Source organism: Roseovarius sp. W115 (assembly GCF_032842945.2).
GTDB lineage: Bacteria > Pseudomonadota > Alphaproteobacteria > Rhodobacterales > Rhodobacteraceae > Roseovarius > Roseovarius rhodophyticola.
Map to the genome: position 1 here is coordinate 1,976,542 of NZ_CP146606.1, position 55,773 is coordinate 2,032,314.

General features: G+C 56.1%; 57 protein-coding genes, 1 tRNA gene and 2 pseudogenes (2 of these 60 cut by a window edge). 25 read left to right on the forward strand and 35 right to left on the reverse strand.

Translation table 11 applies throughout. From position 1 onward, the window contains the following. A protein-coding gene (gene hemN, locus RZS32_RS09965) for an oxygen-independent coproporphyrinogen III oxidase (protein WP_317056831.1) crosses the window boundary here: on the reverse strand, positions 1 to 743 show its 5' portion. It extends 613 nt beyond the left edge of the window; 743 of the gene's 1,356 nt are visible here — the first part of the coding sequence; its start codon is at positions 741 to 743; its stop codon lies off the left edge, out of view. Between the two features lie 69 nt (positions 744 to 812). Between hemN and fnrL the strand changes: the two genes are divergently transcribed. Together fnrL and RZS32_RS09975 are read left to right on the forward strand one after the other, a co-directional pair. Then, complete coding sequence (gene fnrL, locus RZS32_RS09970; protein ID WP_317056832.1) at positions 813 to 1,559, forward strand: transcriptional regulator FnrL; 747 nt, start codon at positions 813 to 815, stop codon at positions 1,557 to 1,559. A 101-nt stretch (positions 1,560 to 1,660) separates the two neighbouring features. Continuing rightward, a complete protein-coding gene (locus tag RZS32_RS09975) occupies positions 1,661 to 2,152 on the forward strand; it encodes a hypothetical protein (RefSeq protein WP_339106607.1) in 492 nt (163 codons plus the stop codon). Between the two features lie 9 nt (positions 2,153 to 2,161). Here RZS32_RS09975 and RZS32_RS09980 read toward each other — a convergent pair whose 3' ends face one another. After that, complete coding sequence (locus RZS32_RS09980) at positions 2,162 to 3,004, reverse strand: universal stress protein (RefSeq protein ID WP_317056834.1); 843 nt, start codon at positions 3,002 to 3,004, stop codon at positions 2,162 to 2,164. A 217-nt stretch (positions 3,005 to 3,221) separates the two neighbouring features. Here RZS32_RS09980 and ccoN point away from each other — a divergent pair, with 217 nt between their 5' ends. The 9 genes from ccoN (at position 3,222) to ccoS (ending at position 12,341) form a co-directional block, all read left to right on the forward strand. Further along, entirely contained in the window at positions 3,222 to 4,826 is a 1,605-nt protein-coding gene (gene ccoN / locus RZS32_RS09985) for a cytochrome-c oxidase, cbb3-type subunit I (RefSeq protein ID WP_317056835.1), read from the forward strand. Between the two features lie 15 nt (positions 4,827 to 4,841). Beyond that, positions 4,842 to 5,570, forward strand: a complete 729-nt coding sequence (gene ccoO / locus RZS32_RS09990) for a cytochrome-c oxidase, cbb3-type subunit II (protein WP_317056836.1) — start codon at positions 4,842 to 4,844, stop codon at positions 5,568 to 5,570. 12 nt (positions 5,571 to 5,582) lie between these two features. Then, a complete protein-coding gene (locus RZS32_RS09995) occupies positions 5,583 to 5,777 on the forward strand; it encodes a cbb3-type cytochrome c oxidase subunit 3 (RefSeq protein ID WP_317056837.1) in 195 nt (64 codons plus the stop codon). Positions 5,778 to 5,780: 3 nt separating this feature from the next. Further along, a complete protein-coding gene (ccoP, locus tag RZS32_RS10000; protein ID WP_317056838.1) occupies positions 5,781 to 6,647 on the forward strand; it encodes a cytochrome-c oxidase, cbb3-type subunit III in 867 nt (288 codons plus the stop codon). 460 nt (positions 6,648 to 7,107) lie between these two features. After that, the gene (locus RZS32_RS10005; RefSeq protein WP_317056839.1) at positions 7,108 to 7,989 is read left to right on the forward strand and encodes a LysR family transcriptional regulator; all 882 of its coding nucleotides are present in this window, start codon (positions 7,108 to 7,110) and stop codon (positions 7,987 to 7,989) included. Positions 7,990 to 8,094: 105 nt separating this feature from the next. Next, positions 8,095 to 9,531 carry a cytochrome c oxidase accessory protein CcoG gene (gene ccoG / locus RZS32_RS10010; protein WP_317056840.1) on the forward strand — a complete coding sequence of 479 codons (1,437 nt, stop codon included), beginning with the start codon at positions 8,095 to 8,097 and terminating at the stop codon, positions 9,529 to 9,531. Then, positions 9,531 to 9,986 carry a FixH family protein gene (locus RZS32_RS10015; RefSeq protein ID WP_317056841.1) on the forward strand — a complete coding sequence of 152 codons (456 nt, stop codon included), beginning with the start codon at positions 9,531 to 9,533 and terminating at the stop codon, positions 9,984 to 9,986. The genes ccoG and RZS32_RS10015 overlap by 1 nt, the downstream gene beginning before the upstream one ends. Positions 9,987 to 9,993: 7 nt before the next feature. Then, entirely contained in the window at positions 9,994 to 12,186 is a 2,193-nt protein-coding gene (locus RZS32_RS10020) for a heavy metal translocating P-type ATPase (protein ID WP_317056842.1), read from the forward strand. Then, positions 12,183 to 12,341 carry a cbb3-type cytochrome oxidase assembly protein CcoS gene (gene ccoS / locus RZS32_RS10025; RefSeq protein WP_317056843.1) on the forward strand — a complete coding sequence of 53 codons (159 nt, stop codon included), beginning with the start codon at positions 12,183 to 12,185 and terminating at the stop codon, positions 12,339 to 12,341. Before RZS32_RS10020 ends, ccoS begins: the two co-directional genes overlap by 4 nt. A gap of 35 nt (positions 12,342 to 12,376) precedes the next feature. Here the strand turns inward: ccoS and RZS32_RS10030 are convergent, their stop codons facing one another. The 7 genes and pseudogenes from RZS32_RS10030 to RZS32_RS10060 form a co-directional block, all read right to left on the reverse strand. After that, complete coding sequence (locus RZS32_RS10030) at positions 12,377 to 13,852, reverse strand: D-alanyl-D-alanine carboxypeptidase family protein (protein ID WP_339106608.1); 1,476 nt, start codon at positions 13,850 to 13,852, stop codon at positions 12,377 to 12,379. 290 nt (positions 13,853 to 14,142) lie between these two features. Further along, complete coding sequence (locus tag RZS32_RS10035) at positions 14,143 to 15,135, reverse strand: ABC transporter substrate-binding protein (RefSeq protein WP_422395911.1); 993 nt, start codon at positions 15,133 to 15,135, stop codon at positions 14,143 to 14,145. A gap of 30 nt (positions 15,136 to 15,165) precedes the next feature. Next, the gene (locus tag RZS32_RS10040) at positions 15,166 to 16,017 is read right to left on the reverse strand and encodes an ABC transporter permease (RefSeq protein ID WP_317056844.1); all 852 of its coding nucleotides are present in this window, start codon (positions 16,015 to 16,017) and stop codon (positions 15,166 to 15,168) included. Continuing rightward, positions 16,014 to 16,946: an ABC transporter permease gene (locus tag RZS32_RS10045; RefSeq protein ID WP_317056845.1), complete on the reverse strand. Its 933-nt coding sequence runs from the start codon at positions 16,944 to 16,946 to the stop codon at positions 16,014 to 16,016. Before RZS32_RS10045 ends, RZS32_RS10040 begins: the two co-directional genes overlap by 4 nt. Before the next feature lie 201 nt (positions 16,947 to 17,147). Then, positions 17,148 to 17,932: pseudogene (locus RZS32_RS10050) on the reverse strand (ABC transporter ATP-binding protein). A gap of 94 nt (positions 17,933 to 18,026) precedes the next feature. Then, positions 18,027 to 19,490, reverse strand: a complete 1,464-nt coding sequence (gene hydA, locus RZS32_RS10055; protein ID WP_317056847.1) for a dihydropyrimidinase — start codon at positions 19,488 to 19,490, stop codon at positions 18,027 to 18,029. Between the two features lie 283 nt (positions 19,491 to 19,773). Further along, positions 19,774 to 21,024 carry a Zn-dependent hydrolase gene (locus tag RZS32_RS10060; RefSeq protein ID WP_317057892.1) on the reverse strand — a complete coding sequence of 417 codons (1,251 nt, stop codon included), beginning with the start codon at positions 21,022 to 21,024 and terminating at the stop codon, positions 19,774 to 19,776. A 224-nt stretch (positions 21,025 to 21,248) separates the two neighbouring features. Between RZS32_RS10060 and RZS32_RS10065 the strand changes: the two genes are divergently transcribed. Further along, positions 21,249 to 21,875: a TetR family transcriptional regulator C-terminal domain-containing protein gene (locus tag RZS32_RS10065; RefSeq protein WP_317056848.1), complete on the forward strand. Its 627-nt coding sequence runs from the start codon at positions 21,249 to 21,251 to the stop codon at positions 21,873 to 21,875. 207 nt (positions 21,876 to 22,082) lie between these two features. On the opposite strand, the gene preA is transcribed toward RZS32_RS10065, so the two are convergent. The 8 genes from preA to RZS32_RS10105 form a co-directional block, all read right to left on the reverse strand. Beyond that, a complete protein-coding gene (preA, locus tag RZS32_RS10070) occupies positions 22,083 to 23,387 on the reverse strand; it encodes an NAD-dependent dihydropyrimidine dehydrogenase subunit PreA (protein WP_317056849.1) in 1,305 nt (434 codons plus the stop codon). Between the two features lie 33 nt (positions 23,388 to 23,420). After that, positions 23,421 to 24,257, reverse strand: coding sequence for a class I SAM-dependent methyltransferase (locus tag RZS32_RS10075; RefSeq protein WP_317056850.1), 837 nt, complete (start codon positions 24,255 to 24,257; stop codon positions 23,421 to 23,423). A gap of 39 nt (positions 24,258 to 24,296) precedes the next feature. Continuing rightward, entirely contained in the window at positions 24,297 to 25,619 is a 1,323-nt protein-coding gene (locus RZS32_RS10080) for an NAD(P)-dependent oxidoreductase (protein WP_317056851.1), read from the reverse strand. 98 nt (positions 25,620 to 25,717) lie between these two features. Further along, entirely contained in the window at positions 25,718 to 26,485 is a 768-nt protein-coding gene (locus tag RZS32_RS10085) for a FadR/GntR family transcriptional regulator (protein WP_317056852.1), read from the reverse strand. Positions 26,486 to 26,556: 71 nt separating this feature from the next. After that, positions 26,557 to 26,925: a Lin0512 family protein gene (locus RZS32_RS10090; RefSeq protein ID WP_317056853.1), complete on the reverse strand. Its 369-nt coding sequence runs from the start codon at positions 26,923 to 26,925 to the stop codon at positions 26,557 to 26,559. Beyond that, entirely contained in the window at positions 26,922 to 27,269 is a 348-nt protein-coding gene (locus RZS32_RS10095; protein WP_317056854.1) for a Lin0512 family protein, read from the reverse strand. The genes RZS32_RS10090 and RZS32_RS10095 overlap by 4 nt, the downstream gene beginning before the upstream one ends. A gap of 63 nt (positions 27,270 to 27,332) precedes the next feature. Next, positions 27,333 to 27,986: a hypothetical protein gene (locus tag RZS32_RS10100; RefSeq protein ID WP_317056855.1), complete on the reverse strand. Its 654-nt coding sequence runs from the start codon at positions 27,984 to 27,986 to the stop codon at positions 27,333 to 27,335. A 3-nt stretch (positions 27,987 to 27,989) separates the two neighbouring features. After that, positions 27,990 to 29,390 carry a selenium-binding protein SBP56-related protein gene (locus RZS32_RS10105; RefSeq protein ID WP_317056856.1) on the reverse strand — a complete coding sequence of 467 codons (1,401 nt, stop codon included), beginning with the start codon at positions 29,388 to 29,390 and terminating at the stop codon, positions 27,990 to 27,992. Positions 29,391 to 29,537: 147 nt separating this feature from the next. On the opposite strand from RZS32_RS10105, the gene RZS32_RS10110 reads away from it, so the two are divergent. Beyond that, positions 29,538 to 29,882, forward strand: a complete 345-nt coding sequence (locus tag RZS32_RS10110; protein ID WP_317056857.1) for a VOC family protein — start codon at positions 29,538 to 29,540, stop codon at positions 29,880 to 29,882. A 33-nt stretch (positions 29,883 to 29,915) separates the two neighbouring features. Here the strand turns inward: RZS32_RS10110 and RZS32_RS10115 are convergent. Then, positions 29,916 to 29,991 (reverse strand) — tRNA-Lys (locus RZS32_RS10115). A gap of 107 nt (positions 29,992 to 30,098) precedes the next feature. Here RZS32_RS10115 and dapF point away from each other — a divergent pair. The 5 genes from dapF (at position 30,099) to RZS32_RS10140 (ending at position 34,185) form a co-directional block, all read left to right on the forward strand. Further along, positions 30,099 to 30,932 (forward strand): diaminopimelate epimerase, encoded by an 834-nt coding sequence (gene dapF / locus RZS32_RS10120; protein WP_317056858.1) that lies wholly within the window; start codon positions 30,099 to 30,101, stop codon positions 30,930 to 30,932. After that, positions 30,929 to 32,182 carry a tRNA (N(6)-L-threonylcarbamoyladenosine(37)-C(2))-methylthiotransferase MtaB gene (gene mtaB / locus RZS32_RS10125; protein WP_317056859.1) on the forward strand — a complete coding sequence of 418 codons (1,254 nt, stop codon included), beginning with the start codon at positions 30,929 to 30,931 and terminating at the stop codon, positions 32,180 to 32,182. The genes dapF and mtaB overlap by 4 nt, the downstream gene beginning before the upstream one ends. Before the next feature lie 4 nt (positions 32,183 to 32,186). Then, entirely contained in the window at positions 32,187 to 32,828 is a 642-nt protein-coding gene (locus tag RZS32_RS10130) for a glutathione S-transferase (RefSeq protein ID WP_317056860.1), read from the forward strand. An 87-nt stretch (positions 32,829 to 32,915) separates the two neighbouring features. Beyond that, complete coding sequence (locus RZS32_RS10135) at positions 32,916 to 33,533, forward strand: FMN-binding negative transcriptional regulator (protein WP_317056861.1); 618 nt, start codon at positions 32,916 to 32,918, stop codon at positions 33,531 to 33,533. 49 nt (positions 33,534 to 33,582) lie between these two features. Continuing rightward, complete coding sequence (locus tag RZS32_RS10140; RefSeq protein WP_317056862.1) at positions 33,583 to 34,185, forward strand: glutathione S-transferase family protein; 603 nt, start codon at positions 33,583 to 33,585, stop codon at positions 34,183 to 34,185. A gap of 33 nt (positions 34,186 to 34,218) precedes the next feature. Here RZS32_RS10140 and RZS32_RS10145 read toward each other — a convergent pair whose 3' ends face one another. Continuing rightward, positions 34,219 to 34,908, reverse strand: a complete 690-nt coding sequence (locus tag RZS32_RS10145) for an outer membrane beta-barrel protein (RefSeq protein ID WP_317056863.1) — start codon at positions 34,906 to 34,908, stop codon at positions 34,219 to 34,221. A gap of 231 nt (positions 34,909 to 35,139) precedes the next feature. Between RZS32_RS10145 and petA the strand changes: the two genes are divergently transcribed. The 3 genes from petA to RZS32_RS10160 are packed head-to-tail and all read left to right on the forward strand — an operon-like array spanning position 35,140 to position 37,862. After that, entirely contained in the window at positions 35,140 to 35,712 is a 573-nt protein-coding gene (gene petA, locus RZS32_RS10150) for a ubiquinol-cytochrome c reductase iron-sulfur subunit (protein ID WP_317056864.1), read from the forward strand. 12 nt (positions 35,713 to 35,724) lie between these two features. Beyond that, positions 35,725 to 37,047: a cytochrome b gene (gene petB, locus RZS32_RS10155; protein WP_317056865.1), complete on the forward strand. Its 1,323-nt coding sequence runs from the start codon at positions 35,725 to 35,727 to the stop codon at positions 37,045 to 37,047. Between the two features lie 14 nt (positions 37,048 to 37,061). Next, the gene (locus tag RZS32_RS10160; protein WP_317056866.1) at positions 37,062 to 37,862 is read left to right on the forward strand and encodes a cytochrome c1; all 801 of its coding nucleotides are present in this window, start codon (positions 37,062 to 37,064) and stop codon (positions 37,860 to 37,862) included. 72 nt (positions 37,863 to 37,934) lie between these two features. Here the strand turns inward: RZS32_RS10160 and RZS32_RS10165 are convergent, their stop codons facing one another. From RZS32_RS10165 to mutY, 6 genes and pseudogenes are all read right to left on the reverse strand, one after another. Beyond that, positions 37,935 to 38,639 carry a hypothetical protein gene (locus RZS32_RS10165; RefSeq protein WP_317056867.1) on the reverse strand — a complete coding sequence of 235 codons (705 nt, stop codon included), beginning with the start codon at positions 38,637 to 38,639 and terminating at the stop codon, positions 37,935 to 37,937. Then, positions 38,636 to 40,087: a PucC family protein gene (locus tag RZS32_RS10170; RefSeq protein WP_317056868.1), complete on the reverse strand. Its 1,452-nt coding sequence runs from the start codon at positions 40,085 to 40,087 to the stop codon at positions 38,636 to 38,638. The genes RZS32_RS10165 and RZS32_RS10170 overlap by 4 nt, the downstream gene beginning before the upstream one ends. A 110-nt stretch (positions 40,088 to 40,197) precedes the next feature. Next, entirely contained in the window at positions 40,198 to 40,524 is a 327-nt protein-coding gene (locus RZS32_RS10175; RefSeq protein ID WP_317056869.1) for a light-harvesting protein, read from the reverse strand. Between the two features lie 12 nt (positions 40,525 to 40,536). Continuing rightward, the gene (pufB, locus tag RZS32_RS10180) at positions 40,537 to 40,692 is read right to left on the reverse strand and encodes a light-harvesting antenna LH1, beta subunit (protein WP_317056870.1); all 156 of its coding nucleotides are present in this window, start codon (positions 40,690 to 40,692) and stop codon (positions 40,537 to 40,539) included. A 397-nt stretch (positions 40,693 to 41,089) separates the two neighbouring features. Next, a pseudogene (locus RZS32_RS10185) lies at positions 41,090 to 42,225 on the reverse strand (alkane 1-monooxygenase). A 38-nt stretch (positions 42,226 to 42,263) separates the two neighbouring features. Next, entirely contained in the window at positions 42,264 to 43,325 is a 1,062-nt protein-coding gene (mutY, locus tag RZS32_RS10190) for an A/G-specific adenine glycosylase (protein WP_317056872.1), read from the reverse strand. Positions 43,326 to 43,418: 93 nt separating this feature from the next. Here mutY and RZS32_RS10195 point away from each other — a divergent pair, with 93 nt between their 5' ends. From RZS32_RS10195 to RZS32_RS10205, 3 genes are read left to right on the forward strand one after another with little or no spacing between them, the layout of a single operon-like run. After that, positions 43,419 to 43,940, forward strand: coding sequence for a DUF721 domain-containing protein (locus RZS32_RS10195; protein ID WP_317056873.1), 522 nt, complete (start codon positions 43,419 to 43,421; stop codon positions 43,938 to 43,940). Between the two features lie 10 nt (positions 43,941 to 43,950). Continuing rightward, a complete protein-coding gene (locus tag RZS32_RS10200) occupies positions 43,951 to 44,631 on the forward strand; it encodes a DsbA family protein (protein ID WP_317056874.1) in 681 nt (226 codons plus the stop codon). Continuing rightward, on the forward strand, positions 44,631 to 45,752 hold the full coding sequence (locus RZS32_RS10205; RefSeq protein WP_317056875.1) for a CaiB/BaiF CoA transferase family protein: 1,122 nt from the start codon (positions 44,631 to 44,633) through the stop codon (positions 45,750 to 45,752). Before RZS32_RS10200 ends, RZS32_RS10205 begins: the two co-directional genes overlap by 1 nt. Here RZS32_RS10205 and lpxK read toward each other — a convergent pair. Together lpxK and RZS32_RS10215 are read right to left on the reverse strand one after the other, a co-directional pair. Further along, complete coding sequence (gene lpxK, locus RZS32_RS10210) at positions 45,749 to 46,741, reverse strand: tetraacyldisaccharide 4'-kinase (RefSeq protein ID WP_317056876.1); 993 nt, start codon at positions 46,739 to 46,741, stop codon at positions 45,749 to 45,751. The two genes, RZS32_RS10205 and lpxK, sit on opposite strands and share 4 nt — an antisense overlap. Next, a complete protein-coding gene (locus RZS32_RS10215) occupies positions 46,741 to 47,961 on the reverse strand; it encodes a 3-deoxy-D-manno-octulosonic acid transferase (protein WP_317056877.1) in 1,221 nt (406 codons plus the stop codon). Before RZS32_RS10215 ends, lpxK begins: the two co-directional genes overlap by 1 nt. A 229-nt stretch (positions 47,962 to 48,190) precedes the next feature. Here RZS32_RS10215 and RZS32_RS10220 point away from each other — a divergent pair, with 229 nt between their 5' ends. Further along, the gene (locus tag RZS32_RS10220) at positions 48,191 to 48,928 is read left to right on the forward strand and encodes a glutamine amidotransferase (RefSeq protein WP_317056878.1); all 738 of its coding nucleotides are present in this window, start codon (positions 48,191 to 48,193) and stop codon (positions 48,926 to 48,928) included. Between the two features lie 488 nt (positions 48,929 to 49,416). Here the strand turns inward: RZS32_RS10220 and RZS32_RS10225 are convergent, their stop codons facing one another. The 8 genes from RZS32_RS10225 to RZS32_RS10260 all read right to left on the reverse strand — a co-directional run. Beyond that, positions 49,417 to 50,394 carry an arginase family protein gene (locus RZS32_RS10225; protein ID WP_317056879.1) on the reverse strand — a complete coding sequence of 326 codons (978 nt, stop codon included), beginning with the start codon at positions 50,392 to 50,394 and terminating at the stop codon, positions 49,417 to 49,419. Positions 50,395 to 50,453: 59 nt separating this feature from the next. Continuing rightward, positions 50,454 to 50,621, reverse strand: a complete 168-nt coding sequence (locus tag RZS32_RS10230) for a hypothetical protein (RefSeq protein ID WP_339106609.1) — start codon at positions 50,619 to 50,621, stop codon at positions 50,454 to 50,456. 168 nt (positions 50,622 to 50,789) lie between these two features. Next, a complete protein-coding gene (locus RZS32_RS10235) occupies positions 50,790 to 51,392 on the reverse strand; it encodes an amino acid synthesis family protein (protein ID WP_317056881.1) in 603 nt (200 codons plus the stop codon). A gap of 19 nt (positions 51,393 to 51,411) precedes the next feature. After that, on the reverse strand, positions 51,412 to 52,203 hold the full coding sequence (locus tag RZS32_RS10240; protein WP_317056882.1) for an alpha/beta fold hydrolase: 792 nt from the start codon (positions 52,201 to 52,203) through the stop codon (positions 51,412 to 51,414). Beyond that, positions 52,196 to 53,272 carry an ABC transporter ATP-binding protein gene (locus RZS32_RS10245; protein ID WP_317056883.1) on the reverse strand — a complete coding sequence of 359 codons (1,077 nt, stop codon included), beginning with the start codon at positions 53,270 to 53,272 and terminating at the stop codon, positions 52,196 to 52,198. Before RZS32_RS10245 ends, RZS32_RS10240 begins: the two co-directional genes overlap by 8 nt. A gap of 10 nt (positions 53,273 to 53,282) precedes the next feature. Next, positions 53,283 to 54,089, reverse strand: coding sequence for an ABC transporter permease (locus RZS32_RS10250; RefSeq protein WP_317056884.1), 807 nt, complete (start codon positions 54,087 to 54,089; stop codon positions 53,283 to 53,285). Then, positions 54,089 to 54,913 (reverse strand): ABC transporter permease, encoded by an 825-nt coding sequence (locus RZS32_RS10255; RefSeq protein WP_339106610.1) that lies wholly within the window; start codon positions 54,911 to 54,913, stop codon positions 54,089 to 54,091. The genes RZS32_RS10250 and RZS32_RS10255 overlap by 1 nt, the downstream gene beginning before the upstream one ends. 29 nt (positions 54,914 to 54,942) lie before the next feature. Next, on the reverse strand, positions 54,943 to 55,773 hold the 3' portion of the coding sequence (locus RZS32_RS10260; RefSeq protein ID WP_317056886.1) for an ABC transporter substrate-binding protein. The gene runs 246 nt beyond the window's last position; the window shows 831 of its 1,077 coding nt (coding positions 247-1,077); its start codon lies beyond the right edge, outside the window; it ends in the stop codon at positions 54,943 to 54,945.

Genomic DNA, 55,773 nt, shown 5'->3' on the forward strand with positions numbered 1-55,773 from the left:
GCCATCCAGGGCACATGTGCATAGCCGTAGAGTGCGACACGATCAGGCGAGAGCGACAAGAGTTTCTGCACGCTCTCGGTGATGCGTTTGCGATTCTGATGCGGAAGACCGTAAAGAATATCGGTGTTCAGGCTTTTGATGCCACGCGCGCGTATGGCTTCGACAGTGTCGCGCGTGATCTCATAGCTTTGCAGCCTGCCAATGGTTTGTTGGATGATTGGGTCAAAATCCTGCACGCCAATGGACGCGCGATTCATACCGGCGGCGGCCAAGGCATCAAGGCGCGCCTCGTCAATCTCATTGGGGTCGATTTCGACAGAGAATTCCGTGTCTGAACCAAAAGGAATTGTCTCGCGAATTTTGCCGGCCAGTTCGGTCATCATTGGTGCGGATAACAGGGTGGGCGTTCCACCTCCCCAATGCAGGCGCGACAAAGAGATGCCTTCCGGCAGGGCCTCTTTCAGCAGATCGAGTTCGGCTTTCAGAACTTTGAGATAGGCAATGACCGGGGCATCGTTCTGCGTGCCCTGTGTGCGGCAGGCACAGAACCAGCAGAGCCGACGACAGAATGGGATGTGCAGGTAAAGCGAGATGGCGCTGCCTTTGGGCAGTGTCTCGATCCACGTGCGGAAATGGCCATCCTGCACATCTTCCGAGAAGTGCGGAGAGGTCGGATAGCTTGTGTACCGCGGCAATTTGGCGTCGAACAAGCCGAGCCGTGCCAGTTGTTTTTTCTCAATCATATGGGATAAGCTAAGTCAGGGTGTTTGTTTTAACTTTGATCTCGATCAAGCTCGAGGCTTTGGAGGCGTATGCTTAACGACCTGAAAAACCCCGCGCCGCGGGATTGTGGGGATTGTCCTATTCGCCACCGGGCCGTGTGCGCCCGCTGCGAAGCGGACGAATTGGAGAAACTTGACCAGATCAAGTATTACCGAAGCTTTGAAGCGGGTCGCACCGTTATCTGGGCCGGGGATCAGATGGACTTCGTTGGCTCGGTTGTGACGGGCATTGCCACTCTGACGCAAACCATGGAGGACGGGCGCACGCAGATGGTGGGGCTTCTTTTGCCCAGCGATTTTGTTGGTCGCCCTGGTCGAGAGACAGCCGCCTATGATGTGGTTGCAGTGTCCGACATGGTCATGTGCTGTTTTCGCAAGGGACCTTTCGAAGACATGATCGCAAAAACACCGCATATAGCGCAACGACTTCTCGAAATGACACTGGATGAGTTGGATGCGGCGCGTGAATGGATGCTTCTGCTCGGTCGCAAAACCGCGCGCGAAAAAATCGCGTCTTTCCTGTCGATTTTAGCGCGCCGCAATGCCACGCTCAATTTAGGACAAGCAGGTGGAGCAATGTCCTTTGAGCTGCCTTTGACCCGTGAAGCGATGGCGGATTACCTCGGCTTAACGCTTGAGACAGTGAGCCGTCAGATTTCGGCCCTCAAGAAGGACGGTGTCATCGAATTGCAGGGTAAGCGATTGGTAAACGTGCCTGATTTCGATCGGTTACTGGATGAAGCCGGGGATGACAGCGACGGCGGCATGTTGAGCTAGGCTGCTTTTTCACAACAATGTGAATGGGATAAGCACTCTGATTGCGCCACTGTGTGCTATTCGAACCCCATAGTCGATTTGTAAATGCCGGAATAAATATTGTGAAAAAGAAGGCCAAACGCGGTCAGCCTGCCAAATCCAAGAAGAACAAATCTAGCGCGCAGCAAATGCCTGCGGCTCCGGACAGGCGTAGATTTCTCAATAAGATGGCGTGGATTGGCGGTGGCATTGTTGTTCTGGGTGGCGCAACCTTGTTCGGGGCGCGTTCGGTTCGGGCCAAAGTGGCCGAACGCGATTTGACGCGTTTGGGCCAGGGAGTGCCTACAGTTGTGCAGGTCCATGACCCGCAATGTCCGATCTGCAACGCATTGCAAAGTCAGACGCGCCAAGCCCTCAAGGGATTTGGCCAAGACGAGTTGCAATATCTTGTGGCAGATATCAAAACCCAAGAAGGACAATCATTTGCCGGGCGCTTTGGCGTGCCGCATGTGACCCTGTTGTTGTTTGACGGCGAGGGCAATTTGGTCGAAACCTTGCAAGGTGTGCGCCAAGCCTCAGAATTGCGTCCGTCCTTCGAAAGGCTGGCCCAGTAGAAGACGCCCCTACCGTGCCATCAGGATGGGCACCGGTGCGCGTTCCAGCATGCCGCGTGTCGCACCGCCAAAGACAGCTTCGCGAAACCGGGAATGCCCATATGCGCCCATGACGATCAGGTCAGCCTGAGTGTCGAGCGCGTGACGAGACAACACGTCCGATACGCGGGGCATGTTCTTTGACAATACATCAATATCGACCTTGATGCCGTGCCGCGCAAGATATTGCGAGAGCAGCCCACCAGGATCAGACCTATCCGGACCGTGATCAGGCGGGTCGATCATGACAACAGTGACTTTTTCCGCTTCTTTGAGGATGTCCAAACTTGCGCGGATTGCTTTTAATGCTTCTGGGCTTTCGTTCCAGGCTACTAAGATATGCCTTTGGTGCGTGGCCATGGGCGCGCCGTCTGGCAAGATCAAAGTCGGTGCATGTGCGTCAAACATAACAGATTCTGTTAAAGGCTCGGCTTCGGGTCCGCGGCTGGCACCGTAGGGCGATGGCAGTATCGCCAGATCCGAAAATCGCGCCTTGGACGAAACCAGGTGTCCCATGTCGACCAATTGGGCCATGCCCTGACTACATGACCAACTTATGTCTGTCTGGGTGTTTAAGACTTCGCGCACAGCACCTTCGATCTCAACGGCCTCTTGCTGACAAGACTCCAGCCGGTCGGACAGTGCAATAGCCGTACCACCAGCAAAGAAGAAGTCAGAACTGAAGCGGTTCACGCCAAGGCAGAGAACGTCGAGATGAGCCTGATGCGCGGCGGCAAGGGCGGCAGCATGAGTGAGCGTGGGTTTCACAAATGATGTGTTGGAGAACGCGCAAAACAGATTTTTCCAGGCCATCTATAGTTCTCTCCGTTAAGCGTCGCGCTGGTGTATTTTAAGCAAGGCCCGTCACACGTCTTTGATGTCAATCAAACGCGGCACTTTCCTTCGAAGGCTTTGAGAATCTTGACTCAGATCAAGGTAGGTCCCCGGCCTTCTGTACATAAGCAGGCATGTCTGAAAGTGCCTGCACGTGTGCTCAGCTCGTGCAGAGAAGCGACAAAGGGACAAGAAAATGCTGAACTATATCAAGCTTATAGCGTTGGGGCTCATCACCTTTTTCGCGTTGATTGCGGCAAACTACGCCCGCGATCTGGCCTATCTGGTCAACGCTTTGACAATTGCACTCGTGGCGGGCGGATTATTCGTCTGGGTGCTGCGCAACACCGATGAGCCTGCCGATACGCGGGATTATTCTAATGAATACATGGATGGCGTGATCCGCGCTGGGGTCATCGCAACGGCACTTTGGGGTGTCGTTGGATTTCTGGCTGGAACATTCATTGCTTTCCAATTGGCCTTTCCGGCGCTCAACTTTGAATGGGCGCAAGGATACATGAACTTTGGACGTCTCAGACCGCTGCATACCAGTGCGGTGATCTTTGCTTTTGGGGGCAATGCCCTAATTGCGACGTCCTTCTATGTGGTTCAGCGCACTTCGGCGGCCCGTCTCTGGGGCGGCAATCTTGCCTGGTTCGTGTTCTGGGGCTTTCAGCTTGTGATCGTCCTAGCGGCTGCAGGCTACGTGCTTGGGGCGACACAGGGTAAGGAATACGCAGAACCTGAATGGTATGTCGATTGGTGGCTGACCATTGTCTGGGTGGCCTATCTGGCGGTCTTCGTCGGCACGCTGGTGAAACGCAAGGAGCCGCACATCTATGTCGCAAACTGGTTCTATCTAAGCTTCATCATCACGGTCGCCATGCTGCACCTGATCAACAACCTGTCGATCCCGGTCTCTATCTGGGGCTCGAAGTCGGTTCAGCTTTTCAGTGGTGTGCAGGATGCCATGACACAGTGGTGGTACGGCCACAACGCGGTGGGTTTCTTCCTGACCGCCGGGTTCCTGGCGATGATGTACTATTTTGTGCCAAAGCAGGCTGGTCGCCCGGTCTACAGCTACAAACTGTCGATCATCCATTTCTGGGCGCTGATCTTCCTCTATATCTGGGCGGGTCCGCACCACTTGCACTACACCGCTCTGCCGGACTGGGCCTCGACCCTTGGCATGGTGTTTTCGGTGATCTTGTGGATGCCCAGCTGGGGCGGCATGATCAACGGTCTGATGACGCTCTCGGGCGCCTGGGACAAGCTGCGCACTGATCCGGTGATCCGGATGATGGTGATCAGCCTTGGCTTCTATGGCATGTCGACTTTTGAAGGACCGATGATGTCGATCCGCGCGGTCAACAGCCTGTCGCACTACACCGACTGGACCATTGGGCACGTACATTCCGGCGCGCTGGGTTGGAACGGCATGATCACCTTTGGCTGCCTCTACTTTCTGGTGCCGAAGCTGTGGAACAAGGAACGGCTCTATAGCCTCAGTCTTGTAAGCTGGCACTTCTGGCTCGCTACGATTGGCATCATCCTCTACGCCGCATCCATGTGGGTGACCGGCATCATGGAGGGCCTGATGTGGCGTGAAGTGGATGCCAACGGCTTCCTGGTGAACTCTTTCGCGGACACCGTTTCTGCCAAACTGCCGATGTATGTCGTGCGCGGTCTTGGCGGGGTGATGTTCCTGAGCGGCGCAATCATCATGTGCTACAACCTTTTCATGACCGTTCGTCGGAGCCCGGCTGTTGAAGCCGATAACTCCGCGGTCCCGGCCGAATAAGAGGAGGGACAGATAATGGGAATTCTCGACAAACATACAGTTCTTGAAAAGAACGTAACCCTGTTGGCAATCTTTGCCTTCCTCGTGGTGACCATCGGGGGCATCGTGCAAATCGCACCGCTCTTCTGGCTGGAAAACACGATCGAAGAGGTTGAGGGCATGCGCCCCTATACACCTCTCGAGTTGGCCGGGCGTGACATCTACATCCGCGAAGGATGTTATGTCTGCCATAGCCAGATGATCCGCCCAATGCGGGACGAGGTCGAACGCTATGGGCACTACAGCCTCGCGGCAGAAAGCAAGTATGATCACCCGTTCCAATGGGGATCGAAGCGTACCGGTCCGGATTTGGCGCGCGTGGGCGGGCGGTATTCGGATGCCTGGCATCTGGACCACCTGCGTGATCCGCAATCTGTGGTGCCAGAGTCGGTCATGCCAAAATACGGCTACCTCGAAGACCGCCTGATCGATGGTGAATACGTCGGTGATTTGCTGAAGACGCATCGTTTCGTGGGTGTTCCTTACACCGACGAGATGATCGAAAACGCCCAGGCTGACTTCCTGGTTCAGGCGAACCCTGATGAGGATTTTGACGGGCTTTTGGAGCGCTATGGCGAGACGGTTCAAGTGCGTAACTTTGATGATGCTCCGGGCATCAGCGAGGCTGATGCGCTGATCGCCTATCTGCAAATGCTGGGCACGTTGGTTGATTTCTCGACCTTCACACCCGTGGCCAGCCGGTAAAGGAAAAGACGCATGGAAACCTATACATTTCTTCGCGCCTTTGCAGACAGCTGGATGCTGTTGGCGCTCTTCACCTTCTTTGTCGGCGTGGTCATCTGGGTCATGCGCCCTGGTGCCACAAACGCCTATGACAGCGTGTCGCGAATTCCATTCCGGCATGAAAATGCACCTGTGTCCGATACCGGACCTGCTTCTGAGGAGGATTGAGACATGGCTCAAAAACCAGAAGATAAACCCGATGTCGGAACCACAGGTCATGAGTGGGACGGTATCGAAGAGCTGAACAATCCTTTGCCACGCTGGTGGGTCTGGGTGTTCTACATCACCATCATCTGGGGCCTTTGGTACACGGTGGCTTATCCCGCCTGGCCGATGATCTCGGGGGCGACTGAGGGCTATATGGGGTGGTCCACGCGTGCAAATGTGGCCGCTGATATCGAAGAGGCTGAAGCGGCCAACGCCGAGATTAACACTAGGCTGGCCAGCGTCGAACTTACTGAAATCACCAGCGATGCTGAACTTCAGGGTTATGCCCGTTCTGCCGGTGAGGCGGTGTTCAACACCTGGTGCGTGCAGTGTCATGGCCGTGAAGGTGGTGGATTTGTCGGTTACCCGACTTTGTCAGATGACGACTGGCTCTGGGGTGGTACGATGGAAGACATCCATCTCACCATCAGCCATGGTATCCGCAACGAGGAAGACCCCGATGCGCGGTATTCGGAAATGCCGGCCTTTGGACGCGATGAGTTATTGGCCGAAGAAGAGATCGTGCAAGTGGTCAACTACGTGATGTCCTTGTCCGGTGAGGCGCAGGACCCTGCTCAAGTTGAGGCGGGTGCAGTGGTCTATGCTGACAATTGCGCGGCGTGCCATGGCGAAGCGGCGGAAGGCGATGTCTTTCAAGGGGCACCGAACCTGAATGACGCGATCTGGCTCTATGGCGGAGACTACGCATCTCTCATGGAAACAGTGAACAACGCACGTTTTGGCGTCATGCCCAACTGGAACAGTCGCCTTACTGAGGCTGAGATCCGCGCTGTCACAGCCTACGTCCATCAGCTTGGTGGCGGCGAATAAAGTTTAAGAACGATCCCCGGGGTCAGATTATCCCGAGGACATAGCACCGACCTTTCCCTCCTGTTCGCGCATTTTTGGAAAGGTCGGTGCATTTTTTTATCGGCGACCCCAGATCAAAGAACCAGAACGACGCCAGCGCCGCCCGCGCCAAGGCCAGGGATCACCTCTGGACACGGGCGGCTGCACCGGTGGGAGCAAGGGTCGTTTATACACGACGGCGGGCCACACGGTGTGCTTCAAGTTCGGCGCCAGCGCGGGTGTCAAACCGTTCTGAGGCTGGCCAATGCGACCGAACACGACCATTGGTCATGGAATCAGTCCGGGTCGCAGTGCGGAACGTATCTGAAAATATAGATAACATATCGTTTCCTTTTCTTACTGGATCATGTCTTTATTTATGGGGGAATATGCGCAAATATGCGACTCAGGAAAAAATCATAGATGTAAGTAAAAATTACATATGGATTGGAAAGACCTACCTCCTCTGACGTCTCTGCGTGCCTTTCATGCGCTGGCTGAAACCGGCTCGGCTGTTGCGGCTGGAACGATGCTTAATGTCAGCCATGCAGCGGTGAGCCAGCAACTCAAAGCGCTTGAGAGTCATATCGGTGTTCCACTGGTTGACCGATCAGGACGGTCCTTGACGTTGACGCCAGCAGGAGAAGAACTGGCCGAAGCGTTGAAATCCGGATTTGGAACGATGGCGCGTGCTGTGGCAGCTTTAACAGGCGCGGATGCAAACAGGCCTGTACATGTATCTACGACGTCGCTTTTTGCGACGACCTGGCTGATGCCGCGGCTTTTAGATTTTCAGTCTAAACATCCCGAGATTGATCTGATGGTGAACCCCTCTGCCGAGCTCTTCGATCCTGAACCTGGCGGTATCGATGTTGGCTTGCGCTTTGGCTCTGGCGATTGGCCGGGTTTGGAAGCCGAAATGCTGGTGCCAACGGATATTGCGGTAACGGCCGCTCCATCCTTGGTCGGTGATTGCGTGATCGAATGCCCGGCGGATTTGCTTCAATTCCCTTGGTTGGAGGAATTGGGCACAAGTGAATCCACAGATTGGTTGCGCAAGCATGGGGTGGTTGAAGGTCGCGCCAAACGGATTACTCAAATGCCTGGCAACCTGATGCTGGAAGGTGCTCGTGCCGGGCAGGGTGTGATCAGCACGGCTATGTCCTCGGTTAAAGATGATATAGCGTCAGGACGCCTGCGCCTGCTCTTTTTGGACCGCGGAGAGACAGGCTATCATATAGTGACCCGCCCCGGCGTTATGCGACCCAATGCCAAAGCGTTTGTCACTTGGCTCAAACGGCAAAAATTATCGGCATCTGAATGACATAACACTCCGTGAGAAGCCGCGTAGTTTGACTCAGGTCAAGGTGCTTGGTCGTCCGACATGGGATGAAAACCATGCGAAACAGGAGAAATAGAGGTCATTCACGTGCCCGCTGATTCAGATAATGCCCCACAAAGTCTTTATGCTGCGCAGGAACCTGTGTTCCCCAAACGCGTAAGTGGTTGGTTTCGCAACCTGAAATGGGTCATCATGATTGTGACGCTTGGGATTTACTACCTGACACCATGGATTCGCTGGGATCGCGGTCCGCAGCTTCCGGATCAGGCGGTTCTGGTTGATATGGCGCATCGGCGGTTCTTTTTCTTTTGGATCGAGATCTGGCCGCACGAGTTTTATTTCGTCGCCGGGCTGTTGGTTATGGCGGGCCTGGGCCTGTTTCTCTTCACATCTGCGATGGGCCGCGTGTGGTGTGGGTATGCTTGCCCTCAGACCGTGTGGACGGATCTGTTCATTCTGGTGGAGCGTTGGATCGAAGGGGATCGCAACGCGCGGCTGCGCTTGCATCGGCAGAAGAAGTGGGATTTTCGCAAAGTTCGCTTGCGGCTGACGAAATGGACAGTTTGGTTGATCATTGGTCTGCTGACAGGTGGTGCGTGGGTATTTTACTTCACAGATGCACCAACGCTGTTGCTCGATCTGTTTACGCTCAACGCGCATCCGATTGCTTACACAACAATTGCAATCCTGACGGCCACGACCTTTTTCTTTGGCGGCTTCGCTCGCGAACAGATTTGCATCTATGCCTGTCCCTGGCCGCGTATTCAGGCTGCCATGATGGACGAAGACACGCTGACGGTCGGTTATCGCGAATGGCGTGGCGAGCCGCGCAAGCATTCCGAAGAGGTCAAGGCCGGCGAGGCACAAGGCGACTGCATTGATTGCATGGCCTGCGTGAATGTCTGCCCCATGGGCATCGACATTCGTGATGGGCAACAAATGGAGTGTATCACCTGTGCGCTTTGTATTGATGCATGCGACGACATCATGGCCAAGATCGGCAAGCCGCGTGGTTTGATTGATTACCTGGCTCTGACCGACGAACAGTATGAGCGGCAGGGCAAGGCGCCGAAGAAAGTGATGAGCCACATCCTGCGTCCACGTACGATCATGTATACGGCTCTATGGTCGATTGTCGGGTTTAGCCTGTTGTTCGCGCTCTTTATTCGCTCGGATATCGAAATGACCGTGGCACCGGTCCGTAACCCGACCTTTATTACTCTCTCAGATGGTTCGATCCGCAACACCTATGAGGTGCGCTTGTTGAACAAACATGGCGATGATCGGCCGTTCCGTATAACGGTCACGGGCGATCCGGCAGTACGGGTTCAGCTAGAAGGCACGCCTTATGCATCGGTGAACGTGCCTGCCAACAAAACCCATCTGCAGAGGGTTTACCTTATCGCGCCAGCAGGCTCTGGTCCGGCGCAAGCTGAGCGGTCAGATGTACGGCTTTGGGTCGAAGACATCTCCAACGGTGACCGGGCTTACAAAGACACAATTTTCAACGGGAAGGGCAACTGATGACCGAGCGCAAGATTACTGGCATGCATGTCTTTTTTGGCTTTCTCGGTGCCTTTGGCGTCATTATCGCGGTGAACTTCACTTTGGCTTACTCCGCCGTAAAGACCTTCCCTGGGGTAGAGGTGAAAAATTCATACATCGCCAGCCAAACCTTTGATGATCGACGCGCGGCTCAGCAAGAGTTGGGCTGGAAGGTTGAAGCCACGCATGCCCAGGGGCAACTGCGCCTGAGCATTCGCGATGACAATGGCCGCCCTGTAAAGGCTGCCCAGATTCACGCGACTGTAGGCCGCGCCACGCATGTGCGCGAAGACAGTCAGCCGGAGTTTCGCTTTGACGGGGTGTCATATGTCGCACCGCTGGAGCTATCGGACGGGAACTGGAATGTCCGGATGCGCGCGTTGTCGGCGGATGGCACCGAGTTTCAACAACGTGTTGTCCTGATCAAGGAGTAAGGGAGCAGTGACCGCCACACTGAAGCAACCTGTCTCTGCCTGTCCGGCTTGCTCGGTTGTTCCGGCGGCGGAGGCATTGGCGGAGACAAAGCCTGTATCAGGTGATATCGCGCTCTCATTGCCTACAATCCATTGCGCCGCCTGCATTTCCAAGATTGAACGCGGCCTGTCGGCTCATCCCGGCGTGCGTGCTGCACGTGTGAACCTGACACTCAAACGCGCCACTATTGAGGCTGAGCCGGAAGTGACGGCTGCCATGTTGTGCAATGTCGTTGAAGGGCTGGGATATGAGGCGCATGAGCTTGATCCAAGTGCCTTGAACGCAACCAGCACAGATCGTGCCGGGCGCGAGCTTTTGATGCGGCTTGCTGTGGCTGGCTTTGCGATGATGAATGTCATGCTGTTGTCGGTCTCGGTCTGGTCCGGCGCAGAAGCCGCCACACGCGACATGTTCCACTGGATTTCTGCTGCGATTGCACTGCCCGCGATTGCTTTCTCGGGCCAGCCGTTCTTTCGCAATGCGTGGACTGCGCTGCGGCAGGGGCGGCTTAACATGGATGTGCCGATTTCTTTAGCCATTGGGTTGGCGGTAGTAACGTCGCTTTGGGAGACGTCTCTGTCCGGGTATCACGCCTATTTTGACGCGGCCATTGCACTGACCTTTTTTCTGCTGATCGGGCGGTACTTGGATCATCGCACGCGAGCCATTGCACGATCTGCCGCTGAAGAACTGACCGCGCTGGAAGTGCCGCGCGCGTGGCGTGTTGTGGATGGCACGGAGGAAGAGGTGCCCATTTCCGAAATTTCCGTTGGCGATCTGGTGCGGGTTCGCCCCGGTGGGCGTGTGCCGGTGGATGGCGATATTGTTGAGGGGCAATCTGAGATTGATCGTTCTCTTCTGACCGGCGAGACCCTTCCGGTTTTTGCGCAAGAAGGGCTTGCGGTCTCGGCAGGTGAAGTCAACCTGACCGGTCCTTTGACCATCCGGGCGACTGCCGTTGGTCGAGATACGTCACTTCACCGCATGGCCGATCTTGTGGCCATCGCTGAATCTGGCCGCTCACGTTACACATCCTTGGCCGATAGTGCGGCCAAGCTCTATGCTCCCGGCGTGCATATATTGTCGGCCTTGGCCTTTGTAGGCTGGTATCTCTACACATTTGACATGCGCACAGCGCTTAATATCGCGGCAGCGGTTTTGATCATCACATGCCCTTGCGCGCTTGGATTGGCTGTTCCTGCCGTCACCACTGCAGCATCAGGGCGGCTGTTCCGCAAAGGTATGCTGATTAAGCATGAAACCGCGCTGGAGCGGCTGGCCCAAGTGGACACTGTGGTTTTCGACAAGACAGGAACACTGACAGAAGGTTTGCCCCAACTGACAAATCTGGAGCAGTTGCCGCGCCCGGATGTGGAACTGGCCATGGCATTGGCGGCGCAATCGAGCCACCCATTGGCCAAGGCGATTTACCGTGCCGCTTTGGATGCGGGGTTTGCAGCCGCATCGATCAGTGAAGCACGTGAAGTTCCGGGATTTGGCGTTGAAGCTGTGTTTGAAGGCCAGCCGGTGCGTCTTGGTCGCGCCAAATGGCTCGGCGCCGAACCATTGGCCGAAACCGCGACCTATCTGCAAATCGGTGAGGAAACGCCGCTGGCGTTCCGTTTCGAGGATGCGTTAAGGGCAGGGGCGGAAGACGCGGTGCGCGCGCTTCGCGAACGTGGCAAGACGGTGTGCTTGATGTCGGGTGACACCACCCCTGCGGTCGAAGCTCTGGCGCGGCGACTTGGTATTGAAAACTGGATGTCAGAGGCATTACCGGAACACAAGGCGCGGCGCATTCAGGATATGACTCAAGATGGCGCGCATGTTTTGATGGTGGGTGATGGGCTCAACGACACCGCGGCCCTGGCAGCGGCGCATGTGTCCATCTCTCCGGCCACTGCACTTGATGCGGCGCGTGTTGCCAGTGACATCGTGCTTTTGGGCAATGATTTGTCGCCGGTGTCTGATGCCTGCACCACCGCGAAATCGGCCACCAAACGCATTCGCGAGAACTTCCGAATTGCGACGCTTTACAACATCATCGCTGTGCCGCTGGCGGTTGCCGGTCTGGCCACACCGCTGATCGCAGCCTTGGCGATGTCGGCAAGTTCGATTACCGTTTCGCTCAATTCGCTGCGCGTGAAAGGTCGTGGATGAACATTCTGACCTACCTTATCCCGATCTCGCTCATTCTGGGCGGGCTGGGGCTTGGGTTTTTCATATGGACGGTGAAGACCAACCAGTATGACGACCCGGATGGCGATGCGCAGCGGATTCTGAGCGACGAATATGATGACAGGCCCAAGCCATAAGGCGAGCCGATCATGTGTTTCTGCCAGATCTAAAGCTAAACGCCGCCGGGCTGAATCGTTTCGCAGGTGATCTGCTTGGCTTGCAAGCGACGACAGGCCATGTCCGCGGTTTCTTCGGTCAATCCCATGAAGTTGGCGTCAAACCCGGTATTGCGTTTGACCACTTTGCGCAAACTGCCATCCAGCGTTTCCATTTCATTCAAAGCCGTTTGCAAGAGCACCTTGCGCGCTTTGTATTGGCTTGGGTATTGACCAACATTGATGCCCCAGTGTCGCCCACCGGATGTCGACAGCCGTGTGACCACTTCTTGAACAGGGTCTTCTGCAGGTTCAGCCTTTGCTATCTGAAGGCTGGCCGGACGTATCTTTGGCGACAAAGTTGGCTTGGTCGGGGCTGCTGCAAGAACCGCTGCTGGCACATCGGGTTTGGACGACGTGCTGACCGCCGCCAAGAGGGCCTTTTCGATATCTGACTTGTTGGCCACAAGAACCGGAGCCTCTTCGGCAGGGACCGGTGTTGTTGCAGGTTCCGCGCCAGGGCGTGTTTGCGGACGTAAGCTTTTCTTCACAGCGGCGGCTGCAACCAAGCGTACTGTACGGCCGGTGCCGCCAGGAACCGAATGGCCATCTCCGCGGCCAGCTTTGCCCATGTAAGGCGGCTTTGCGGGACGCAGCAGGGCCGTGCGTGTTGGCGCACGTTTGAAACCCAGATCAAGAAGCTCAGCCACTTTGGCGTTACGTGTGGCGGTCGATCGCCCGCCAAAAACTGTTGCAATGATACGTTCATTTCCGCGCTCTGCGGATGCGGTCAGGTTGAAGCCAGCCGCGCGGGTGTAGCCTGTTTTAATGCCGTCGGCCCCACGATAGCTGCGCAATAGCTTGCGGTTTGTGTGATAGACCTTGGTGCCACCTGCATTCGCAGTGATCCGCGAGAAAAGATTGTAGTATTCAGGGTAATCATAAAACAAATGCCGTCCCATGATCGTCATGTCGCGGGCCGTGGAAAGGTGCCCTTTTTCAGTAAGCCCATGGGCGTTCTTGAAGGTTGTTCGCGTCATGCCAAGTGCCTTGGCGGTCCGGTTCATGCGCCGCGCAAAGGCCGCCTCAGACCCCTCGATTGCTTCGGCCAGAGCGGTGGACGCATCATTTGCTGATTTGATCGCCGCTGCACGGATGAGATACCGAAGCTGGATCTTTTGCCCTGCACGCAGCCCAAGTTTGCTTGGTGGTTCGCTTGCGGCATGCTTGGAGATGCGCACCGGCGTGTCCAGGCTGATCTCGCCATTCTCCACCGCTTCAAACACCACATAAAGCGTCATCATTTTGGTAAGCGATGCGGGATGAAGCCGTGTGTCGGCGTTTCGCGAATGCAGCACCTTACCGCTGCGTGCGTCCATCACCAGTGCTGCATAAGGGGCTGCTGCCGCGCTTAACGGGACCACCACCAACATCCAAATGGTAGCCAAAGCCACCAGACCCCAGCGAAGGGGCTGCTTGTTGCGCGTTCTCATGGAACTGCTCTTTCTCTGCCTCGTTGACCGCCGATTTTTTCGACTGGCCATGTTTTGATTGATAAAACAGTAGCATAGAGGGCGCGTTGAATAAAGTCTGAATTTTCATAGATTTCAGGGGCGATCTGCCAGAAATTTGACTACATGTTGCGGCATTTTTTAGCTGACCGGCAATATCGTCAATTGTGGCGGGACTGTGTCCGATCGGCTAGGATCAGGTTGTTGTCCATATTTGGGCAAAGCAAAAGGCCCAGGACAATGTCCCGGGCCTTGCTTCTGTTTTGTTTAATTTAGTTCAGCGCCGCATCCGTGATGGCATGTGTCCAAGCAGCTTCACCGGGGTGATCGGTTATCACTGGATCGGATCCACCTGCCAAAAGCGATTGGACTGTCCTTTCGAAATCTGCAGGGTCAAGTGCTCCGTTCGACCCTGCAGTCAGCTTAGCAATCTCGCCCATCATGCGTTTTTGGTGCTTCTCAGTCTGTGCACCGGTCTCGTCATTGTCGAGCACGATCAAAGCCGCATCATCGGGATTTTCCTCGGCCCACTTCCAGCCTTTCATCGAAGCCCGTACGAAACGGGTCATTTTGTCGACAAAAGCTGGGTCTTCGAGGTTTTCCTCCAGAACGTACATGCCGTCCTCAAGTGTCGCGACGCCTTGGTCTTCGTACTTGAAAACCACCAAGTCGTCCGGGCTCAGCCCCGCATCAATGATTTGCCAGTATTCGTTGTAAGTCATCGTCGAAACGCAAGCCGCCTGACCCTGCAAGATCGGATCGACGTTGAACCCTTGCTTGAGAACAGTCACGCCGTCCTCACCGCCATCTGTTGAAAGACCCAACTGGCTCATCCAGCTCAGGAAGGGGTATTCATTGCCAAAGAACCAGACACCTAGCGTTTTGCCAGCGAAGTCTTCGGGAGAAGCGACGCCGGCATCCTTGCGGCAGGTCAGCATCATGCCGGAGCTTTTAAATGGTTGCGCGATGTTCACAAGCGGCAGACCCTTTTCACGAGAGGCCAGAGCCGAGGGCATCCAGTCAAGCACCACATCGGCCCCGCCACCGGCGATGACCTGAGCCGGGGCAATGTCCGGGCCGCCCGGTTTGATCGTGACGTTCAGGCCTTCTTCTTCATAAAAGCCCTGATCGAGTGCGACGTAGTAACCGGCGAATTGCGCTTGCGTTACCCATTTGAGCTGTAGTGTGACGTCATCGGCGGCTTGTGCCATCCCGCCCCAAAAGGCAGCGGCAGCAAAGCCAATGGAATATGTGAGGTTCTTCATTTTCATTTCTCCCTTGGTTTAATTTTTTGTTTACGCCCGGCCCCGTTGTGATGGGTGCCAGAATGTCACGGCTCGTTCGATAAGTGCAACCGCGCCGTAAAATCCCGATCCCGCCAAGGCCGCGACAAAAATCTCGGCCCAGACAAGATCAATTGAAAGACTGCCGACTCCCGTGGAAATTCGGAAGCCCATCCCGCGCGTAGGTGAGCCAAAATACTCTGCCACAATAGCCCCGATCAGGGCCAGCGTGGCGGCGATTTTCAAACCGTTGAACACAAACGGCATCGCCGCCGGAAGTCTCAGTTTGGTAAGTGTGGTGATATAGCCTGCGGCGTATGTATGCATTAGATCGCGCTGCATCTGATCCGTTTCTCGCAAACCCTGAACCGTGTTTACCAGCATCGGAAAGAATACCATCACGACGACAACGGCGGCTTTGGACTGCCAGTCAAAACCGAACCAACTCACCAATATGGGTGCGATCCCAACGATGGGCAGGGCGGCAACGAAATTGCCAATTGGCAATAGCCCCCTGGTGAGGAAGGCTGAGCGATCAATGGCAATGGCGGCGATGAAAGCTGACAGACATCCGATGGCATAGCCCGACAATGCACCTTTCAGCACTGTCTGGGTGAAGTCCGCCCAAAGAATGTCTGTTGAAGTGACAAAGGTTTGAGCCACAACGGAGGGCGCGGGCAGGATGACGGGTGAGATGCCTAAGCCGCGAACCAACCCTTCCCACAAAACCAGAAGAGAGCCACCAAACAATAGGGGTACGATCAGACGCACTGGTTTGGTGTTGTGATAGCGCGACCGGGCCAGCGCCACGTTCACAGCCCAGGCCGCCAGCCAGAATATCAAGGCGATCCCCAGCCAGGTCATGATGGCATCCCCATGCGTCGCAGGATCAGGCGCTGGGACAGATCCAGGAAGGTGACTAGTAGCCCGGCAAGTATGGCGGCCGTGAACAGAGCGGCCCAAATCGCAAGCGGCGTGCCGAATTGATCTCCGATCAGGATGCGCGCGCCGAGACCGGAAACCGCGCCCGTGGGCAGCTCTCCGACAATGGTGCCAACAAGGGCTGCGGCGATCCCGATCTTGAGAGACGTAAAGAGGTACGGCACCGAAGCGGGCAGGCGTAGCTTGAGAAAGCTTTGCAAGCCCGAGGCGCCGTAGGTGCGCAAAAGATCAAGCTGTGCAATGGCGGGGGATTGTAGCCCTTTGACCATGCCGACAAGCACCGGAAAATAACACAAATAGGCAGATATGATCGCCTTTGGCAGGCCGCGTCCCTCGACCCCGAGCTGAGAGGAGAGAACGATGATCATCGGAGCAAGGGCCACGATTGGGATGGTCTGGCTGATGATCGCCCAGGGCATGAGACTCATGCGGGTGACCCGCGAGTAAACAATGGCGACTGCGCCCAGAATGCCAAGAACAGTCCCCAACACAAAACCAGACAAGGTCGATTTCAGTGTGATCCACCCATGGAGAATGAGCGAACGCTTCGACAGCGCCCGCCCGCGCAACACCATCTCGCCAGTCGTTTTCCAAAGCTCCTGTCCCACCTGCGTTGGTGTGGGCAACCGCGGGCGCTCAAGCGCGTATCCCACCGAGACATGTTCCGAGTTGTTGAGCATCAGCCGCCAGACAGAGGTCGCGCGCCGTTCGACGGAAGTGGCGGGCTCCACTGTTGCACCGCTGCGCTCAACCTGGTCCAGCGCCACGCGCAGATTCATTGGGGCGACCGCCAAGTACCAGATCGCGACTATCGCGCCGAGCACGGTCAGGATGGGCAAGAGGCTTCTCATGCGTACGTCCCGACTTCACAGTTCCAAAAATACTCAATTTCCATCGCAAGATTTGAGCGCAGTTTTTTGAGTATTTTAAGAACGATGAAAGGATTTGGTGGTTGCTTGCAGAGGCGGCACAGGCTGGAGAGCCGATGGCCGTGAACGGAGAAAGTCCCCTGCTCGGTCAAAAGGGTGGGGGCGTCCGGTTTTGGTGGTGTTTCAATCCTCATAACTGTGCCCCGCGCGCAGACCTTCGCGAACACGATGGGCAATGTCGAGAAATTCTTTCGTGTCGCGAATGTCCAGAGGGCGCTCTCGGGGTAGGGGCTTTCGATCACATCGGTGATGCGGCCCGGACGAGGGGACATGACGACGATTTTCGTGCTGAGGTAGACCGCCTCGGGGATGGAGTGGGTGACAAAACAGATGGTTTTGTTGGTGCGCTCCCAGAGGTAGAGAAGCTGCTCGTTCAGGTGGTCGCGGACGATTTCATCGAGCGCGCCGAAAGGTTCATCCATCAGCAGGATATCGGCATCAAAGGCCAGTGCGCGGGCAATCGAGGCGCGTTGCTGCATGCCGCCGGAGAGCTGCCAGGGGAATTTCTTTTCAAACCCGGCAAGATCCACGAGGTCGAGAACACGTTTTACGCGCGCGGCCTGATCAGCCTTGTCATACCCCATGATTTCGAGCGGCAGGCGGACATTGCCGCCGATGGTGCGCCAGGGGTAAAGGCCAGCGGCCTGGAAGACGTAACCATAGGCACGATTGCGGCGGGCCTCTTCGGGGGAAGTGCCGTTGACCGTGATCTTGCCGCCGGTGGGGTGTTCTAGGTCCGCCATGCAGCGCAAGAAAGTGGTTTTGCCGCATCCGGACGGACCGATGAAGGAGACGAAGTCGCCTTTTTCGACATCGAGCGACACGTCCTTCAGCGCATGCACCGGGCCATCACCGGTCTGGAAGGTCAGCGAGAGGTTTTGGGCGCTGATCACCGGGTTGGTCTTCACGAGTTCTTCCTTGCTTGCACTAGTGCATGGCGACGTGCTGGCGGTTCTTTGTCAAGGTGGTGTGAGGCAAACCACTCATGCCTTTGGAGCTTATTCAAATCCCCGCCGGAATATTCATCGGGTCGCGTTCGATCATTTTGGGCGCAGTGAGTTCCTTCCATTTGCTGAGCGCGGTATGCGCCGAGGGGAAGGCCGGGCGGGGCACGAAGCGGCCTCGACCGGGTTGAGGTTGTGAATTTTGGCCCCAGGCCCAGATCACCTCGCCCCGGCTGAGGGTGTAGCGGGAATTGGCGGTGACCTCGAATCCTTCGAAGACGTTGTAATCCAGGATCGAGTGGTGGTTGGAGGCAGAAATCGTCTTGGTGATTTTGGGATCCCAGACCACGATATCCGCGTCGGCCCCTTCGACGATGGCGCCTTTCTTGGGGTAGATGTTGAGGATCTTGGCCACGTTGGTCGACGTCACTGCGACGAACTCGTTGGGTGTCAGGCGGCCTGTTTCGACGCCTTCGGTCCAGAGCACCGGCATGCGTTCCTCCAGCCCGTTGGAACCGTTGGGGATGATGCGGAAATCATCGCGGCCCGCGCGTTTCTGCTCGGTGTTGAAGGCGGCGTGGTCTGTGGCGACGACTTGTAAGCTGCCTGCCTGCAGGCCTGCCCAGAGGCTGTCTTGGTGGTCTTTCGACCGGAAGGGTGGGGACATCACGCGGCGCGCGGCGTGATCCCAATCCTTATTGAAATATTCACTTTCATCCAGTGTCAGAAATTGAGCCAGAGGTTCACCATAAACGCGCATGCCTTTTTGGCGTGCCCGGCGGATGGCCTCATGGGCCTGCTCGCAGCTGACATGCACGATGTAGAGCGGCACGCCTGCCGTGTCGGCGATGGTGATGGCGCGATTGGCCGCCTCGCCCTCCAGCTCTGGGGGTCTTGAATAGGCGTGACCTTCGGGACCGGTAATGCCCTGGTTGAAATACTTCTCCTGCAGTTCGGCCACCAGATCGCCGTTCTCGGCATGGACCATCGGCAGCGCGCCCAGCTCAGCGCAGCGCTTGAAGGAGGCGAACATCTCGTCATCCTCGATCATCAGCGCGCCTTTATAGGCCATGAAATGCTTGAAGCTGTTCACGCCCATGTCGACGGCATCTTTCATCTCGGTGAAGATGCTTTCATTCCAGCCGGTGATGGCCATGTGATAGCCGATATCGGCACAGATCTGCGGCGCCGATTTGCGGTGCCATTCGTTGATGGCGTTCTTGATGGAGCCATCGGCACCCGGCAGACAGAAATCCACCAGCATCGTCGTGCCGCCACAGGCCGCGGCCCAGGTGCCGGTCTCGAAGGTTTCCGCCGCCGTGGTTCCCATGAAAGGCATTTCCAGATGGGTGTGCGGGTCAATGCCGCCGGGGATGACATAGGCACCTTCGGCGTCGATGTATTCGTCGCCCTTTAGGTCCTCGCCGATCTGTCTGATCTTCTCATCCTCGATCAGGACATCGGCCTTCCACGTACGATCTGCGGTACAGACGGTGCCGTTCTTGATGACTTTGGTGGTCATTGGGTTTCTCCTATTCGATTAGAAGCGGCAAGAGGTACGCTTCCATCCCTTTCGCGTTTCCAGCAGGCCCACGCGTAAGCCACTCCAAGCTCTTCAACCTCTTTAAATCTGGCTTTAGCGTGCTCACCACATTCTTCGACCGAGAATGAGCCCCACAACTCCCAAACTAAGTTGCCGTTTTCATAAAATCCAACTTCGGCAGCAAATCTATCTGACTTACATCCGGCCAAGAACAACACGGACAATCCACACAAAACCATATCTGTAACGAAGCCTCTGGGACTCACTCCACAATCCCCGCCGTTTCCACCACCGCGTGCATGAGCACGTCTGTGCCCGCTGTGGCCCAGTCCTTGGAAATCTCCTCAGCCTCATTGTGGCTAAGCCCATCAACACAAGGGCACATCACCATGGCCGTGGGAGCAACATCGTTGATCCAGCAGGCGTCGTGGCCTGCACCGCTGACGATATCCATGTGGCTGTATCCCAGCCGTTCCGCCGCATCGCGCACGGCGGTCACGCAGGTCTCGTCAAAGGCGGGCGGATCGAATTGACCGACGATCTCGGAAGAAAACTCGACGCCAATCTCTTCACACAGCTTTGGTGCGCGCTCGTCAAATTCGCCGACCATGGCGTTGAGCTTGTCCAGCAGATGCGTGCGCATGTCGACGGTGAAGACAACCTTGCCGGGGATCACATTGCGGGAGTTGGGATAGACCTCGATATGGCCAATCGCACCCACCGCATTGGGCTGGTTTTTCATGGCGATCTCATGCACGAGCTCCGTGATAAGCGCGAGGCCGCGCCCGGCGTTTTTGCGCATATGCATGGGTGTGGACCCGGTATGAGAATCCTTGCCCGTCACAGTGCATTCGATCCACCGCAGGCCCTGACCATGGGTGACGACACCGATATCCTTGCCTTCGGCCTCCAGGATCGGGCCCTGTTCGATATGCAGCTCAAAAAAGGCGTGCATTTTGCGATCGCCTGCAGGTTCATCGCCTTCCCAGCCGATACGCTTCAACTCATCGCCAAAGCGTTTGCCATCGGCATCCACGCGGTCCTTGGCCCATGCTTCGGTGTGCTTGCCCGCAAAGACACCCGAGGCGAGCATGGCGGGCGCATACCGCGTGCCTTCCTCGTTGGTCCAGTTGGTGACAACGATGGGGTGCTTTGTCTTGATGCCGAGGTCATTGAGCGTGCGGATGATTTCCAGACCGCCCAACACCCCCAGAACGCCATCATATTTCCCGCCAGTGGGCTGCGTGTCGAGGTGGGAGCCGACATAGACGGGGAGCGCGTCCGGGTCGGTCCCCTCTCGGCGGGCAAACATGTTGCCCATTGTATCCACTCCGGTGGTCAAGCCAGCGGCGTCACACCAGGATTTGTATAGCGCACGGCCCTCGGCGTCTTCGTCGGTCAATGTCTGGCGGTTGTTGCCGCCCGCGATACCGGGGCCGATCTTGGCCATTTCCATCAGGCTGTCCCACAACCGGTCGCCGTTGATCTTGAGGTTCTCACCCGGAGCCGCCATGTCATCCCCCTTTTGCCGATGGTCACTCATGATGTGCGATACCGCATCAGCGCCATTGACATCACTATATCATGGCGTGCGGAAACATCACTTTTGACCAAATGGTAAAACAACGATTGCGGAAGAACTTGCCCATGTCAACCAATGTGAGGATGGTAGGAAGCAACAGGCCAAACTCTGGCCAAAGATGCCTTGCCACTAAGCAATTCAGGCCAGGGAGAGCCATGCCGAGACCATCCGCAGAAGACACCGTGCCAAAGCCAAGCCGGATTCAACAACGTAACCGCGCTCTTATCCTGGATGCCGCGCTTGAGGTGTTCTCAAAACATGGATTTCGGGGGGCGACGCTGGACCAGATTGCCGAGCAGGCCGGGCTTTCGAAGCCGAACATTCTCTATTATTTTGAGGGCAAGGAAGACATCCATGTCACTTTACTCAACCGGCTAATGGATGAGTGGCTGGCCCCTATGCGCGAGATCGACCCTAAAGGGCAGCCTTTGGAAGAAATTCTACGCTACGTTCAGCGCAAACTGGAAATGAGCCGGGAGTATCCGCGCGAAAGCAGGCTTTTTGCCAATGAAATCCTGCAAGGGGCACCGCGCATCGGGTCTCATCTTGATCGCACGCTAAAGCCTCTGGTGAATAATACTGTAATAATTATTGAGGATTGGGTGGCACAGAAGCGCATTGCCAAAGTAGATGCCCATCATTTGATATTTTCGATCTGGGCCACGACACAGCATTACGCCGATTTCGATGCGCAAGTTCAGGCGCTTGTCTCGGAATCAAATGTGCATGCGGGGGCTTGGGAATTTCTTGATACGTTGTACCGCAGACTGTTGTCTGTTTGATGTGGTTTGACCGAAGTCGTCAGTTTTGGACCATTTGCACCATTGGCGCGTCGCTTGGATGCGCGGCATAAGTTCCCATCAACAGAACAGTCGATGACGTCAAAACAAGAAGCGTTGTCTTAATCACGACTCCAACCCTTTCTTAACAATTCTCAAGAAAAGGCTACTGCAGAACAATTTGTATTTGTTTGACTTAGGTCAAGATACCTATTCCGCAGCGCATGACCCCGGGTTGTTGGGATGCGTCGTCCAGTTGGCGTATTCTTTCTCGACAGTTTTCCCGGTGCGTTCATCGACCATCCCTGGCGCAAGCTCTTCCATCGTGATGCAGCCCTCTACAGGGCAGACATTCACACACAGGTTACAGGCCACACATTCGGCATCTATCACGTCAAAGACACGATCAGGCGTCATGGAGATGGCTTGATGCGAAGTGTCTTCACAGGCGGCATAGCACCGGCCGCATTTGATGCAGAGATCCTGATCAATCCGCGCCTTGGTGACGTAGTTCAGGTTCAGATGCTGCCAGTCACAACAGTTTGGCACGGCGCGACCCACAATCTCATCGACGCAGGTGAACCCTTTTTCGTCCATGTATTGCGACAGGCCCGAAATCATTTCCTGCACAATCTTGAAGCCATAGGTCATGGCGGCAGTACAGACCTGCACGTTTCCCGCGCCCAAAGACATGAACTCCGCCGCGTCGCGCCACGTGGTTATGCCGCCGATGCCGGAAATGGGCAGGCCTTGAAGCGATGAAGAGCGGGCGATCTCAGCCACCATGTTCAGAGCAATAGGTTTCACCGCCGGGCCGCAATAGCCGCCATGTGCGCCTTTGCCGTCAATGGTGGGCTCGGGGGCAAAACTGTCGAGGTTTACGGATGTGATCGAGTTGATCGTGTTGATCAGGCTGACCGCATCCGCGCCGCCATCGTGGGCGGCTTGTGCCGGTTTGCGGATATCTGTGATGTTTGGTGTGAGTTTTACAATTACCGGAAGGTTTGAGTGTTTCTTGCACCATTCGGTCACCTGTTGCACGTAGTCAGGCACCTGGCCCACGGCCGACCCCATACCGCGCTCGCTCATGCCATGTGGGCAGCCGAAATTCAGCTCAACCCCGTCGCAGCCGGTTTCCAGAACGCGATCCAGAATGGCCTTCCAGCTGTCCTCTTCCACCGGAACCATAAGGGAGGCCACAAGTGCGCGATCAGGATAATCCTTTTTCACGCGGGTCATTTCATCAAGGTTGACCTGTAGCGGACGGTCGGTGATGAGTTCGATGTTGTTTAGCCCCAGTAGACGTCGATCCGCGCCCCAGATTGCGCCATATCTGGGTCCGTTGACGTTCACGATAGGGGGGCCGTCTTCGCCAAGAGTTTTCCAGACCACGCCACCCCAACCGGCCTCGAAGGCGCGGCGAACGTTGTACTCTTTGTCCGTGGGCGGTGCAGAGGCGAGCCAGAACGGGTTGGGAGAGGAAATCCCGGCAAAGTTACTCTTGAGATTGGCCATTAACTTGGCTCCTTTCTCTGTAAGGGCGCGCGTCTATTCCGCGGCGCGAAAGATCATTTCTATGGGTGCGATATCGCCCGAATGCAGATGTTTGACGTAGTTTTGAATTTTCTGGCTGCTGGTGTCGTGCATCAGAAGGTGGATGCCAACAGGTGACGGACCACCGGCCTTTTCTATTCTGGCGAAGACGCGTTCGAAGAATTCCTTGGCGAAATCGCTGCGATCATGTTCCAAAACCTGCGTGAGTCCAGATGCAGAGGCGGCTTTTCGGTAAGCTTCTGGGGGCGTGACAAAGGAGAAATCCTTTTGCTCTGCCCAAGGGAAGGGAAAGGTCAAAGCACGGTCACTGCTACGCATGACGTCAAAAAGGGCGAATGTACCACCCGGCGCAAGCACACGCGCAGCTTCTGTGAAAAGGCGGGGCTTGTCCTCGATATTCATACCGACATGGAACATCAGAGCCAAATCGACGCTGTTATCAGCTTCGGGCATCTCAAGCGCACTTCCAACCTGAAACGTGGTGCGAGAGGACATACCTGTCGCGTCGCTTAGAGCTCTGGCTGTATTGACGAAGTCAGGCGTTAGATCAAAACCACGGACACATGCACCAGTTCGCTCGGACACATGACGCGCAGCCCCGCCGACGCCACAGCCTATGTCCAAAACCCGCGTTTCAGGTACGATCGTAAGCTGGTCGATCAACGCGTTGGTGGCTTCGACACCTCCAGTGTGAAACTCATCTACGGGCTTGAGGTCATCCAGAGTGGGCATGTCAGGGTCGGCGCCGGTTTCGGCAAGGGCCTGTCGGATGTTGTCCAGAAGACTAGGTCCTGAGTAATGGTCAGAGACGCGTGTTTCGAGATCACTCATGAGCACCTCCTTTTCTAAGGCGTGGACTCGGCCAATTCGTCACGAAATCAAGCTCCGGTGAATGTCTTCAGCCGCGTCGCGCCCTTCGGCCACAGCGGTTACCGTCAGGTCATCGCCGCCTGCCGCGCAATCACCGCCCGCCCAGACACCTGGGATCGAGGTGCGTCCAGGCCTTGTCACGGCGATTTTCCTGCCATCAAGATCAGGAAGATCGTCGTCTGCAAGTGTCTGACCGATGGCCTTGAACACCTGATCGGCGGCAAGGCGGAAGGTCTGACCCGTGGGGGTCAGATCATCATTGGTGTACTCAAATTCGATCTCACGGACTGCGCCGTTGCCGTGCAAGGCGATGGGCGAGGCATTGGTGATGATCCGCACGCCCTTTGAAGCGGCCAAGTCTTGCTCAAATCGGCTGGCATTCATGCGGTCGCGGCCACGGCGATAGACAAGGGTGACATTGAGTGCGCCCAAGAGTTTGGCCTGCACAGCGGCGTCAATTGCGGTCATGCCACCGCCAATCACAACGACATCGCGTCCTATTGGAAGGTTGGACAAGTCCTTGGCTTGTCTCAGACCCGAGATGAAATTGACAGCATCCTCAACACCTTCCTTATCCTCGTGATCAAGGCCAAGTGCATTCACGCCACCAAGACCAACTCCAAGGAATACGGCGTCGAAATCAGATTTCAGGTGTTCGAGCGAAACATCCTGACCCAGCTTTTGACCTGCTTTGACAGAGATGCCGCCGATCTGCAGAAGCCAGTCAACTTCACGTTCGGCAAAACTGTCAATTGTCTTGTAAGCAGCGATGCCAAACTCATTCAGCCCGCCCAGTTTGGAACGTGCATCGTAAAGGGTCACGTCATGTCCGTGCATGGCCAACCTATGCGCGCAAGCAAGACCGGCAGGGCCCGCGCCAACGACGGCTACCCTTTTGCCCGTCGCGTCAGCGCGCGAGAACGGGTGCACGCCTTTTTCCATAACCGTATCGGTGGCGTAACGTTGCAACTGACCGATCAAGACCGGCTTACCTTCGGCTGCTTCGCGCACACAGGCCTCTTCGCAAAGCGTTTCTGTCGGGCAAACCCGCGCGCACATGCCGCCCAGGATATTCTGGCTCAAAATCGTTTCAGCGGCCGCTTCTGGGGTGCCGGTCGCGATTTGGCGGATGAAAAGTGGAATGTCGATATCGGTGGGACATGCCGTGACGCACGGAGCATCATGGCAAAAATAACACCGATCCGCCGCAACCAAAGCTTCATGTGCGTCAATCGGAGGGTGCAAATCAGCAAAATTTTCGACGTAGTTCTCGGACGCAAGGCGCCCTGATTGAATTCCGGGTATGAGCGTGTTGTCCGTCACGATCCGTCTCCCTGGCTTTGGCTTGGGTCAGGATTAGTATCTCACAGGAAAAAATTTTATCAAATGGTAAATTTTTGGCGAACAGTGAGCAGATGGACCTATTTCGATTGCTCGTGTTCAAGGCGCTGCTGAGCAATCGCTTCATTGGCATCGGATTTCCGCTGATTGGCCAGGCATGTCTCAACGTAGTTTAGATGCGCAATCACAGCCTCTCGCGCCTTACCCGGATCGCGGGACAGAAGGGCGGCGTTTATCTCACTGTGCTGATCCAAAAGGGTTTTGCGGCGGTTGCCCTGCTGGAACATGATCTTGCGATTGTAGAACACGCCGCCCTGCAAGAGCTGAAACATGGAACGCATCATGTGCAGCATGATCACATTGTGACTGGCCTCTAGAATGGCCATGTGAAAATCGGCATCAAGTTGGGCCTCGGTCTCCGGGTCGGAGCTGGCATGCGCCTTTTCCATCTTTGTGTGGATTGCATCGATGACTTTGAGATCCGTATCAGAGGCCAGCCGCGCGGCACGCTCTGCGGCCAACCCTTCCATATCGCGGCGAAAGGCGATGTAGTCGAACACAGCTTCATCGTGAGAGGCAAAAAGCCCAATGAGCGCGTCCGAAAAGGCATTTCCCAGAACGTCAGCGACATAGATGCCAGAGCCCGCTTTGCTGGTGAGTAGGCCTTTGTTCTGAAGTTCCGACACCGCTTCTCGCAGAGAGGGGCGCGACACACCCAGACGCTCGGCAAGCTCGCGCTCTGCCGGGAGCCGCTCTCCAGGGTGCAGAATGCCGCGCAGGATCAATTTCTCGATCTGCGAGGTCACAGCAGACGAGAGTTTTTCGGGGGTCACTTTTTTGAAAGGCATCACGCGCTCGATTAAACTGGTCAAAATATATGACCAGAAAGGCGACGCGGCAAGGTGGATGTGAAAGAAACCTATGCCGCAGGTTGGGACCAGTTTCCAGATTGATCAGGCAGGAATGCCTCAACCGCCGCTGTGGCGACAACAATCGTGTCCCCGGTTTCAGGGTTGATGATGTTTTGCCCACCAAAGACTGCCTGAACAGAGGCGCGTCCACGTGGGAGGTTTTGTACCAAGGCATCGGTGTCGATCTTGCCCGGTTCCTGGACGCCAATTGTGACCTGCACGCGCATTTCAGTGTGGCTTAACCCGGTTGTGGCGTACATCGGTATGGCCGAACGCCGAATGGCGCTTTCGATCGCTCGCGCCGCGGCCTTTTGGTAATCCATGCCATATTGGTCGTTGCCCATACCCATTTCGATGATGAACCGCTGGTCACTCATGATTTTGGCTCCAGCATCAGGCTGACATTGATGACTGCGTTGGCGATGACAGTTGGAAGGCCAACGGGTCGCGGCACATCCAACCCGCCCTTGACGGCTGTGACGCTGATCTGGCCGTAGGGAAAGACGTTGGAAAGTGTATCGCAGTCCACTTGGTCGGGCTGTTGCACAGCGATTTCCACATCGATGATCATCGCCTCCTTTGGCTTGCCAAAAAGCTCCGCCAGATTGATCGAGTTGCGCCAAAGCGCGTCTTGCAGAGCCCGGCGCGCCGCAGCGGTGTAATCCTGATGGCGCAGCGATGAGCCGATGCCAAACTCTGTTAGAAGGCGGTGCTTGGGCATGAAGCGAAGGTTCCCGATTTTAGCGCTGGCATTTGAGTATTTGGGGAACAGTGAAAGTGCAAGTCAGTGCTGAAAGATCAGCGCCAGAACACCCACAAAAATCAGGCTGAGCGCCCAAACAACATCAAGGTTGAACCAGGATTTTGATAGGAATTTCAGGCCCAGCCAATGATAGACACCCACGGCCAATGCACCGCCTGAGAGGATCATAGCAGCGGTGTGAATGAGGGCGACAAGGATGGCGATGGTGAGAGTGCCGCCGATAAGGGTTTCGGCGGCGACATGCCCGGCGTCAAGTTTACCACAGATGCCCAGGTAGATTGGAACAAGCATCAACCCCGCACCATGAGCCATGGCAACAAGGAATGACCAGAGTGTGAGACGCGAAGGCGGCACGCGCGCCAGAAACCTTGGATGGCGGCGGTTGATCAATAGGTAAACGCCAAGCGAGATAACAAGTATGGCTGCACCAATTTGAATTTCCCGCTGCCATTCGACCAACCACAGTAGCATAGAGAATGGAAAAAGGATGACGGCCATGGCTATCAGATGGCCTAGGGCCAGGGCCGCCAGGGCCTTGTAAAGGCTTGCGTATTTCTGCTCCATCAGGGCGGAAGAGACGGCCAGGGGCCATCCCATACCCGGATTGATCCCGTGGTAGATGCCAGAGGCAACAACGGCCCACCAAAGGGCCGCTGTCGTGTTCAGGTCCCCCACGTGTCAGACGGAGGGGTAACAGAAACTGTCGGTTGAGCAGTCGCCGCCTTCCAGCCTGATCTGGTGGCTGCGGTAGCCTTTGGGGAACTCGACATAGAAATCCTTGTCGAGCTCCAAGCCGCCGTTTTCACCGACATTCGCCATGACCATCTGGCCACCTTCGTCGTCGGGATAGAACTGATCATCCCATGTGGAATAGAGCGAGTTCGTCCAATAGACGCGTTTTCCATCGCGGCTGATTTCAACCATTTGTGGCCCATAAACAAAGTCTTTGCCGTTGGGATGCTTGGCACCCCGCGCGATGCCGCCAATTTCCACTTTGCCAGCGAGTTTGGGGTTCATCGGGTCCGAGACGTCATATTGGTGCATCTCACCTTGACCCCAGCACGCAACGTAGAGGAACCTGTCATCCAGGCTCAGGTCTATATCTGTGACCAACGGTGGCACAGCCTCGAAACCTTGTAGCAGAGGTGGAAGATTCTCCGCCTTCTCTGGGCGCGGGTCAATTGTGATGGTCTTCTTGGCTTCAAAGGTTCCATCTTCGTTGCGCCACCAGGTGAAGATTGTGCCCTGTAGATTGGTGGTGTCGACCACCACGCCGCAAAAGCCGTACTCCTTGGCCGGGTCATGTGCGGGCCTAATTTCCAGCGCCATCTGGTGGTTTTCGCCCAGGTCAATGGACTGCACATTTTTGCGGGCGCGCAGGTCCCAGAAATGGATGGTATGGCCATATTTGTTTGACAGCAGGTCTTCGGCAACGATGCCATTTTCAAACTGTGGTGGCAGACCCCATTCTGAACTGACCATGTAGTCCCGTGGCAGGTTCCACCAGAAATCATAGTGCTTATCCTGGATACCACGATCCATTTCATAGCGACCGAGAATCTCAAATGTCTCGCAATCCATAATGAAGATACCCGGGGGGCCATCTGTGCCGTCTTCTCCTCCTCCACCAAGGGTCGAGACATAGATACCTTCGGGGCCGCAATGGATCGTGTGCGGCCGCGAGTAGCCAGTTTTTTCAAAGACCTCTTCGGGTTCAATAATCTTGTGGATTTTGGCTTTCAGGGGCTCTTTGACATCAATCACATAGATCCGTGACGACCGTATGCCGGGGATGATCAGATACCGACGTTCCAGGAATGCGTGCCCTGTGAGTGGTGACAAAGCAGAGGAGCAAGCATTCCAGCCAAAGTGATGAAATTCATCGCCCTTGTTGGGCATGATGACCTGATGGACGATCTGGCTATAGGTTTGGGACTTCGGGTCCACATCAACGACGGCCAAGCCATCGGGCTGAGACCCATCCGGGCTCAGCATCAATGTAAACGCCAAGGTTTCGGCCGGAGCGTCCATTGCCATTTTGGCGGTTGGATAGAAAGTCGGATCTGGTCTTAGATTCATGGTTTCCTCCCTTATGGACGCGGATTCTTGTTCTCGTTTCTCGTCCAAATACAGGAAAAGGGTCTCACAGAATCAAATGTCAGACAATTAAAATTTTTCACCACACATTGCTGGTCTGTTAGCCTGGTCTCGTGAGAGGGAGGTCGCATGAAATTTTCTCAACCCGTCCCGGCCTTACCGGTCCATAGCGTTGTTCAGGCGCAGCAATACTATCGTGACAAACTTGGCTGCGAGATCGCCTGGCACCACGAAGAGGGCCGCATCGGGGCTGTGTCACATGGCGAATGTGTCATCTTCTTCCGGGAAGTGGAGGGGCTGATTACCCCATGCATTCACTGGGTTTTTGTGGTCGACGTGGATGGTGCTTTTGATGAACTCTCAGAGCTTGGCGCACATATAGTGGAGCCTCCCGAAGACAAACCCTGGGGTCTGCGGCAATTCACGATCCAGGATCTGTGCGGCCACGTTTATCACTTTCACTGTGATGTCTAATCTGGAGAAAGTTTTCTAAATCACTGTTTTCAGTGGTGAGCCGTGCAGGATTCGAACCTGCGACCCACTGATTAAAAGTCAGTTGCTCTACCAACTGAGCTAACGGCCCACTAGGCGGCCTATCTAGAAAGCAGTGAACGGGCGGTCAACCCCTTATCGCGTTGATTCTGCTGCTGTGGCTGGATTCGTCGCAGCTTGACCTTTATATGCCCGATCATGAGCACAGTCTCTCACTCTGGACTGCCCTTTATGAAGATGCATGGGCTGGGCAACGACTTTGTCGTTGTCGATGCACGTGCGCGCAGTGTGGCGATCACTGCAGGACTGGCGCGGGCCTTGGGCAACCGTCACACCGGCATTGGCTTTGACCAGCTGGCTATCATTGAGCCGGGCAGGGGTGATGCGCATCTTCGGTTCTGGAATTCCGATGGGTCGATGTCGGCGGCTTGCGGGAATGCCACGCGGTGCATCGCGCGGTTTTTGATGGATGAAACCGGCAAGGATCATGTGCACCTGACCACGGAGCGCGGCGATCTGTATGCGACCGATGCCGGCGGCGGTTTGACCTCCGTGAACATGGGGGCGCCGCAACTAGAGTGGCAGGACATTCCGCTGGCCGAGGCTATGGACACGCTGGAGTTGCCAATCGAAGGAACGCCGACAGCGACTGGAATGGGCAACCCGCATTGTACGTTCTTTGTTGACGATGCCGAGGCAGTGCCGCTTGAAACATTTGGTCCGCGCTATGAGCATCATCCGCTCTATCCAGAACACACCAATGTGCAGGTCGTGAGTGTTGTTGCCCCTGATCATTTGCGTATGCGCGTTTGGGAACGGGGCGTTGGCGTGACCTTGGCGTCTGGGTCTTCTTCCTGTGCCGTGGCTGTTGCCGCAGCACGCAAGGGGTTGACTGGGCGCGAGGTGGAGATCGATCTCGATGGTGGCCGGATGCGGGTTGCCTGGCGAGATGACGGTGTTTGGATGACTGGGGCGACTGCGCATGTCTGTGACGGGGTGATTGCACAGGACTTTGTCGAGGCCGCGGGATGAACGCGCCCAAGTTTACCACATTGGGATGTCGGCTGAATGCCTATGAGACAGAGGCGATGAAGGACCTCGCCGGACAGGTGGGGCTTGAGAATGCCGTGGTGGTAAACACTTGTGCCGTGACGGCAGAGGCCGTGCGCAAGGCGCGGCAAGAAATCCGCAAGCTGCGGCGGGAAAACCCTTCGGCGCGGTTGATCGTAACCGGTTGCGCCGCGCAGACCGAGCCTACTACCTTCTCTGCCATGCAAGAGGTGGACGCCGTAATCGGCAACACCGAGAAGATGGCGTCTGCGACATGGAAAGGTCTGGCTGCGGATTTCATTGGTGAGACAGAGGCCGTGCAGGTCGACGATATTATGTCTGTCACCGAGACCGCGGGGCACCTGATCGACGGATTTGGCACCCGAAGTCGTGCTTATGTGCAGGTGCAAAACGGCTGCGATCATCGCTGTACCTTCTGCATCATCCCCTATGGGCGCGGCAATTCGCGGTCGGTGCCTGCCGGTGTGGTGGTGGATCAGATCAAGCGATTGGTGGATCGTGGATACAACGAAGTTGTTCTCACAGGGGTGGATCTCACAAGTTGGGGTGCTGATCTTCCAAAGACGCCGAAGCTGGGCGATCTGGTGATGCGTATCCTCAAGCTGGTCCCTGATCTGCCGCGCTTGCGAATTTCGAGCATCGATTCCATTGAGGTGGACGAGAACCTGATGCAGGCCATCGCGACTGAGCCGCGCCTGATGCCACATTTGCATCTTAGTTTGCAACATGGCGATGACCTGATCCTCAAGCGTATGAAGCGGCGGCATTTGCGGGAAGATGCCATTCGTTTTTCCGAAGAGGCGCGAAGTTTACGTCCGGATATGACCTTTGGAGCGGACATCATTGCCGGGTTTCCAACTGAGACCGAGGCGGCGTTTGAAAACTCCTTGAAACTTGTCGAGGATTGCCACCTGACCTGGTTGCATGTGTTTCCCTACTCACCGCGTCCTGGCACCCCTGCGGCGCGGATGCCTCAGGTGGATGGCCAGGCCATCAAATCGCGCGCGGCGCGCTTGCGGCAGGCGGGTGAGGCGCGTGTCACCCGGCACCTGGCTGAGCAGCAAGGGCTCATTCATCGGGTTTTGCTGGAAAATCCCCGCATGGGCCGAACCGAGCAATTTACCGAAGTTATGTTTAACTCCGACCAACCTGAAGGTCAGATTGTGACAGCAAAAATTACCGGTACAGACGGTCAAAAACTGGTTGCCTGATCCCATGCCTTTGCCCGTCTTTTGGTCGTTTCGCCGTTGTCCTTATGCCATGCGGGCGCGTTTGGCGCTCTGTGTCGCAGAACAACAGGTCGAGCTGCGAGAGATATTGCTCAGAGACAAGCCACAGGCTTTTCGCGCGGCGTCCCCATCCGCCACTGTGCCATGTCTGGAGACCGGCGACGAGGTGATCGACGAAAGCCTGGACATCATGCGCTGGGCTTTGGCGCAGAATGACCCGCAAGGATGGCTTGATATGCCAGAGGAGGGTGAGGCGCTGATCCAGTTATGTGATGGCCCGTTCAAAACGGCCTTGGATCGTTACAAATACGCGACCCGTTTTCCAGATCATGACCCAATAACAGAACGCGCCATGGCAAGCGCCTTCTTGCAAGACCTTGAAGCGCGACTGACCGAGTCCGAGGCCTTGTTTGGAAGGACCAGAACGCTGGCCGATATGGCCATCCTGCCATTTGTTCGCCAGTTTGCGCATGTGGACCTGGTGTGGTTTCAATCGCAGCCTTGGCCAAATGTCATTTCATGGCTTGAGGGTTTCAAAGCCTCAGAGCTTTTTGGCAAGGCCATGCACAAGTTCCCAGTGTGGGACATGCAGGCAGATCCGGTTGCGTTTCCAAGTATCGAGACTTGACGACTTAAGACTGGTCTTATCGAGTGCGTTTTTTGGCCCTAGGTTTTTCTATCGTCAGCCTCGAGCGTTGTTCGAAAGGAGCCAGCCATGCATCCCAACCTCGCCTTTCGCCAAACGCCGCAGGAGCGCAACATCGCCTTTGCCCGTGAGCAAGGGTTTGGGATTTTGGCTGTGGGCACCGAGGCGGCACCACTCATGAGCCATATTCCGTTTCTTTTATCCGAAGACGGTAAAATCGCGGAATTTCACCTTGTCCGCTCAAATCCCATCGCGCGTCGTATGTCGGATCCGATGCAAGCCAGTCTGGCGATCAGCGGCCCGCATTCTTACGTGTCGCCCGATTGGTATGAGGTCGAGGATCAAGTGCCTACATGGAATTACATCGCTGTGCACCTTGTTGGAGAGATTGAACGACGCCCTCAGGAGGAAATGCACAATCTGCTAGACCGGCAATCCGCTCATTTTGAAGATCAGCTTCTGCCCAAGCCACCTTGGCTCACGGCAAAGATGACGCCTGATGTGCTCACGAAAATGATGCGCCAGATTGTGCCGTGCCGAATGCGAGTCAGCGAAATCCATGGAACATGGAAGCTCAATCAAAACAAAGCTGACGAGGTGCGCCTGCGTGCGGCAGATCAGTTAGAACATGCTGACATGGGCGTTCAAACAAATGTGCTTGCCCGACATATGCGGGATCTTCCCTAGACATTGACCGCACCCAATCGCACCTTGCGTAAAACGGAGAACTATCGCCATGCAACTCATATCCGCTCAACCTTCGCCCTTTGGGCGCAAAGTAAAAGTCATGTTGATCGAAACGGATCAGGCGGACGCCGTGGAGCGCGTTGACGTCATGACAACGCCCGTTGCAACCGATCCGAAAGTGGCTGCTGCAAATCCGGTGGGCAAAATTCCGGCTTTGGTACGTGAGGATGGTCCGACACTTTATGACAGTCGTGTGATTTGTCGCTATCTTGATGCACGTGCGAACGCAGGGCTTTATCCAGAGGCGCGGATTTGGGACACCTTGACGCTCGAAGCGACGGCGGATGGGATCATGGATGCTGCGGTTCTTATGGTCTACGAGCATCGAGTGCGACCCGAGTCCCTCGTTTTTGAAGGCTGGATTGAAGCCCAGTGGGCTAAAGTTATTCGCAGCGTGAATGCGGTGAATGATCGTTGGATGAGCCACCTGCATGGCCCGTTTGACGCCAGCCATATCGCAATGGGATGTGCCTTGGCCTATCTTGATTTCCGCCTGGGCGATCGCGACTGGCGCACCCGAAACAAGGACCTCACGGATTGGTTTTCTGTCTTCGAAAAACGCGACAGTATGACAGAAACGGCCCCGGAATAGGGGCCGTCAAAGCATAAGAGTAGTTTAGCCGTTTCAGAAGCTGTAACTGATGCCGACGTTAACCGCGTGGGTCAGGAGTTCAGTATCCAGTTCTCCATCCGGCTGGCCTAAAACAGCGGGGTCTGCTTCAATTGTGATGTCATTATCTGACCAGGTAAATTGGTACTCGGTGAAAATGGCCCAACGGTCATTGAAATCGTATTTGATACCAGCAATTCCGCGCACAGCCGGACCTGTGACTTCGAAACCGAACGTCCGGTTGGTTGATCCGGATACGATGGCATCGACATGTGGAACTGCAATACCGATCCCGCCGCCAACATAGGGGGTGAATCGTCCATTGTTGAACGCTCCGGGCCAGCGTTTCATGATGTTTGCAGTAAAAATATTGTGGCCATCAGACAGCTCAAAGCGGTCAAGTCCAATCGCTGCGGCTTGGGCATCCGGTGCGATGGCCTTTGTGTGTGTGCCCTCAATCCCGAAACCAATCCCGTTATCCTGCCACCACATGGCACGACCACCATAATAAATGGGCGCGTCGAAAGGATTACCCTCCCAGTCAATATCTGCGTCGAATGCTGTGCCGTCCGGCAAAGCGCCACTGGCATTACTGCCGCGCACGCTTTGTGTTCCGAGATATAGGCTTAGTTCGAATTCTGCGGCCGTGGCAGGTGGTGTCAATATGACAAGGGCGATGAGTGCTGCTTTGATGGATTTCAGCATGTCTGGTGCCTTTTTTATCGGGTTATTCTCTCGGATATTTCAGGGGTCGTTTACACCTCAGCATATGACCCGGCAAGCGCGACACATGCGCACCCTGATCAATTCTGCTTCATTGTGTACTGGACGCCTCAATCGTGGGCCGTTAAACACCCTCTCGATCCCGCCAAGGAGTCGTCCTTTGGCGGGTAAATAGGTTTCGCCGGTTCCGGCTCAGAAATATGGAGGATCGTCGTGTCCCACGCAGAAGACCACGAAGGCACGCGTAGAGACTTTCTCTACTATGCCACCGCAGGAACAGGGGCCGTTGCGGCCGGTGCCGCGGTTTGGCCCCTTGTTCACCAGATGAACCCATCCGCGGATGTGCAGGCTCTGAGCTCGATCCGGGTTGATATCTCAGGCATTGAAGAAGGCACGCAATTGACCGTGAAGTGGTTAGGAAAACCAGTGTTCATTCGTCGCCGTACGCCTGAAGAAATCGAGGATGCACGCGCCGTAGATCTGGCAACATTGCCAGACAATGACGCCCGCAGCTTTCAAGCCCAAGGTGCGGATGGCGCGGACGAAAATCGTTCCATGGACGAAGCGGGCGAATGGCTTGTGATGATGGGTGTGTGCACACATCTGGGGTGTGTTCCACTCGGCAACGCTGGTGAGTTTTCACTGGACGGTGTCGGCGGCTGGTTTTGCCCTTGCCACGGATCGCACTACGATACGTCAGGACGGATCCGAAAAGGCCCTGCACCAGAGAACCTTCCGGTGCCACAGGCCGAATTCGTCGATGAAACAACCGTAAAACTGGGATAAGGAATAACGACCATGGGTGGAATTCCTCACGACCATTACGAACCGAAGGCAGGCTGGGAAAAAGGTCTGGCCAAGCGGTTGCCGATTGTCGGCCTGCTTTACGACACGCTGATGATCCCGACGCCGAAGAACCTCAACTGGATGTGGATCTGGGGCATCGTTCTGACCTTCTGTCTGGCGCTGCAAATCATCACAGGTATCGTTCTGGTGATGCACTACACGCCACACGTTGATCATGCTTTCGCGTCGATTGAGCACATCATGCGCAACGTGAACGGCGGGCATATGCTGCGCTATCTGCACATGAACGGCGCATCGCTCTTCTTCTTTGCCGTTTATATCCATATTTTCCGCGGTCTCTACTACGGGTCTTATAAAGCCCCACGTGAGATTACATGGATCATCGGTATGCTAATCTATCTGATGATGATGGGCACAGCCTTCATGGGCTATGTGCTACCATGGGGGCAAATGTCCTTCTGGGGTGCGACTGTGATCACCGGTCTGTTTGGTGCGATCCCGTTCGTTGGCGAGCCGATCCAAACATGGTTGCTGGGTGGACCTGCGGTGGATAACGCTACGCTGAACCGCTTCTTCTCGCTGCACTATCTACTGCCTTTCGTGATTGCTGCTCTGGTGGCGCTTCACATCTGGGCCTTCCACACAACGGGTAACAACAACCCAACAGGGGTTGAAGTGCGCCGTGGCTCGAAAGCAGAAGCCGAGAAAGACACAGTGCCGTTTTGGCCCTACTTCGTGATCAAGGACCTTTTCGCATTAGCCGTGATCCTTGTGGTGTTCTTTGCGATTGTCGGCTTTATGCCCAACTATCTGGGACACCCCGACAACTACATCGAAGCCAACGCTCTGGCGACGCCTGCGCATATCGTTCCTGAATGGTACTTCCTGCCGTTCTACGCCATTTTGCGGGCCTTCACCTCAGAAGTGTGGATCGTGCAACTGGCATCATTCGTGACCGGTGGCATCATCGACGCCAAGTTCTTTGGCGTGCTCGCGATGTTTGGTGCGATTGCGGTTATGGCGCTGGCACCTTGGTTGGACACGTCCATGGTCCGCTCAGGCCGGTACCGCCCCATGTTCAAGTGGTGGTTCTGGCTTCTGGTGATCGACTTCATCGTGCTGATGTGGTTGGGCGCACGTCCCGCAGAGGAGCCTTATGCAACCTACTCATTGATCGCGTCGGCCTACTGGTTCGCGTATTTCCTCGTGATCCTTCCGCTTTTGGGCGTGATCGAGAAACCATTGGCGCAACCGGACACGATTGAAGATGACTTCAACGCCCATTACGGCAAATCTGCCGAGCCGGCGGAATGAGAAAGGATCAGGCTATGATTAAGACACTCGCAATAAGCGCTGTCGCCGCTCTGGGCCTTTCTGCCGGAGCCGCCTTCGCCGCAGGCGGCGAAGGGGAGGTGAAGGACGTCGACTTTTCGTTCGAAGGTCCGTTTGGCAAATTTGACCAAGCACAGCTGCAACGTGGCCTTCAAGTCTACACAGAGATTTGTGCGGGCTGTCACGGACTGCAATACGTGCCGCTCCGGACGCTGGGTGACGAAGGCGGTCCGCATTTTTCAGAAGATGAAGTGCGTGCCTATTCTGAACAGTTCGAAGTTTGGGATCCAGAGCTGCTGGATGGCGAGGGCGATTTTCGTTCGGCTGTCCCCACAGATCATTTCCCAAAGTCGGCTATTCGGACCGCACCTGATCTGAGCCTTATGGCCAAGGCGCGCGCTGGTTTCCATGGGCCTGAAGGCACAGGCATCAACCAGCTTGTCAAAGGTATGGGTGGTCCTGAATATATCTACTCGATCCTCACCAGCTACACAGGCGAGGAAAAGGAAGAAGCAGGCACCATCTTTTACGAAAACAAGGCCTTCCCTGGAGGCTGGATCGCGATGGCCCCGCCTCTCTATGGTGAAGACGTCGAGTTTGCCGATGGTCACGAGAATGACTTGAGCCACATCTCCAAGGACGTGGCGGCCTTCCTGACCTGGACTGCGGAACCCAAGCTCATGGCCCGCAAGCAAGCGGGCCTGACAGCTGTGATCTTTCTGACGGTTTTGTCTGTTCTGCTGTATCTTACGAACAAGCGGATCTGGGCGCCGATTAAAGGTAAGAAAAACAGCTAAGCCTGGCTACAAACCAAAACAAAAACCCCCGCTGAAATTCAGCGGGGGTTTTCATTTGAACGCGTGTTGGGCTTAGGGGCGCGTCATTACCGCTGGGAAACCCAGGGCCCGTGACAGAGGCAGAGACCCGCCCGGGATCACCGAAAGACGGCGCTCCTTGGTGGATAGAAGTTTCTGCGGCCAGAACATCCGGGACATGTGCTTGCCCCCGCGGATGGCTGAACGTGCCTCGCGGTTCTTTTTCAGGAGTGGCATCGGCCAGAAGAAACGGGACATATAGCGCCCGCCGCTGATCGCGGAAGTGCGCGGGCGGTGCTTGAGCAGTAGCTTGGGGCCAACTCCGTGTGACACCGGGCCGCCTGATGGAATGCGGCGGTTGTGCACGCGTGTCGTCAGGAAATGCGGGTGCGAGTCCATAATGCTAGGCGCGCGGCTTGGCTTGTCTGGAACATGCGTTTCCTCGGTCACATCGCCCAAATCAATTGGATTGTTCCGGTCCATCACATTGCGCGTAAGTTTGGCCGCGCCCAAAGGACGGTAGGTGGCATGCACAACCACAGCTGCCTTGCCGCTGCCGATATGCTTGGCATAAGCTTTTGCCGCATTTGCCGCGACGCTGTAGCCGCTTATGCGGGTGGCGAGGTCTTTCTCACCTTCGCCTGCTTTGGCTGTCACAACGCGCACGGCACGCTGTGGTACTCCTTCAAAACGAAGCCGGTCGGCCACGCCCTGCGCGAGTTTTTCGCTTTCGAATAAACGGCTGATGACCTGTGTCATGATACCTCCACCGATTTCTGGTCTGTCCCCGCCACAGACCGCGCACCTGCGGCCCGAGAACGAGAGTCTTTTATGCCAAGCCCCAGAGGGACCGCCACCATGACGGCCAGTGTGAGCATGACGATTTCAATCATGAATACTAAATTGTAGGGCGCATGCGCCGCAATTCCAGCCGGACCTGAAGCGCTCAGCATCACATCGCGGACAATTCCGGCCAAAGCGACGGCAATTCCTGCGCATGTGGCTTGCACGGCCCCCCATGTGCCAAGGGCCATGCCGATCTGCCCTTTGGGTGCAGCGCGCATAGTTGCAGTGAGCGTTGCATGTCCAAAAAGACCTGCGCCCAAACCTGTTAGGAACGTGCCCACGAGGAACATCAATATTCCGCCGCCCAGCGACGATAGGATAATAGCTGCGAAGCCCGGAATGCCAATCAGCGCGCCTGTACGGCCCAACCTTATTGGCGATGCGCCCTGGCCCAGAACATGAGAGGCATATCCAAAGCCCAAGAGCGTGCCACCAGCCAGCAGCGCGGTGAGTTTCGTGGTCTGTGCTACGCTGAGGCCCAGCGCCTGACCGCCATAAGGCTCAAGCAGAACATCCGCCATGCCATAGCCAAATGTGCCCAGACCGATCACGAGAAGCAGACGTTTCATTGTGGGACGTTTGATAAGATTGCGCATCGCAACTTCAAACTTTTCAGGACGCGCCTCAAGCATCTGCGCCGCACGAACCCGGTCGCGCGCCTCTTGTTTCCACATGGCGAACATGTTGAGTGATACTGTTGTCACCGCACAGCCCTGAATAACCTGGATAAGGCGCCCCGGCGTATAATTCTCCAGCAGGGCTCCAAAGATGAGCGCGCTGCCCACCATGCCAAAGAGCAGCATGACATACATCAGCCCTACGACTTTTGGCTGATCTTCATCCTCTACGAGATCTGTGGCCAGTGCCAGACCTACGGTTTGCACCATGTGCAGGCCCGCTCCGACGAGCAAAAACGCCAAAGCCGCAGAGCCAATGCCAATCCAGCGTGGAGCATCCACAGCCTCGCCATACCCTGACAGCACCAAGAGCGCGAAGGGCATGATGGCAAAGCCGCCAAATTGATAGAGCGTGCCCTTCCAAATGTAGGGGGCACGGCGAAGACCCAATGCAGAGACATGTGTGTCAGATTTGTATCCGATCAGCGTGCGCAATGGAGCGAATAGAAGCGGTAAGGCCAACATGATCGCGACGATCGAGGCCGGAACCGCCAGTTCGACAATCATCACGCGGTTCAGCGTGCCCACCAAAAGGACAAGCGCCATACCGACCGTGACCTGAAAAAGCGAAAGGCGGAGCAAACGCGACAAAGGCACCTCGTCGGTCGCCACATCTGCGAAAGGCAGATACTTTGGCCCGATTGACGCCAGTTTGCGTAACGCAAAGCTCCGATAGTTGAACATCGAGTTTCGGCACCGGGGAATCCCGGCGCAGTCCTGAATGTGGGTGCGGCGGAACCCGTCAACCGCCGTTTTGCGAAAGGCCCGAGACGTCTGGCGTCCGGCCCCCTAGCTTATTGTGTTACAGATGCCAGAACGTCTGGCTTCTGAATGATCGCCGTTGCGACCGATCCGTCCGGCATGACAAGTGTCACTTCGGTCTGACCATCCGCGCGCGGTGTCACATAGCTTACCTTGGCTGTGTCAAGCTGCTCGCTCTGTTCAAGAGCTGCCGACTGATCGCCTGTGCCCATCGGAACACCCTGGAGGAAATCATCCACCCATGAGGTATTGCTCAGAACAGCGACGTGTACGGCAAAAGAGCCTACCGCAACAGCACCAAGGAAAATCGGTACGCCCACATTCGGGGATACCACGAGCCACATCTTAGCATTGTTCATGTCAGCTCCTCCTTAGCCCAGCCACGGTGTGGACACGGCCACGAGAATATGCGCCAAAAGCGCGATTACGCCGAAGACGCGCGTACCATCAATAAGATAGCTATGCACTTCCTCCGCTTCACGTAGGGTCAGGCCTGTTGGCCAGACTTTATCAGGATCATCGGACATTTCCGTCTCCTTCTTCTTGGTCCTGCACAGTGATCTCCGCCAGCCCGAATGGACAAGCCAAACATCACTGCAGGCCAGCGTTGCAGGCACGCCAACCTGAATCAAAGGTGTCACATTAATTGGACGAAAACAAATGTAAATTTTAATTTACACATTTACGAGATGAACTAGGAAACCGGCCAGCTCAGCCAAATGGCGTGTCAGAGTGTCGCAACCTGACTGTTATTGCAGGTAAAACCAGCGTCATTTGAGAAAACACAGCCTGGTGTTTGCGCGTTGCAATTCGGCAAGGGGTTGGTTTTGAGACCGGGCTTTTTGTCAGGTTTGGTCGGTGCACATTCAAATTTTGAGAGAAAGCAGGCTATGCGATTCTCTTTCAGCATTACTCGGCTGTTGTCTAACGCGGACTAGGGTTTTGTGCCGTGTTGTAGGCGGACCAGTCGGTGATCTCCGGATAGTACATGTTCCGCCAACGCCGCACGCGTGGGTTCATCACTTTGCGCCACAACGGCGGCACCATAGCCGCTATGGTCATAACCGGATACCCATAGGGCAGTTGTGGAGCCTCATCTTCCGAATAGGTCTGCAACAGTGGAAAGCGCCGGTTCGGTTTGTAGTGATGGTCAGAATGGCGTTGCAAGTTAATGAGAAGCCAGTTTGAAGCTTTTTGCGCCGAATTCCAGCTGTGCTGTGGTTTGACGTGCTCATACTTGCCATCGCCCAGATGTTTGCGTGTCAATCCGTAGTGTTCGACGTAATTCACAAGCTCAAGCTGCCAGATTGCCACGACCGCCTGCCAGATGAAAAGCATTACACCAACCCACCCCCGATCAGCGCTGCGAGCACAAGCGCATAGGCTTGCAGGGACCAGTAGAACCAGAATGGGTTGGAGAAGTCATACCAAGGCTTATCACGGCGGCCGAGCATCGCGGCCTCGGCGCGAAAGGCGGACTTGAAACAATTCACCAGTACGCGCGGAAAAAACCGATGAAATCCCTCATTGTAGCGTGCTGTGACCGGATCGCGGGGTGTGCCGACATAGCGGTGATGGACCAAAAGGTGCTCAGACCGGAAATGGGAATAGAGCACCATCGCGAGCAGTGTGTCTGCGAAGAAACGTTCTGACTTGTTCTTTTGATGCATGAGCTCATGCGAGAAATTGATGCCGACTGTCCCAGAGACGACACCCATACCAAAGAACAAAAGAATTGTTTCGAAAGGCGACAACTGCGCATCCCCCGGTCCCGTCGCATACCAGATCATCCAGAAGAGCAGGCAGAACTGAATGGGAGCCCAGATCACAGTGACGGCTGTGTAGAGGCGGACATGTCGGTCGCGGGTTTCGGGATCCAGGTTTTCAAGTTCCAGCCCAAGGACTGCATCAAGCGCTGCAAAGAAGTACCAGGTGACAACCGGCAAGAGCAAAAGCGTCCAGCCGCCATGCATTGCGCTGAAAACGGCCAGCGGGACCAATGCCAGTGACATCCAAAACGGCAGGACCCGCTGCCAACGACCAATATTCTGAGCGGACATGCTGATGCTGTCTCCGAGGTTTCTCAAAAGTGAAACGATTAGTTTAGATTTTGCAGTTTTTCTTTCGCCAAGTCAAAAACCTTCCGCATGACGGTGGGTAATTCCGTGGGTTTAAAGTCCTCTTTGGGTATGAATTCCCCAATTTCAGGCTGGGTTGAGGCCGGAACGACGGCGACTTCGACATCCAGACGCAAATGGAAATGGGTGAAGGTGTGCCGAGCTTCCGCGCTGAGTTTTTGCCATGGCGCCTCAAGGGGCGGCGCGGGCACGGGTGTTTCGGACCATTCGCTTCCGGGCCAGCCAAGCATGCCACCGAGCAGACCTTTGTCCGGTCTACGTTCCAAAAGCCAGGCACCATCTGCGCGCCGCACAACATAGGCCGTGCCACGGCGCGTTGGTTTGGGTTTCTTGGGGGTCTTGGCGGGCAACTCCGCTTGAATGCCCAGTTTGCGCGCGGCACAAGCCGTCATCCAGGGGCAAATGCCACAGGCGGGCGAGCGGGGCGTACAAACCGTTGCCCCGAGGTCCATGACGGCTTGAGCATAGTCACCTGGACGGGTCACGGGTGTTAGTTTGGCTGCGCGCTCTTTGATCTCTGGTTTCGCGGCGGGCAGTGGCGTGCGAATGGCAAACATCCGCGCTATGACCCGCTCGACATTCCCGTCAACCACAACTTCGGGCGCATCAAAGGCGATCGCGGAAATCGCCGCAGAAGTGTAAGGGCCGACACCCGGCAGTTTTTGCAGGGACTCGGCGGTTTCGGGAAATCGCCCGCCATAGTTTTCAGCCACCACGCGCGCGCATTTCAGAAGGTTCCGCGCTCGCGCGTAATATCCTAGCCCGGCCCATTCACCCATCACTTGGGCATCTTCGGCTGAGGCCAGGGCTGTCACGCTGGGCCAAAGCGACGTGAACCTCTCGTAGTAGCTTTTTACGGCGGCCACCGTGGTCTGCTGCAGCATGATCTCGCTGAGCCACACGCGATAGGCATCAGGACAAACACCCGCCGCACGATCAGACGGAGACACGCGCCAAGGCAGGTCGCGGGCATGTCTGTCATACCAATCAAGCAAGGTATTCGACATTTCCAATTCACGCATCTGTTACTCCGCGTTATCCTGCCGTAAGAGGCTTTGCATTTGTGTCACCCGTCACATGCCTTACATTAGAATGAATTGCAGGGGAGAACAGCCATGCCCACGCGTGAGGGCACAACATACGGCTTCAAAAGAAGTGGCGCGTTGCTGGGGTCGCAGATCCGTAAAGGATCGGAAAGCCGTGGGTTTGCTGTGTCCCGTGTCGTAACCCACTGGCCCGAGATCGCGGGTGAAGAAGTCGCTGCGTTCTCGCGCCCTGTGAAGGTGAGTTATACGCGCGGTGGGTTTGGTGCCACGTTAACGGTTCTGACGACGGGTGCGCAGGCTCCGATACTGGAAATGCAAAAAGAGGCGCTTCGGGATCGGGTGAATGCCACTTATGGCTACAATGCCATTTCGCGGATTCACATCACCCAGACAGCCCCTGTAGGATTTTCCGAAGGGCAAGTGGATTTTGAGCATCGTCCAAGGGGCGAGACGGCCACGCCCGAACCGGATACGCAAACACAAGCGGAAGCGGCCGACCTTTCCGACCCTGTGGCAGACAATGACCTGCGTGCGGCCCTTGAAAAACTGGGTCAGAACGTGCTTACGAAATCAAAAATTTCCAAACCTTAAAGGTGACTGAATGAGAAATGTTGTACTCTCCGGGGTGATTGCCCTAGCCATTGCTGCGCTGGGAGCTTGGTGGATGACCTCAAGCGCCGGGACGAACAATCAGGCCACGGCGAATTTGCTGGGGGCCGCACATGCGCAAGACGCAGATGCCGAGATTGACCTCTCTCTTGTCGAGGAAATGATCCTGGGCGCAGAGGATGCGCCGGTCACGATTGTGGAATACGCATCTTTTACATGCCCGCATTGCGCGTCGTTCCACGCAAGCCAGTTCAAAGAGCTCAAGTCTGAGTTTATTGACACCGGTAAGGTGAAATTCGTCTACCGTGACGTTTACTTTGACCGTTTCGGTCTTTGGGCCGCCATGGTCGCGCGTTGTGGCGGGACCGAGCGCTTTTTTGGCATAACCGACATGATCTATGAACAACAGCGAGATTGGATCGGCTCGGGTCAAGATCCCGTGGCGATCACCAATAATCTGCGCCGCATCGGCAAAGTTGCGGGCTTGAGCGATGATCAGCTTGACGCCTGCCTCTCGGATGCCGACAAGGCACAGGCGCTTGTGGCGGTTTATCAGCAAAATTCAGAAGCTGATGCAGTAGAGTCAACGCCTACGCTGATCATCAATGGCGAAAAGCATGGCAATATGTCCTATGCCGATCTCAAAGGCATCATCGAAGGCCAATTGCCGTAATGAAGCCTGCGCCTCTTGCCGGGCTGAAAGTCGTCGAGTTGGCACGAATTCTGGCCGGTCCCTGGGCTGGCCAGACGCTTGCTGATCTGGGCGCTGAGGTTGTCAAAGTCGAAAGCCCCGCAGGCGATGACACGCGCCAGTGGGGTCCGCCGTTCATCGAGCGTGAAGGTGACCGGTCGGCGGCCTATTACCATTCGTGCAACCGCGGCAAACAGAGCATCACAGTGGATTTCCGAACTGATGAAGGACAGGCAAGGGTCAAGGATCTTGTGCGCGAGGCTGATATCGTTCTGGAAAACTTCAAGGTTGGAGGGCTGGCGAAATACAGGCTGGACTATGAAAGCCTGTCCGCCATCAATTCCAAGCTGATCTACTGTTCGATCACCGGTTTTGGTCAGGACGGCCCCTATGCTCATCGCGCGGGCTACGACTACATCATTCAGGGCATGTCCGGCATCATGTCCGTCACTGGCGACCCCGAGGCGCAGCCGATCAAGGTGGGCGTGGCGATTGCCGATCTCTTTACCGGCGTCTATGCCACCACGGCTATTCTGTCAGCACTGCATCAACGACATTCCACGGGCAAGGGTCAGCACATCGATATGGCGCTTTTGGACGTGGCGCTGGCAGTGACGGCCAATCAGGCGATGAACTACCTTGCAACGGGTACGCCTCCTGGACGTTTGGGCAATTTTCACCCCAATCTGTCACCTTACCAAGTGTTTGACTGCGCCGATGGGCATCTGATCATCGCGGTGGGCAATGACAGTCAGTATGTGAAGTTTTGTTCGCTTTTGGGCTGTCCTGAACTGGCTGAACATCCTGACTATGTCACCAATGCCGGGCGTGTCACACATCGCTACACATTAACGGACGCGCTCACGGAGCATACACAAAAACGCACCAAAGCAGAGCTGTTGGAAGCCTGCGAGGCACAAGGTGTGCCTGCGGGGCCAATCAACGATTTGGCCGAAGTCCTTGATGACCCGCAGATCAAGGCACGGGGGATGCAGATTGACCTCGACGGCGTGCCGGGACTGCGTACGCCGATCAAGTTTTCCGATGCTGATCTAGCCTTGCACCGGCCTTCACCAAAACTTGGCGAGGACGACCCAGGCTAAAGCCCTAACTTTGCCAGCAAAGCATCAACAGGTTTCCAGTCCTCCAGTTCAAGGCGAACCGGCAGAGTTAAGACCTTGGTGCGAAACTCCGCCGGAAGGCGCACGGCGTCTTTCTCGGTTGTCACAAGCTGTGCGCCGAGAAGGGATGCCTCATTTTCGAGCCGTGTCATCAAGGCGGGTGTTAGTGGCTGATGATCTTCCAACGCTTCGCTGCGCACGAGTTCGACACCCAGCCAGCGCAGGGTTGCAAAGAATTTCTCCGGATGCCCGATGCCAGCGAAGGCCAATGCCCGCGTCCCGGACCAGTCCATGCCGGTCTGTAAAGGTTCCAAGTGACCGCGGCAGCGCGGAAGGGTGATCCTAGCGCCCCAACCTTGGTTAAACTGCACCTGTGCCGCCTTGGGGCCGATGCTTAGCACTAAATCGGCGCGGTCAAGCCCGGCCTCAACGGGTTCGCGCAGCGGCCCGGCGGGCAGACACATCCCATTACCAAACCCTTTGACCGCATCAACAACAATGATCGATAGATCGCGTGCGACAGACGGATTCTGATGCCCGTCATCCATGAGGATGACATCAGGGTCTGATCCGGCGGCTGCTTTCGCGGCGGCTGCCCGATCTTTAGCAACCCATACACGCGTAAACGCCGCGATGAGCAAAGGTTCATCGCCGACTTCGCCCGCGCTATGTTTGCGCTCGTCGACTTCGATGGGTCCGGCCAAACTGCCGCCATGACCGCGCGAGATTACCGCCACTGTGTGACCCCGGGATTGCAAGTGCTGCACCAAGGCAATCACTGTGGGCGTCTTGCCCGTTCCTCCGGCGTTTATATTGCCAATGCAGATCAACGGCATGGGGGCTTTGTAATCGGCTTTTTGGGTCAAGCGCCGTGCGGTCGCAGCTCCGTAAATCCAGCCCAGAGGTGCAAGCATGCGCGCGCGGATCCCCGGGCGTGCCGGTGGGCGATCCCAGAACGACAGGCTCCGCATCACTCTGCCCCGACCCGATCCAGCAGATCGTGAATTTTGTCCGCAATCTTGTCGATCAATGCCGCACTTCGCGATGCCACGTCCCAAGCAGCATGGGCCATGGCCGCCGATTGATCCGGTGGAATGAGACGCTTGACGGCTGTGGCGAGCGTCTCAGCATCTCGCACAATCCGTGCGCCGCCCGCTTCTGCAAACCGGGCATAAGCTTCGAGATGATCCTCGATATGAGGTCCATAAAGGATCGCACTTCCGTGTGCTGCCGGTTGATTGGGGTCAGATCCCGGCGCCTTGCTGTCAAGAGATTGACCCATGAAACTGATCGGAGCGAGGCGATACCACAGACCCATTTCCCCGCCCGTATCAGCCAGAACAACCTGCGTTGTTTCTTCTGGGAATTCACCGGACGACCACTCGATAAACCTCAACCCGCTTTCTTCGAGGGATGCCTTGTATGCCGCCGTTTCTTCCAAATTTGCGGGCACAACAATGAGCATGGCGCGGTGTGACAGTTTGGTGATTTCACGATGCGCTTTCAGAACTGTCTCAAATTCACTATGCGCGCTTTCCGCAGCGAGCCAAACGGGTCGCCCCAGCATGACCGAAGCAAGTTCCTCTCGGTCGCTTTCATTGTATGGCAGGGCGACCGATCCATCCAGAAACGGGCCGCTCACAGACATGTTCCTGTTCCAGACGCCGATACGTTTGAGATAAAGACTGGTTGGCTCGTCGCGGGTCATAACGAAGTCAAACGATTTCAAAATCGAACGTGGCAAGTCGGGAAACCAGCGCCATGCCGTGCGGGCCAGCAGAGGTTCTGCTGCATCCACAAGGCCCATAGGAACTTGCGCTTCTGCGGCTTGGTTGAGAATGGCCGGTTTCAAATCGCCGCCGGTCCAGAGCGCAAGATCGGGGCGCCAATGCGTCATAAATGTCTCTGCCGAAGCGACCGTATCATCGGGAAGAACTTCTACAATAACCTGATCGGCAAATGGCACATCAATTGCTCCAATCCCTTGGGCTTTCGTCAATAGAAGGGTCAGGTCCGGGCGTAGCGCTATGATCCGTTCGTGAAGCTCCACCAAAGCGCTGGCATGCGCAGGCTCAACCGCATGGGCCCAGACCAAAGTCCCCTTGGGGCGCTGCGTCTGGGGCTTGTAGCTCGCACCGGTACCGCCACGCGCATAGGCCAGATATGCCGATAGGCTTAGCGAACGCGCCATGAACAGGGTGCTCCAATTCGGGTTTGGTGAAGCCGTGGTTTGCTTTCGATTTTGGCCTGGGCAAAAAGGTGTCGATAGCAGAATGCAGACACGGGTGTTATCCGATATTTCATCTTGGTAAATCTGCGCGCAGCCTATTGCTTTGCAGGATCGCGTCAAGAGAACTCACCGGCTTGACCTATCTGGAAATTCGCGCCAACCAGAGCGAACGTCAAACGGAGCGGTATAAATGTCCAAGCCTTTTCTCGTACTGCAGCTGCGCCCTGAGACCGAAGCCTCGGACGATGAGTTTTCGGCGATCATGTCCAAGGGCGGTTTGACCGAGGATCGGTTGAAACGCATACGGCTGGATCAGGAGAACCTGCCAGAGGGTTTGTCCCTTGACCAGATTGCAGGTGTGATTGTCGGTGGTGGACCCGGGTGCGTGAGTGACAGACCAGAGGAGAAATCCGAGGTCGAAGCGCGGATTGAAGCGCAGGTTATGTCGTTGATGCCGCAGATCACCGAGCGTGATTTCCCATTCCTTGGATGCTGCTATGGCATTGGAATCCTTGGACAACATCTAGGGGGCGATGTGAGCAAACGCGCCTATGGCGAGCCGGTGGGCACGTCCGCCTGTGAAGTCACGGCAGAGGGTAAGGACGACGCGCTTCTGGATGGTGTGCCGACGGCGTTTGATGCATTCGTGGGCCACAAGGAGGCGCTGCAAAGCCTGCCGGACGGGTGCACACATCTGGTGCGCTCCGAGGTCTGCCCCTACCAGATGGTGCGCCATGGAAAGAATGTCTATGCAACGCAGTTCCATCCGGAGGCGGACGCACCGGGGTTTGAAACACGGATCAACATTTACAAGACTCGGGGATATTTCGCCCCGGAGGCCGCCGAAGACATCATTGCCATGTGCCGCGCGGCGGACGTGTTTGCGCCGGAGATGGTCTTGCGGAATTTTGTCCGGCGTTACGGCTGACGCGGCTCAAAGGGTAACACCCTTAAAAACAAGGATTCCGAACGTCGGTATTGCGTCGGTGCGAGGTCGGTAGAGCCGTCAGCTTAATGCGCCGCGCATCGCGCAACCCCACAAGATGTGGTCTTTGTTAACGATGGGTTAAGTTCCGGCCTCAGAGGCCTCGCGGGCGCTGTTTGACCCATACGACGTGAGGAAGAAGCATTTGGGGTGTGTCTTGAAAAGACAACTTTTGGTCTGGGCGAACGGTGAGGCTGTGAGCAAAAGTCTGCTCTGAGCCCGTTTCTACAAATGCTGCACCCAGTTCAAACGGCTGCTTTAGTAGTTTCGCGAGGATCAACCGTCCAACACATAGCCAGATTTTGCGATGGACGATTACGTTATTGATCGGAATTGAACTCAGGAATCTTGACCTGCCCCCCGCGAGGAAAGCAGCGATAAAGAGGATGACAGCATCCATCTGGCTTTGGGGTCAGCAGTTTCGTCTTCTTCTAGGAAACTTGGTCTGATACAAGATTTTGCGCAAAACAGAACAGCGTCAGTATTTCAAGTGCAACTGTGCCGGCCAAAAAGGCCGTCATGCCCCCCAAGTCATGCGGCGGCGAAACGGTGTTGATGTCAGCACCTACTAAGTTTAACCCGCTCAAGGCTCGTAGGAAATCCAACCCTTCCCTCGCGGTGGCCCCACCCCAGGTTGTTGTGCAAACGCCGGGCGCACAGGACGGGTCAAAAAAGTCCATGTCAAAGCAAAGGTAAACCGGGCGATCCTGTAGTTGCGCCTTTAGCCTGGTTGCCGTTACATCCAGACCGTCTCTGAACATCTCAGCCCCGTCTATGAGCTCGTAGCCGATTGACCTTGTGTGATCAAAAACCGTGCCATCTGCCACCGGGCCGCGCGCACCGACATGGATAGAAGCCTCGACGTCGATCAACCCTTCTTCCGCTGCACGGGTAAACGTTGTGGCGACGTTGAACCGCAAGTAATCGCGATTGCCATCCCCTGCATACGTGTCAGTGTGGGCATCAATGTGCAGAACGGCGAGGTCGGGATAGCTCTTGTGAGCGGCCCGAAGAAGCGGAAGTGTGATATTGCCATCGCCACCGAAGGCCAACATGGCAGCATCGGCGCCAAAAATGGCTGATGCCGCTTCCTCGATCTCGTGAAAACTGTCTTCAATGACGCTTGGCGTGGTGTCAGCGTCTCCGCAATCAATCACGTTCAGAAGGGTCAGCGGGTTGAAGGTGCTGAATGGCGGCTGGTAAGGGCGTACCAGCAAGGAATGCTCGCGAATAGAGGCCGGGCCGGTGCGCGATCCGATCCGTGTGGGATGCAAACCACCGTCATAGGGAACGCCCAGAATAGCGGCCTTGGCAATTGTCAGATCTGTAGAGTATGGCACGTTCATGAACGTGGCTGGCCCGACAAAGGGGCCGGTCTTTTGTGGTTCGACAATGCCAATTTTGGCCATGACCTGCTCCTAAGGCAACAATGGGCATAAATACGTGATATCTGCCCGTTATTGTGCGGTTAACTGACGATCGTGTCCAGATCGCGGTTCGGAATGTGTGAACGGTCGCTGGCATGCCGATCCCCGTCGGTGACCACTTGAATTTTCAGATTGTCCAGGCTGCCGGAACCGCGATCGCGCAACTCATCCGGAAACAGATCTGCCGCAGCAAAGTTGATCGATCTCATGCCCTGGCCCATAAAGACTTCAACCTGTCGTAACTTCAAGACAATCTATTCCGGCTTCGGTCGCTTACTCGCCATTCTCAGCCCTCCGTTTCCCAAACATAGCAGCGGACCAGATCAAAAAGGGGGCTTATCAAAGGACTGAATGCGGTTTCATTGGATGATCACAGCTTACCCCTTATCTGGGCGCACTGTTTGATCATGCCCCAGTTCTTCCATGTCCTGGTACCGATCGCCGATGCGATGATGGGGGCGGCCGCCGGTCGCGACGCCGATTGCAATCAAAACCTCATCCGGCCCCGGCGCGTCGGGAATGTTGAACTCGACCGTCAGGAAATGCGACCGGGTGCCGCCTTGAGTGATATGTTTGAGCGGCATGGTGATGGAGTTGCCCGGACCACCGCGTTTGTTTGAAAACGGGATGAATTCACTGCTTTGGACGGCATCGCGTAGAAAGTTGCCAAACCGCAGGGTGTGGATAAGGGCCGAGCCGTGCTCGATCTCGCCATTCACGCCGACAATGGCCGATTTGCCAAAGGCCTGGACCCGGTCGCCCCCGCCCACCAAGGGCATCAGGCGGGTCACCATTTCCTGGCCCAGTATGGGGGCGAAGGCGTGGATCTCTGGGCGCAGATCCTCGACAAACCGGCCCGACCATGGGTTCTTGAGAACCGCGGCGATCGCGGCCATTCGAAGGGGCGGATTGGCGGGCTTGTGCCCTTCGATCAGGGTGTCTTCTATGAAGGTGACATATTTACGGATTTCGGGTGTCATTTGGATTTTGGATCCTGGTTCAAGCGCCGCAATGTTCGGCAAGGAAGGGGTCAATGAGCGCTGCGATCTGTTCCGGGGCCTCCAGCAGCACTGAGTGTTTGAGACGCGGCAGGATGTGAAGCTGTGATCCTGCAATCTGGGAATGGATAAATTCGGACATGCGTGGATTGGACCCGATGTCGTTTTCACCGGTCATGATGAGGGTGGGCGCGGTCACCCGGTACAGGTGGTCACCCAGATCGCTGCCTGCCAGCACGCGGTAGGCGGCGACATAGCATTCGGGATCGTTCTGCAACGATTTTTGCCGGCGCGCCTCAAGCACTTCGGGATGGGCCACAACGAACTCTGGCGTGAACCAGCGGTCGACCGCGTTGGCCAGATGGCGAGTGGCCCCTTCACGCGCCAGGGTTTCGGCCCGTTCATTGACGCGGATCTGCTCTTGTGGTGTGCGCCCGGCGACGGTTGAGATCAGCGTCAGGCATTGCACCCGTTCGGGATGGTCGAGAGCAATGGCCTGGGCCACCAACCCGCCCAGTGAAAACCCCACGACCGACACGCATTCCACGCCCAGATGATCGAGCAGGGCCACTGCGTCGCCGCTGAGATCTTGCAGCGTGTATGGCCCCGGCGTGCGGCGCGATTGTCCGTGCCCGCGCTGATCATAGCGAAGATAGCGACGCCCCGGGCACAGATTTCGCAGCACGCCATCCCAGCTTTCGAGATCTGCGCCGACACCGTGTACAAATAGCACCGGTGCGCCCTCACCCTCATCGCGATAGTTCAGAGCAACCGACCCGCTGAGTTCATACATCCGCCAGGATCCTCGCATCCTGCGAGCGGAAACTCAGCGTCGCCTGGGCCCCGATTTCAAGCGCAGTGGCCTCAGCCTGAGCGGCCTGTTCCAGCGCGATGATTTCGGTGCCGTCCTCCAGTGCAATCACTGCTTTGCGTGACTGGCCCAGATAGATCAGCTCTTTGACAGTGCCGCTCAGCATGTTGTCATCACCGGCCACGGTCGCGTCACCCACGACATGCAAACGTTCCGGGCGCACAGCAAGAACAGCGCCCGATCCTTCGGGCAAGTCGCGGCTCAGCTGTCCCCGCAGCCCACGAACGGCCCCTGTTTTGCCTGTGATCTGTTCGACAGAACCGGCGATAAAATTGGTTTGGCCAATGAAATCGGCAACGAATTTGGTATCCGGTGCTTCATACAGGTCTCGGGGGCTGCCGATCTGCTCGATGCGGCCGTCATTGAATACGGCGATCCGGTCGGACATGACCAATGCCTCTTCCTGGTCATGGGTGACATACAGAACAGTCGCGCCCAGATTCTTGTGCAGGTGCATGATCTCGATCTGCATGTGTTCGCGCAGCTTCTTGTCCAACGCACCCAATGGTTCGTCCATCAGCAAGAGGCTTGGCTTGAACACCATTGCACGGGCCAGAGCGACACGCTGTTGCTGGCCCCCCGACAGTTCCTTGGGCAGACGCAGCCCCATTCCGGCCAGCCCCACCATTTCAAGCGCTTCGTCCACGCGCCGCCGCCTGTCGGCCTTGGGCACGCCACGCATTTCGAGGGGGAAGGCCACGTTTTGGGCCACGGACATATGCGGGAACAGAGCGTAGTGCTGAAACACCATTCCGATATCACGTTTCCAGACCGGAATCGGATCAAGCGGCTTGCCCTGAAGGTGGATATGCCCCTCGGTCGGTTCGGTGAACCCGGCCACCATCATCAATGTCGTGGTCTTGCCCGACCCCGACGGACCAAGAAATGTCACGAATTCGCCCGGAGCAACGTCAAGGTTGATGTCCTTGGCGGCATCAACGGGACCATAGGCCTTGCCGATATCGGACAGTTTCAAGATCGGTTCAGTCATCGCGGGATCCTTACAATCCGGGCGCCCGGCCTGAACGGCGGCGTGCCAATCCATCCATCAGCAGGGCGAAAAGTGAAAAGAGGAACAGGACAGTGGCTATCGCGGCAATGGTCGGGTCGGTGTCACCCTTGATATTCGACCACATCTGCACAGTCACAGGCCGCACCCGGGGGGTAGACAGGAACAGTGACACGATCAGTTCATCAAACGAGATCACCATTGCAAAAAGCATGCCCGACATAACCGCCGGTGATATCAGTGGCAGGGTGATGCGGCGGAACGCGGTCCAGGGCGGCGCACCACAATTGCTGGCGGCATCCTCCAGTCGCCGGTCAAAGACGGCCAGATTGGCGCTGACCGTGGATAGCACGAAGGGCAAGGTTAGGATGACATGCGCGATGACGAGCCCCGACAATGTACCGTAAAGGCCCCAGATGCGGAACACGCCAAAGATTGCCGCGGCAGTGATGATCACAGGGATGATCAGCGGCGCCATCAACAGGCCGCGAATTGCCACTGCCCAGCGGCTCTCCATCCGGCTGAGTGCCAGGGCGGCCGCCGTGCCAAAGACCGTGGCCAGGATGGCCGCCGGTATCAGGATTTTGACCGAAGTCCATAATGTTCTGGTCCAGGTTGGGTTCGAAAACATCTTTTCGTACCACTGCAAAGAAAACCCGGGCGGCGGAAAAGTCAGGTACAGGGCCGAGCTGAACGAAATCACCAGTGTCACCACCAGCGGCGCCAGCATGTAGACCACCAAGAGCACGTTGATTACGCCACGCAGTCCGATCCAGAATTTCTCGGAATGGAACAGCATCAGATACGCCCTCCCCGGATTTTGAGCAGGGCGTTGATCAGCAGGAACAACAGGCCGGTGCCCACCAGCAGGACGATCGCCAGAGCAGAGGCCAGCGGCCAGTCGCCAAATTCGTCGATGCGTTCAAAGATCAGTTGCGCGATCATGATGTCGCCACGTCCGCCCAACAGGGCCGGGGTGATGAAATACCCAAGCGCGATGATGAACACCAGCATGGCACCGGTCAACAGCCCCGGAAGGCAAAGCGGCAGATAGACGCGAAAGAATGCGCGGATCGGCGTGGCCCCAAGATTGTTGGCCGCCCGCACAAATGATCCGTCGATCCGAGCCATCACCGAAAACAGCGGAAAGACCACAAAGGGCAAGAGCACCTGCACCATGCCCAACAGCACGCCAAACCGATTGTAAACTAGGTCCAGCGGTTCGGCCATCATACCGACACCGATCAGAACATCATTTATGATGCCACCTCGTTGCAGGATCACAAGCCAGGCAAAACTGCGCACCAGGATCGAGGTCCAAAAGGGGATAAGCACGGAAAAGATCAGAATTTTGCGCACCCAGGGGCTGGAATGGACCATGGAATAGGCCACCGGAAACCCAATGAGTGCGCAAAGGATTGTCGTGGCACCTGCAATTGCCACCGTGTTCCACAAGACGCCCAGATAGATCGTCTTGGAAAAGATGGTGAAATAGTTTTGCAGACCCCAGACGGGTTCAGAGACGCTGCGCTGTAACAGCCAACTGACGGGATACAGAAAGCAGATCCCAATCAGCAGCAATGCCGGCATCAGCAGCCATATGTTACGATCTTTGAAGGACATCGCACAGCGTCTCCGGTATCGCAGTCAGATCACGAAAGCTTCCATTCGGTCCAGCGTTCGGTCATCTCTGCCAGGTTGTCGCGCCAGTATTCGGCGTTGATCAGGATACCCTTGTCGGCGTTTTCCTGGGTTGTTGCCAGCCAGGGCAGAACATCGTCTTCGATCATGTCAAAGGCCGCCGGATTGCAGGGTGCATAGGCCAGCGTATTCGCCATCAGTGCCTGATTGTCGGCATCGACGGTTGCATTCATGAAATGCTGGGCGACTTCGGCGTTTGGCGCACCTTTCGGGATCACCAGATAGTCGATCGAACGGATGTTCTGTTCCCAGGTCAGGTTCACCGGAGCGCCCTTTTTGAAGACGTCGAATGTCCGGCCGTTGAGCAAAACGCCAACACCCACCTCGCCATCGACGAACAATTGTTGTGCGGCCGAGTTGGAGGTGTACCAGATCACGTGGTCCTTGATCGTGTCGAGCTTGGCAAAGGCCCGGTCGACATCCAGAGGATACAGATCCTCTCTGGCCACACCATCGGCCATCAGGGCAATCTCCATCATCGGATAGACACGATCGCGCAACGCCCGCTTGCCCGGGAACTTCTCGACGTCAAAGACATCGGCCCAGTTCTGCGGAGTGTTTTCGCCCACCACATCGGTGTTGAAGGCCACGTTGTAGGACCAGATGATACAGCCGATGCCTTTCTGGTGCACATAGGCCTGATCCAGCGGGCTGGCGTCGACAATGTCAAAATCGAGATCCTCGAACAGCTCTTCATTGGCCACGAGGAAGGTGTCGGTCACATCCACCGTATCCCAGATCGGCGCGCCGGCCTCGACCATGGTGCGCAGTTTGGATCCGTT

What these genes read in the sequence shown, in the direction of transcription:
- RZS32_RS10005 (WP_317056839.1), top strand. Translation starts at nt 7,108, where the DNA reads ATGGATTGGAAAGACCTACCTCCTCTGACGTCTCTGCGTGCCTTTCAT.
- RZS32_RS10235 (WP_317056881.1), bottom strand. Translation starts at nt 51,392, where the DNA reads ATGACACCCGAAATCCGTAAATATGTCACCTTCATAGAAGACACCCTG.
- RZS32_RS10240 (WP_317056882.1), bottom strand. Translation starts at nt 52,203, where the DNA reads ATGTATGAACTCAGCGGGTCGGTTGCTCTGAACTATCGCGATGAGGGT.
- RZS32_RS10095 (WP_317056854.1), bottom strand. Translation starts at nt 27,269, where the DNA reads ATGCCCAAGCACCGCCTTCTAACAGAGTTTGGCATCGGCTCATCGCTG.
- petB (WP_317056865.1), top strand. Translation starts at nt 35,725, where the DNA reads ATGGGTGGAATTCCTCACGACCATTACGAACCGAAGGCAGGCTGGGAA.
- lpxK (WP_317056876.1), bottom strand. Translation starts at nt 46,741, where the DNA reads ATGCGGAGCCTGTCGTTCTGGGATCGCCCACCGGCACGCCCGGGGATC.
- RZS32_RS10205 (WP_317056875.1), top strand. Translation starts at nt 44,631, where the DNA reads ATGAAGCCTGCGCCTCTTGCCGGGCTGAAAGTCGTCGAGTTGGCACGA.
- ccoS (WP_317056843.1), top strand. Translation starts at nt 12,183, where the DNA reads ATGAACATTCTGACCTACCTTATCCCGATCTCGCTCATTCTGGGCGGG.
- RZS32_RS10075 (WP_317056850.1), bottom strand. Translation starts at nt 24,257, where the DNA reads ATGAGTGATCTCGAAACACGCGTCTCTGACCATTACTCAGGACCTAGT.
- RZS32_RS10250 (WP_317056884.1), bottom strand. Translation starts at nt 54,089, where the DNA reads ATGCTGTTCCATTCCGAGAAATTCTGGATCGGACTGCGTGGCGTAATC.
- RZS32_RS10225 (WP_317056879.1), bottom strand. Translation starts at nt 50,394, where the DNA reads ATGGCCAAAATTGGCATTGTCGAACCACAAAAGACCGGCCCCTTTGTC.
- RZS32_RS10105 (WP_317056856.1), bottom strand. Translation starts at nt 29,390, where the DNA reads ATGAATCTAAGACCAGATCCGACTTTCTATCCAACCGCCAAAATGGCA.
- RZS32_RS10035 (WP_422395911.1), bottom strand. Translation starts at nt 15,135, where the DNA reads ATGAAGAACCTCACATATTCCATTGGCTTTGCTGCCGCTGCCTTTTGG.
- RZS32_RS10145 (WP_317056863.1), bottom strand. Translation starts at nt 34,908, where the DNA reads ATGCTGAAATCCATCAAAGCAGCACTCATCGCCCTTGTCATATTGACA.
- RZS32_RS10215 (WP_317056877.1), bottom strand. Translation starts at nt 47,961, where the DNA reads ATGGCGCGTTCGCTAAGCCTATCGGCATATCTGGCCTATGCGCGTGGC.
- mtaB (WP_317056859.1), top strand. Translation starts at nt 30,929, where the DNA reads ATGAACGCGCCCAAGTTTACCACATTGGGATGTCGGCTGAATGCCTAT.
- RZS32_RS10175 (WP_317056869.1), bottom strand. Translation starts at nt 40,524, where the DNA reads ATGAACAATGCTAAGATGTGGCTCGTGGTATCCCCGAATGTGGGCGTA.
- RZS32_RS10060 (WP_317057892.1), bottom strand. Translation starts at nt 21,024, where the DNA reads ATGGCGGCTCCGGGTGAGAACCTCAAGATCAACGGCGACCGGTTGTGG.
- RZS32_RS10230 (WP_339106609.1), bottom strand. Translation starts at nt 50,621, where the DNA reads ATGAGATCGATCAACTTTGCTGCGGCAGATCTGTTTCCGGATGAGTTG.
- RZS32_RS10170 (WP_317056868.1), bottom strand. Translation starts at nt 40,087, where the DNA reads ATGTTCAACTATCGGAGCTTTGCGTTACGCAAACTGGCGTCAATCGGG.
- RZS32_RS10135 (WP_317056861.1), top strand. Translation starts at nt 32,916, where the DNA reads ATGCATCCCAACCTCGCCTTTCGCCAAACGCCGCAGGAGCGCAACATC.
- RZS32_RS10165 (WP_317056867.1), bottom strand. Translation starts at nt 38,639, where the DNA reads ATGACACAGGTCATCAGCCGTTTATTCGAAAGCGAAAAACTCGCGCAG.
- RZS32_RS10045 (WP_317056845.1), bottom strand. Translation starts at nt 16,946, where the DNA reads ATGAGAAGCCTCTTGCCCATCCTGACCGTGCTCGGCGCGATAGTCGCG.
- RZS32_RS10255 (WP_339106610.1), bottom strand. Translation starts at nt 54,913, where the DNA reads ATGTCCTTCAAAGATCGTAACATATGGCTGCTGATGCCGGCATTGCTG.
- pufB (WP_317056870.1), bottom strand. Translation starts at nt 40,692, where the DNA reads ATGTCCGATGATCCTGATAAAGTCTGGCCAACAGGCCTGACCCTACGT.
- RZS32_RS10085 (WP_317056852.1), bottom strand. Translation starts at nt 26,485, where the DNA reads ATGCCTTTCAAAAAAGTGACCCCCGAAAAACTCTCGTCTGCTGTGACC.
- RZS32_RS10030 (WP_339106608.1), bottom strand. Translation starts at nt 13,852, where the DNA reads ATGAGAACGCGCAACAAGCAGCCCCTTCGCTGGGGTCTGGTGGCTTTG.
- RZS32_RS10140 (WP_317056862.1), top strand. Translation starts at nt 33,583, where the DNA reads ATGCAACTCATATCCGCTCAACCTTCGCCCTTTGGGCGCAAAGTAAAA.
- RZS32_RS10245 (WP_317056883.1), bottom strand. Translation starts at nt 53,272, where the DNA reads ATGACTGAACCGATCTTGAAACTGTCCGATATCGGCAAGGCCTATGGT.
- ccoP (WP_317056838.1), top strand. Translation starts at nt 5,781, where the DNA reads ATGGCTCAAAAACCAGAAGATAAACCCGATGTCGGAACCACAGGTCAT.
- RZS32_RS10065 (WP_317056848.1), top strand. Translation starts at nt 21,249, where the DNA reads ATGCCGAGACCATCCGCAGAAGACACCGTGCCAAAGCCAAGCCGGATT.
- RZS32_RS10130 (WP_317056860.1), top strand. Translation starts at nt 32,187, where the DNA reads ATGCCTTTGCCCGTCTTTTGGTCGTTTCGCCGTTGTCCTTATGCCATG.
- RZS32_RS10040 (WP_317056844.1), bottom strand. Translation starts at nt 16,017, where the DNA reads ATGACCTGGCTGGGGATCGCCTTGATATTCTGGCTGGCGGCCTGGGCT.
- RZS32_RS10110 (WP_317056857.1), top strand. Translation starts at nt 29,538, where the DNA reads ATGAAATTTTCTCAACCCGTCCCGGCCTTACCGGTCCATAGCGTTGTT.
- RZS32_RS10160 (WP_317056866.1), top strand. Translation starts at nt 37,062, where the DNA reads ATGATTAAGACACTCGCAATAAGCGCTGTCGCCGCTCTGGGCCTTTCT.
- RZS32_RS10090 (WP_317056853.1), bottom strand. Translation starts at nt 26,925, where the DNA reads ATGAGTGACCAGCGGTTCATCATCGAAATGGGTATGGGCAACGACCAA.
- hydA (WP_317056847.1), bottom strand. Translation starts at nt 19,490, where the DNA reads ATGACCACCAAAGTCATCAAGAACGGCACCGTCTGTACCGCAGATCGT.
- preA (WP_317056849.1), bottom strand. Translation starts at nt 23,387, where the DNA reads ATGGCCAATCTCAAGAGTAACTTTGCCGGGATTTCCTCTCCCAACCCG.
- RZS32_RS10195 (WP_317056873.1), top strand. Translation starts at nt 43,419, where the DNA reads ATGCCCACGCGTGAGGGCACAACATACGGCTTCAAAAGAAGTGGCGCG.
- dapF (WP_317056858.1), top strand. Translation starts at nt 30,099, where the DNA reads ATGAGCACAGTCTCTCACTCTGGACTGCCCTTTATGAAGATGCATGGG.
- ccoN (WP_317056835.1), top strand. Translation starts at nt 3,222, where the DNA reads ATGCTGAACTATATCAAGCTTATAGCGTTGGGGCTCATCACCTTTTTC.
- RZS32_RS09995 (WP_317056837.1), top strand. Translation starts at nt 5,583, where the DNA reads ATGGAAACCTATACATTTCTTCGCGCCTTTGCAGACAGCTGGATGCTG.
- fnrL (WP_317056832.1), top strand. Translation starts at nt 813, where the DNA reads ATGCTTAACGACCTGAAAAACCCCGCGCCGCGGGATTGTGGGGATTGT.
- RZS32_RS09980 (WP_317056834.1), bottom strand. Translation starts at nt 3,004, where the DNA reads ATGGCCTGGAAAAATCTGTTTTGCGCGTTCTCCAACACATCATTTGTG.
- RZS32_RS10200 (WP_317056874.1), top strand. Translation starts at nt 43,951, where the DNA reads ATGAGAAATGTTGTACTCTCCGGGGTGATTGCCCTAGCCATTGCTGCG.
- mutY (WP_317056872.1), bottom strand. Translation starts at nt 43,325, where the DNA reads ATGCGTGAATTGGAAATGTCGAATACCTTGCTTGATTGGTATGACAGA.
- RZS32_RS10015 (WP_317056841.1), top strand. Translation starts at nt 9,531, where the DNA reads ATGACCGAGCGCAAGATTACTGGCATGCATGTCTTTTTTGGCTTTCTC.
- RZS32_RS10220 (WP_317056878.1), top strand. Translation starts at nt 48,191, where the DNA reads ATGTCCAAGCCTTTTCTCGTACTGCAGCTGCGCCCTGAGACCGAAGCC.
- ccoO (WP_317056836.1), top strand. Translation starts at nt 4,842, where the DNA reads ATGGGAATTCTCGACAAACATACAGTTCTTGAAAAGAACGTAACCCTG.